This is a genomic window from Kribbella sp. NPDC003505 (assembly GCF_040610875.1).
Classification (GTDB): domain Bacteria; phylum Actinomycetota; class Actinomycetes; order Propionibacteriales; family Kribbellaceae; genus Kribbella.
On the sequence record NZ_JBEXNA010000008.1, the window covers coordinates 162,841 to 219,354 of the forward strand.

Consider the following 56,514-nt stretch of genomic DNA (forward strand, 5'->3'; position numbering starts at 1 on the left):
CCTCGTCGTACTCGTCGGCCGGCTCTTCGTCCTCGTCGTACTCCTCGGCGTCGTCCTGGTCCTCGCCGGGTTCCTGGGCACGGCCGTCGTGGATTTCGCCGCGCCAGCCCTCGACCTCGTCGGGGTGCAGGATCACGTCGGTCATCACGTGCCGCTGGAAGTGCTTCAGCTCGACCCGTGCCCGGCGGCCCTGCGCGCGCCAGATGTTGCCGACCCGCTCGAACAGGCCCTGCGGGTAGTACTCCAGGACGACGATCACCCGGGTCAGGTTCGGCGCGAGCTCGTGGAACGTGACGCTGCCGTCGACGTGCCCCTTCTCGCCCTTCGAACGCCAGACGATCTTGTCCTCCGGAACCTGCTCGAGGATCGACGCCTCCCAGGTCCGGTGCGACCACAGGATCTTGGCCTTGAAGTCGAGCTTCTCGTCGGTCTTCTGCTCGACCCGCTCGACCTTCTTCATGAAGCCGGAGAAGTCCTGGAACTGGGTCCACTGGTTGTACGCGACCTCGATCGGTACGCCGACATCGATCGACTCGATGATCGTCGTCGCCTTCAACGGGTTCTTCTTGCCGCCGGAACCGCCCGATCCCCCACCGCCGAGCGCCTCGACCGCCTTGTCCTTGGCTCCCATGACTCCGCCCTTCAACGCACCCAGCAAGGGCGACCCGCCGCCGGCCGCCGCCTTCCCGCCCTCGGCCAGAGCCTTCCCCGCGACCCCGCCCCCGGCGGCCATGTCGGTCAACCGCTCGGTGAGACTGGAGATCTTGTCCCCCGCAGCTTCGGCCGTGCGCTCCGTGGCGACCGAGAGTGCCTCCTGGAGTTCACTCTTCAGCCGGTCGACCGGGAGCTCGTCGAGGATCGACCTGAAGCCGTTCTGTTCCTCGTCGCGCGATCGTTCGGCCATCACCGGTCACCCACGCTTCCGGGCCGACGAACCGCTCGTCGACCTGCTCGTGCTCTTCTTCGCCGCGGTCTTCTTGGCGGCCGTCTTCTTCGCCGCGGTCTTCTTGGCGGCGGCCTTCTTCGCCGGCGGTGCGCTCTTCTTCGCGGTCGCCCGCTTCGCAGTCGCCTTCTTGGCGGGCGCCTTCTTCGCGACGGTCTTCTTGGCGGGAGCCTTCCGCGCCGCGGTCTTCTTCGCAGTGCCCGAACCGCCCGAACCGCCCGAACCGCCCGAACCGCCCGAACCGCCCGAACCGCCCGAGCCGTTGCTGCTCGCCGCGCGCGGAGCCGTCCGCTTGGCGGTCCGCCGGGAGCCCTCGCCGGACGAGCCGCGATCCCGCGACCCGCGCCGCGCTGAGCTTCGTTCGGAGCTGCGCCCGGAGCTGCGTCCGGACTCGTCGTCGTCCGCACCGCGGCCGGATCCGTTCTCATCCGCACTGCGGCCGGATCCGCTGTCGTCGTCGCTCGATTCGGCGGAGTCCTCGCCACTGCCGCGCAGCCGAGCACGTACGCCCTCACGACGGCGACCCGGCCGGCGGCGACGCCGCGGCCGCTCCCTGTCCTCGCGCCCGCCCCGGTCCTGGCTCTCGTCCTGGCTCTCGTCCTGGCTCTCGTCCTGGCTCTCGTCCTGGTCGCTCTGGTCCTGGGCCTGCCCGTTGCCGACCGACAGCATGCGGTCCGTGCGGTCCCGGATCGAGTCGCTGACCCGGTTCAGGCGGTTGCTGGCCGCCGCGACAGCGGCGTCGCGGCCGGCGGTGACGAGCTTGCCGCGCACCTGGTCGGACAGCTTCGACAACTCGGGATTCTGTTCCACGACCTCCGCGAGCTGCTTCACGATGGCGCGTGGATCGGTGGCGATCCGCTTACCGGCCAGCAGCCCGCCGACCGTGATCGCCAGCTTGAGCTTCTTGGTGCGTCCGAGCAGGTAGCCGCTCGCGACGGCGGCCGCCACCTTGGCGGTGGTGTTCATGGATTCTCCCTACAGTGGTACCGCCCGCGGCGGCCTCCTTGAAGTGGCCGGGGGCAACGAACAGCTGGGCTTCGCGGAGTGGCGTCACTCCGTCAGTGCGGCGATCCGGCGCAGGATGGGCAGACTCGGATACTTCTCGTCGCGCATCCTGCGCACCAGCAACCGGACGTAGAGGTCCACCTCGTCCGGCCGGAGCTGCGACTCGATCATGTCCAGCATCGACAGCGACGGAAAGCGGTCCTCCGCGATCTTGTCGAACAACAGGTCCAGCAGCACCTCCCGGGCGTCGGGCGGCTTGCGTCCTTCAGGCATCGTCACTCCCGTTCCGTCAGACGTCGTGGATGTCGCGACGTTCGTGGACGGAGGTGTGCGTCGTCCGGCTCCGCTGATTGGCGAACATCAGCACCACCGCGAGGCCGATCGCACCGGCGCCCATCAGCACGTACCCGACGACCGTCAGGTCGACGCCGCTGAGCCGGTCCGAGACCCCGAACGCCAGAATTCCGCCCACCGCGAGCAAGAACACGGACATTCCGATTCCCATGAATCTCTCCTTACGACCGCCCCGTTCCGAAATTCGATAAACAAGCGGTACCCAGGCGAAATGCTGCAAAACGATCACCACCACGCATACTTTTCGTGGCGGTGCGACTGCATTACGCGTCGGTTCAAGTAAACGACCAATTCAAATATGCACTTCATTTTCCGGAATCCGCATGCCGGCACCGTGGCTGGGTACCGGGCGGCATCTCGTTCGAGCGGTGGGGTGACACGATGCGTTTTCCCTGGTCCCGGCACGGCGAGTGTGTTGCCGACGTGGTGGCGTACTGCGTTCGACCGGGGTGTACGCGGCACGCCACACACGCCGACCCGTTCGCGGTGTCGGACGCCGGAGATCTCATCGAGGAGCTCACCTGCTGCCGGCACCACGAACACGCCGGAATGCGGGCACGGTGAATTCCGTGCCCGTTTCCGCGCGGAATCGGCGCAGCAAAAAAAGAAGCCCCCGGCCGGACCGGGGGCTTCGTCGGGCCGCACGTCCGCGGCGGACCTGGCTCAGGTTGCGAGATCGACGGCCAGGCAGTTCGCGACGCCGGACGGGGCGACGTCGGGGAGGCGGACGACGAGTACGCCGTACGCCTGCTCGAAGGGGACCGGCCCGTGGCCGAGGAGGCGGACGCCGGTGACGGTCTCGTGGTCGGCCAGGCTCCGGACGACCGCGCGCCCGTCGGCCGGCCACGCCATCTGGAAGGCGTAGAGCGTGTTGTCGCGGCGGGTGAAGCGGAAGTCGGAGCTCGTCCAGGGCACGCGGTCCTCGGTGAAGCCCTTGATGACCACCGTCGAAGGCCCTTCGCCGAACACCCGGTACGGCCGGGTGCCGTAGACGCCTTCGCCGCAGAGCCGGGTCCAGGCGCCGAGGTCGTCGAGCAACTGCGAGCACTCGGCGTCGATCGTGCCGTCGGGCAACTGCGGGACGTTGAGCAGCAGGTTGCCGTTCTTCGACACGATGTCGACCAGCATCTCGATCACGTGTCCGGCGGTCTTGTAGACGTCGCGGACGTTGTAGAACCAGTCACCGACCGAGGTGTCGGTCTGCCAGGGCGCGGGATGGATCTCCGGTGTCTGGCTGCGCTCGATGTCCATGATCCCGACGGCGCTGACCTCCGGGCTCCGGTCCTTCTGCTGGTACACGGCCCGCGGGTTGGTGTTGTAGAGGTGAGCGACCGCGCGGAGACCAGGTGTGTAGTCCTTCTCGCCGAACGGCAGCGGCCCGTCGCTGTACAGCAGGTCCGGCCGGTACTTGTCGATCATCTCGCTGACCGCGTCGAGCCAGTGCTGGTGCCACGCCGGTTCTCCTGCGTACCACGGCTCCTGCACCACGACCTCCGGGCCGCTCAGGTAGGCGCCGTTGTCGAGGTACAAGTCCCGGTACGCCGGATCGCCGCCGTCGTACTGCACCCCGGCGTACGGCCCGTGCCTGTCGTGACCCTTCGCCGCGGCGAACCAGCTGAACGCCGCGCCGAGGTGCTCGGTGAGCCCGAACGGCAGTCCGCGCCGGTCCGCAGCGTCCTTCCACAGGCCCACGATGTCCTTGCCCGGCCCGACCTTGACCGAGTTCCACGGGTTGACGGCCGACTCGTAGTTGAAGAAGTTGTCGTGGTGCACGGCCTGCGCCACGAAGTACCGGGCGCCGGCGGCCGCGAAGCGCTCCATCAGCTCGTCCGGATCGAAACGCTCCGCCTTCCACAGCTTGACGACGTCCTTGTACCCGAACTGCGACGGGTGGCCGTAGGTCCGCAGGTGATAGCGATACTGGTCACTGCCCTCGCGATACATGTTCCGCGCGTACCAGTCGCCGTACCGAGGCACCGACTGCGGTCCCCAGTGCGACCAGATCCCGAGCTTGGCGTCGCGGAACCAGTCGGGGCATTCGAACGTGGTCAGGGAATCGAAGGTTGCGTCGAACGACACAGCTTGCTCCTCGTCGGGGTGTTGGACCGGCCGGAGGGTGCCCCGGCCGGTCCGTGGAGGTGCTACTTGTTGGGGATCTTGTCGTAGGCGTTCTGCTGGATCTCCAGGTACCGCTTGAGGCCCAGGCCGTCGAGCCCCTTGACGTAGCCGTCCCAGTCGGTGTCGATGTTCTTCGAGCCGGTCACGAACTGGAGCGTGTTCTGCTGGATGTAGTTCTCGATGTTGGTCTGCAACGTCGCGACCTCGGTGCTCAGCGTCGGGTCGATCCACACCCGCCAGAACGGGTAGATCTGCGCCTTGTCCTCGTGGCCGGCGTACAGCTTGGTGGCCTCGAACAGCTTGCGCTCGTACCCCGCCTGCGTGTGGATGTCGGTGTCGATGACCTCCGAGTTCCGGAACTGCGCCGTGTTGTTGTACTGCGCGAGCGGGCCCCACCCGGAGTTCCGCGGCTTGGAACCTGGCTTGAGGGGGATCTGCTTGAAACTCGGCTTCAGCGACTTGTCGAGCGCCACGTCACCGGGACCGGGCTTGGTCCAGGCCTTGCCCTCCGAGCCGAACTGGCCGTTGATCTGGCCCTCGTCGGTGAAGATGTAGTCGAGCATCTTGATCGCCTGGATCTGCTTTTCCGGTGTGGCCTTCGAGGTCAGGACGAACGTGGCGCCGGGAATGCTCGGGAAGACGTAGCCGGCGTAGTTCTTGCCTTCCGGACCGGTCAGCGGCGGAACGGCGTCGTACTCCTTGTCCCTTCCGTCCGCCGAACCGGTGTTGACGAAGATGCCCGGGTGCATGACGGTGCCCGCGCCGAGGACGACCGTGCCGGCGTGGTTGCCCTGCTGCGCCATCGCGTCCGGGTTCTGGGTGAAGGCGCCCTTGTCGATCAGGCCTTCCTTGTAGAGCGAGTTGATGTACCGCAGGCCCTCGCGCCAGCCGTCCTTGTTCGCCTGGACGTCGACCTTGCCGTTGTTGAGAACCAGCGTGGTGTTGTTTCCGCCGCTGTTGTTCTGCCCTTGCGGGTCGTAGATGAAGGCGTTCATCAGGTACGGGATGAGGTTGTCGCGGACGTTCGCGCTGAGCGGGATCTCGTCGGCCTTGCCGTTGCCGTTGGGGTCGCCGGTCTTGAACGCCTGGAGCACCTTGCGCAGGTCCTCGGTGGTCTTCGGCTGCTCGAGGCCGAGCTTCTTCAGCCAGGCCGAGTTCATCCACAGCTTGTCCGGGTACGAACAGTGGAAGCAGTCGACCCACTGCGGCATCCCGTAGATCTTGCCGTCCGGCGCGGTGGCCATCGCCTTCCACTCCGGCGTGGCGTCCAGCGCCTTCTTGATGTTCGGCGCGTACTGGTCGATCAGCTGGTTCAGCGGTACGACGACACCCTGCTTGGACAGCTTCTGCAGCTCCGCCGTGGTGAACTGGTCGACCCACGGGATCAGCAGGTACAGATCGGCGTAGTCGCCGCTGGCCAGCGAGATCTGCCGCTTCTCCTTGGCCGGTCCGCCGTCCCACGTCGTGGTCTGCCACTTGATGGTGAGGTTGAACTTCTGCTTGATCAGCTTGGTGAAGTCGTTCGTGGCGAGGTTCGAGTCGGCCGACTGCTGCGAGAAGACGTTCAGCGTGACGTCGGGATTACCGGTGATCGTCGGCAGCGGTTTGTCGCTGCCGGCATCGTTCGAGCTTCCTCCGGAACAGGCCGCGAGGGCGAGGGCGAGGAGGCTGATGCCGGCGATCGCGGCTCGCCTCCGGCGATTGAGCTTGACAGACATGATTTCCTCACAGGGGTCAGGACAAGGCAGAACGACACTGGGGATCAGCCCTTCACGGCGCCGATCATGATTCCCTTGGTGAAGTAGCGGGCGACGAACGGATAGATGAGCAGCACCGGCACGCTCGCCACCACGATCAGCGAGTACTTGAGCAGGTCCGCCAACTGCTGGCGCTGGATGACGACCGACGCATCGACAGCGCCGCCGCCGGTCGTGTTCAGGATCAGGATGTTGCGCAGTACCAGCTGCAACGGGAACAGATCCGGGTTCTTCAGGTAGATCAGGGCGTCGAAGTAGGAGTTCCACTGCATGATCGCGTACATCAGCGCCACCACCGCGATCATCGGCTTGGCCAGCGGGATCACCACCGACCACAGGAACCGCAGGTCGCCGCAGCCGTCCAATTGCGCGGCCTCGACCAGCTCGTCGGGGATGACCGTCCGGAAGTAGGTCCGGGCGATGATCACCTGCCAGACCCCGATCGCCTGCGGGATGATCAGCGCCCAGCGAGTGTCCAGCAGACCGGTCGACTGCACCACCAGGTACGTCGGGATCAGCCCGCCGGTGAACAGCATCGTGAACAGGATCAGCGTCATCACGACGTTGCGGCCGACCAGCGTCCGGCGGGACATCGGATAGGCGATCGCGATCGTCATCGTGACGCTGACGATCGTGCCGACCACGGTGTAGAACAGCGAGTTCAGGTAGCCCTGGACGATCTGCGGATTCTGGAACACAGCGTGGTACCCGCGCAGCGAGAACTCCACCGGCCAGAACAGCACCCGGCCGGACGACACCGCCTCCGGACTGCTGAACGAACTCGCCACGATGTAGAGCAGCGGCAGCAGCACCACCGCGAGGAAGACGAGCAGCAGCAGATAGACACAGAACAGGAACATCCGGTCGGTGCGCGACTCCCGGATCCGCCGGGCTCGGGCCGCCCGGCGTTCGTTCCGCTTGGTCGACCTGGTGGGCCGGCCGGGCATGGTGCGCGCTTCGGCTTGGACGGTCATGACCACAATCCGTTCCCGGTGATCCGCTTGGCCACCGCGTTGACCCCGAGCAGCAGGACCAGGTTGATCACCGAGTTGAACAAGCCGATCGCGGTCGCGGAGCTGAAGTCCGCGTTCAGCAGACCGGTCTTGTAGACGTAGGTGGCGATGATCTCGGACTCGCTCAGGTTGAGCGGGTTCTGCAGCAGGAAGGCCTTCTCGAATCCGATCGCCATGATGTTGCCGACGGCGAGGACGAGGATGATGACCGCGGTCGGCATGATGCCGGGCAGGTCGACGTGCCGGATCCGCTGCAGCCGGCTGGCGCCGTCGATCTTGGCCGACTCGTGCAGCGCCGGGTCGATGCCGGCGAGTGCGGCCAGGTAGATCACCGCGGAGTACCCGGTGGTCTGCCAGACGTCGGACCAAACATAGATGTGCCGGAAGTAGTCGGGGTTCCCGAGGAAGTCGACAGACGGGACGCCGAAGAACCCGAGGCCTTCGTTGACGAGGCCGAGCCGCGGCGACAGCACCAGGATCGTCATCGAGACCACGACCACGGTGGAGATGAAGTACGGCGCGTACGTCACCAGTTGCACGGTCCGCTTGAACAGGCCGGTGCGGATCTCGTTCAGCGCCAGCGCGAGGATGATCGCGATCGGGAAGCTGGCCGCCACGGTGTAGACCGAGAGCAGGAAGGTGTTCTTCACCAGGGTCCAGAACACCGGGTTGTGGAAGAACAGCTCGAAGTTCTGCCACCCCACCCACGGGCTCCCCCAGATGCCCTTGACGACGTTGAAGCTCTTGAACGCCAGCACCGCGTTCGACATCGGGATGTACTTGAAGACGGCGAACCAGATCAGCGGCACGACCATCAGCAGGTACAGCGTCCAGTGCCGCCGGAGGCTGCGCCGAAGACCTTGGATGCCGGGGCGCTCCCGGTGCCGTCGTTTCCTCGGCCGGGAGGGCGTTTCCCCGGCCGGCGGGCGGATGCTTGTCAGCGTTGCCATACGTCCTCCTCGTCCACGCCGGCAGTCGGGACGGCCTCGGATTCGGCAGGATGATCGATAAACCTGAGTCGCCGGGGGCCGGGCCGGTTCGGGTTCACCAGGTCGCCCATGCACTGTCCTCCGTCGCGAAATGAACATTGATCCTATGAATTGCCCGGATCGTAGCGCTGCGCATGGCAATGGTCCATACTGAACGCCATCTGAGATCGCAAAAGATCCCATCTATCTCTGACAGTGAGGGCCGCCATGCCGCGCATCACCTCGGTAGAGGTTGTCGATGTCCGCTTCCCGACGTCGCTGACCCAGGACGGATCGGACGCGATGAACAAGGACGGCGACTACTCGGCGGCGTACGTCGTGGTGCACACCGACGACCCGGCGCTGTCCGGGTACGGGTTCACGTTCACGATCGGCCGCGGCAACGACCTGTGCGTCGCCGCGGCCGAACAACGCGCGGCGGCGCTGATCGGGAGGAGCGTCGACGAGCTCTGCGCCGACCTCGGCGGGATCTATCGCGAGTTGCAGTCCGACAGCCAGTTGCGCTGGCTCGGCCCGGACAAGGGCGTCATCCATCTCGCGCTCGCCGCGGTGATGAACGCGGTCTGGGATCTCGCCGCGCGCCGGGCCGGCGTACCGCTGTGGCGGCTGCTGTCCGAGATGTCCCCCGAGGAACTCGTGGCGGCGGCCGACCTTCGCTACCTGTCCGACGTCCTGACACCGGCTCAGGCGATCGATCTGCTGGCCGACAAAGAAGAAGGGCGCAAGCAACGGATCGCCGAGCTCGAGGCCACCGGCTACCCGTGCTACACGACGTCGGCCGGCTGGCTCGGGTACTCCGACGCCAAGCTGCGCAGGCTCTGCGAGGAAGCCGTTGCCTCCGGCTACAAACATGTGAAGCTCAAGGTCGGCGCGAACCTGGCCGACGACATCCGGCGCTGCAGGATCGCCCGTGAGGTGCTCGGGCCGGACGGACACCTGATGATCGACGCGAACCAGGTGTGGGACGTCCCGGAGGCGATCGAGTGGGTGCAGGCGCTCGCCGGGTTCGACCCGCTGTGGATCGAGGAACCCACCAGCCCCGACGACATCCTCGGTCACGCCGCGATCCGCAAGGCCGTCGCGCCGATCGGCGTCGCGACCGGCGAACACGGCATGAACCGGGTGCTGTTCAAGCAGATGTTCCAGGCCGGCGCGATCGACTACTGCCAGCTCGACGCGGCCCGCCTCGGCAGCGTGAACGAGGTCCTCGCGGTCTACCTCCTCGCGGCCTGCTTCGACGTGCCGGTGTGCCCGCACGCCGGCGGCGTCGGCCTGTGCGAACTCGTCCAGCACCTCGCGATCTTCGACTACGTCGCCGTGTCGGGGAGCCTCGAGGGTCGCGTCACCGAGTACGTGGACCATCTGCACGAGCACTTCGTCGAGCCGTGCGTGGTGCGCAACGGCTCGTACGTGCTCCCGGTGGCGCCCGGTTACAGTGCCGAGATGCACAAGGAGTCAGTCGAGACGTACCGGTTCCCGGACGGCGCCTACTGGACGTCGCGCGCGGATACGGATCCACTGCCATGACACCGGGCAAGCTGGCCGAGCAACCTCGTACCCCGGGCGTCTCGCAGACCGACGTCGTCGTCCAGGGCATCCGGCAGATGATCATCGACCGCCGGCTCCGGCCCGGCGACCGGCTCCCGATCGAGAAGGACCTGGCGGCCGCCCTCGGGGTGTCCAGGAACCCTCTCCGCGAAGGGGTCCGGGCGCTGTCCATGATGGGCGTTCTGGAGACCCGGCAGGGCGACGGAACCTACGTCACCAAGCTCGATCCGTCCATGCTGCTGGCGCCGATGGGCTTCGTGGTCGACCTGCAGGACGGCAGTGGAACGACCCACCTGCACTCGGTCCGCCGCGTCCTCGAGACCGAAGCCGCCGCGCTGGCGGCGCAGCGGGTCACCGGTGCGGAGCTCGAGGCCGCGACCGAACTGCTCAACCACAACGAGGCGGAGCTGGCGCTCGACGAGCCCAACCACGAGACGGTCATCGAGAACGACATCGCGTTCCACCGCATCATCGCCGGCGCGTCCGGCAACCCGGTGCTGGCCGCGCTGATCGACGCGCTGGGCGGACGCACGATGCGGGACCGGCTGCGCCGGTCGATCTCCCAGCCCGGCGCCGACGAGACCGCCCACCGCGAACACCTCTCGATCCTCGCCGCACTCACTGCGCACGATCCCGACCGGGCCCGCACCCGGATGTCCGCCCATCTGTTCACGGTCGAGGACTACCTCCTCGAGAGAGACGTCGTGAGCCCGACCACGGAATGAGACCGCGTGAACCTGTTGCGCTGGAGTACTCCTGAGCTGACCCTGACCTTCGCCCTCGACGACGGGCCGGTGCGGCTGGTCGCCGTACGCGACGCGACCGGTCCCGACGAGCCGGTGGCGGAGACGAGTCAGCCGTTGGTCGAAGTCGCGGCCGTCGGGTCCGGACGATCGCCGAGCAGTAACCGGCACGTCGAGACGGTACTCGGTCAGCGACTTCGGTACGTGTTCCACGAAGACGGTGGCGACACGTTGCGCATCGTCCAGGAAGACGGCGCGCTGCGCGTCACGAGCGTGTTCGAAGCGGGCGCCGGTGTGCGTGCCTGGTCGGAGGCGTCACTCAGCGGACCCGGCTCGCTCGAGCTGACGTTCCTGTCCTCGCTGGCCGTCGGTCTGACGTCGGTCGACGCCGAGTTGTATTCCGCGGCCAACAGTTGGATGACCGAGAGCAGGTGGTCGGCCGAGCCGCTGCGGCTCGGCGCGCTGGCCGACATCGTCAGCGACGGCCATCGTCACGTCGCCAGGACACGGCACGCGGTGACGAACCTCGGGTCGTGGTCCACCGGCGAGCGGCTGCCGATCGGCGTGCTCGTCGACCGTGGTACGCCGTACGCGCTCGGCTGGCAGATCGAGCACAACGGGCCGTGGCACTACGAGATCGGCGAGAGCCGGAACGGCGGCTACCTGCTGCTGAGCGGCCCGACGGATCAGGAACACCAGTGGAGCGTGCGGCTCACCGAGGACACGCCGTTCACGTCGGTGCCGGTCTCACTCGTGACCGGGACGGATCGCGACACCACGTTCGCCGCGCTCACCCGGCAGCGGCGCGCCGTCCGCCGGCGGCGTCCGGCCGACGAGCGGATGCCGGTGATCTTCAACGACTACATGAACACCCTGCTCGGTGATCCGACCACCCAGAAGCTGCTGCCGCTGATCGACGCGGCCGCCGAGGCCGGCGCGGACTACTTCTGCATCGACGCCGGCTGGTACGCCGAGGGCGACTGGTGGAACACCGTCGGCGCCTGGCAACCCTCGACGTCGCGCTTCCCGAACGGGCTCGCCGAGGTGATCGACCGGATCCACACGCGCGGCATGGTGCCGGGTCTGTGGCTCGAACCCGAGGTCATCGGTGTCAGATCCCCGATCGCCGACGAGCTGCCCGATGACGCGTTCCTCAGCCGCCGCGGCGTCCGGATCGCCGAGTCCGGGCGCTACCTGCTCGACCTGCGCAGCCCGGCCGCGCGCAAGCACCTCGACGACACCGTCGACCGGCTGGTCGCGGAGTTCGGCGTCGGCTTCTTCAAGTTCGACAACAACACCATGACCGGGCCCGGGACCGACAAGGGCGGTACGTCGCTCGGCCACGGACTGCTCGAACACCAGCGCGCCCTGCTGGACTGGCTCGACGGACTCCACACGCGGCATCCGGACCTGCTGATCGAGAACTGCGCCTCGGGCGCGATGCGGATGGACTACGCGATGCTGTCCCGTCTGCACCTGCAGTCGACGTCGGACCAGGAAGATCCGCTGCTCTACGCACCGATCACCGCGGCCGCGCCGGCCGCCGTACTCCCCGAACAGGCCGGTCACTGGGCCTACCCGATCACCGGAACCACCCGCGAACAGTTCACCTTCGCACTCGTCAACGGTATCCCGGGGCGTCTGTACCTGTCCGGCCACCTCAACCGGATGACGCCGGCCGAGCTCGACCTGGTCCGGTCCGCTCTCGCGGCTCACCGGGACATCCTCGAGGATCTCGACACCCTGGAGCCGTCCTGGCCGCTCGGCCTTCCCCACTGGACCGACGAATGGATCGCCCTGTCCCTCAACGGCCCGACCACCACCTACCTGACGCTGTGGCACCGCGCCCCGGGCCCAGCCACCATCGACATCCCCCTCCGCCGCGCCACGATCACACCCCATTTCCCCACCGACGACACGGATTGGGCCTACGCCTGGGCTGACGACGTCCTCACCGTCACCACCCAAGCCACGGAACCTTCCGCCCGGGTTCTACGCCTGACCTGACGCCGGGGCGTCGAGCCACGCGACGACGTCGAGTTCGATGCGGAAGGGCGGGAAGAGCTGCGCACCGATCGTCGTGCGGGCGGGGCGCAGCTCGGGGAACTGTTCGGTCCAGACCTCGTTGTAGGCGGAGAAGTCCGCAAGGTCGGCCAGGTAGGCGGTGACTTTGAGGATGTGGCGCGGCTCGGCGCCGGCCTCGGTCAGCACTCGGCGGACCGTGCGGAAGGCCGCGCCGGCCTCGTCGTGAAAGGTCTCGGTGATCGGCCGCCAGCTCTCGTCGACGCCGACCTGGCCGGACAACAGCAGCAGGTCGCCTTGCCGGCGGTACGACGGTGCGGGCGGCGGGGTGACTGCGTTCTGGCTCATCGGAGTCTCCGGAGTGGATGGAAGGGCGTCAGCTCGGGTGCGGATGTGCCGGTCATGATCTGTGCGGCCAGCAGCTTGCCCGTGACGGGGCCCAGCGTGACGCCCCACATACCGTGGCCGCCCGCCACGTGCACGCCCGGAACGTTCGTCGTACCGATCACCGGCAGGCCGTCGGGCGTCAGCGGCCGGGACCCCACCCACGTCTCGCGCACGTCGTCCCAGTCGGCCCCGTCGGCCCCGTCGGCACCGTCGATCAGCGGGCGGATCGAGCTCAGGATCAGGTCGAGACGACGACGGTCGAACGGTGCGTCCCGGTCGGCGATCTCCATCGTGCCCGCGACGCGGACCCGCTCGCCGTACGGAGTGAGCGTGACCCGGACGCCCGGCAGATAGACAGGGCCTGCGAGCGGTTCGGCCAGCTGAACGCTGCACGAATAGCCTCGCCCGGCCTGGACCGGCACCCGGACGCCAAGGCGGCGCCCCAGCTCGGGTAGCCACGCCCCCGTGGCGAGTACGACGGCGTCGGCCCGGCGCGGCGGCCCGGTCCAGGTGTCCACCTGCAGCCCGCCGGGCCCGAACCCGAGGGACCGCACCCGTGCACCCTCGACGATCTCACCGCCGCGCTCGCGCACCGCGCCGGCCAGCGCTTCGAGGAACGGGCCCGGCGCCACGAACCGTTGGCCCTCCAGGTGCAGGACATGTGTGATCCGGTCGGAGAACGGCGGCTCATGCCCGGCCGACGTCCGATGGGACACGTCCTGCCCGGCGGCGCGGGCAGCATTGAGCTCATGTTCGAGACCCGCGGTGTCCTGACCCGCGGTGAACCCGACCCGGATGGTCCGCTCGTGGAGCTCCGCCGGTACGCCGCCCTTGGCGAGTTCGTCGAAAGCGCCGAGACTGTCCACGGCCAACCGGCTCAGAGCAGCCATCCCCCGCCGCCACCGCCGCGCGGTCGAATTCCGGGCGAAGCCGGCCAGGAACGTCAACGTCGTACCCGAAAGCCGCCTGCTCACTGTGATCGGCGATCCGCGGGTCAGCAGGCTCTGGACGCCTTCGCGCAGCAGCGCAGGCTCCGGGAGCGGCGCCACCAGCGCGGGAACCACATAGCCGGCGTTGCCCCACGACGCACCGGCCCCCACCCCCGAGCGGTCGAGGACGACGACCTCCGCGCCGTACTCCTGCAGGAACCACGCACACGAGAGCCCGACGACTCCGGCTCCCACCACCATGACGCGCTGGGGGGTCATCCGCTCACCGCCATACGTTCTCCGCGACGCGCAGGAAGTTGCCGCCCAGGATCCCCTCGACGGCTTCCGGCGGATACCCGCGGTCCACCAGGGCAGTCCTGATGCCGGGCAGACGCTCCGGCTCGATGAACTCCAGGCGATCCCACTGCGCGTAGCTCGGCGGGAACAGCTCCGGATTCTCGGCAAGCTCCGCATCGGCGCTGCCGAAGCAGAAATCCAGCCCCAGCCCCACGTGCTCCCACCCGACCAGCTCGACGGCATGGTCGACATGCCGGACGAACGCCGCGGTGCTCGCGTCGTTGTCGCCCAGAAAGATGCCCACGCCGTTGATCCCGACCACGCCGCCGGTCGCCGCGCACGCCAGCATCTGGTCGTCCCACACGTTGCGCTCATGGTCGTGCACCGCACGCGCCGCCGTGTGTGAGAGCACGACCGGCGCTGTGGACGCGGCGAAGACATCCATCGACGTGCGGTACGAACAGTGCGCGGCGTCGACCACCATCCCCACGCGGTTCATCTCGGCGACCATTTCTCCGCCGTACTCCGTCATGCCGCCGTCGGACTCGTCGTGGCAGCCCGAACCGGCGGCATTACGCTGGTTGTAGGTCAGCAACATGGTGCGCACACCGAGGTCGTAGTAGGTCTGCACCAGATCGACGCGTCCACCCAGCGGGCGAGTGTCCTCCAGGTCGAACGCGACCGCCAGCCGCCCGGTGGCCTTCGCCGTCCGTACGTCGTCGGCCGTGCGCGCCAAGATGTAGCGATGCGGATCGGCCAGCAGTTGACGGCGGAACCCGGACAGCACCCGGATGGTGTCCGCGACGTCGTGCGGCGCGTACCCGACGTTCACCGACACGAACGAAGCCCCTGCCTCGGCGTACCGCCACAGCTCGCCGACGTCGGTGTCCGGGTCGAGTGGGAGACAGCAGTGCTGCTCCCACACCACCGCACGAGCATGTTCCTGCATCAGTGCGCTCCGTTCACGCAGCCCGGGAGGCGCGCGCCATGGTGGAGGAACCTCTTGTAGTTGGCCTCTTCCTGGAGCGAGGGCGGAAGGTCCGCGGTCAACAGCGGCTGCTGCGGCAGAGCGTCGAGGTCCACCACGGTGCCGTCCTTGATGACGGCGTGGATGCTCTGGTAGTTCTTGGCGCCCTGCAACGGGTCCTCGTCGAGAACCACCATGTCGGCGATCTTGCCCACCTCGAGTGTTCCGAGATCGGCATCGACCTGGTAGGCCTTCGCGATGTTGAGGGTCGCCGCGTGCAACAACGCCATCGGCGACATGCCTTTCTCCTCCATGGCTCGAAGCCACACGAAATGGCCTGTCGCCAGTCGCCCCAGCCCTTCATCTTCGGGCAGCCCGTTCCAGGTGCCCTTGATCATCGGCTCGTTCAGGACTTCCGGCGCGAAGATGCCGCCGTCGTTGGCGAGCAGAAGGGTGGCTCCGGAGCTGATGAGATTGCGGACATTCGCCTCGGAGGATTTCCACAGCGTCCACTCGAAGTCCGAGATCGACTCCTTCAGGATCTTCAGGCCGTTGTCGGTCAACGGAAAGACGACGGCACCGCAGTTGCCCTGGGCAAGGAGCTCGACGGTTTCGCGGGGGACCTCGGTCGGTCCCGTCATGTTGCAGTGCTGTACGAGATCGCAGCCCGCCTCGATCGCCAGCCGCAGGCCCTCGACCGAGGACGTGTGGGCCTGCGCCGTCAGCCCCGCGCGATGTGCCTCGTCGACGATCACGCGTTGCGTGCGCTCCGAGAACTGGAGGAAGGCGCCGGCCGAGGCCCCGCCGTGCTCGTTCGAGGCGTACTTCACGAAGTCGATGCCGCGCTCGATGTACGCGCGAACCTCCTCGCCGACCTCCTCCGGTGTCAGCCACATCAGGTGCCGGCCGGTGTTCTCGACCCAGGTCGCGTTCACCCGGTCGACGAAATGTGCGCTGCCCACTCCGGGGATCCGCTTGTCGAAGTCGTCGGAGAACGGGCCGTCGAATCCGACGATGTTGCCGGCGCAGCGGATCCGGCTGCCGGGGACAAGCCCGCGATCGATGCGATCGCGGACCGCCGTCAGCGCACGTCGCGGCCCCCAGGTGTCGAAGACCGTGGTCATGCCGCTCTTCAGCGCGACCTGCGCGGCCTCGGTGATCAGCTCCTCGTAGCGCCCTTCGTACCGAACGAGCGTCTCGAACAGCGCGTTGACCAGGAGGTGCACGTTGGCGTTCATCAGTCCGGGGATGACGAACTTCCCGCTGTAGTCGACGGTTTCGGCGTCCGCCGGGACCGGCAGCTCACCCGGCCGGCCGATGGCCACGATGCGGCCGTTCTCGGTGAGGATCGCTCGATCGTCGGCGCCCTTGTCGGACACGCCGTCGATGACGGTCGCGCCGGTCAGCAGCAGTGACATGGTCTTCCTTCCTTGACGTCGATCAGCTGATCTTGGGGACGAAGCGGAGCCCGGAATGGATACCGCGTGGTCGCCCGGGCACCGACGGGAGATCGGCGAGCAGGCTGAGCCGGCCGTAGAAGCCGGCGGTGGTTCGCGCGTCGGCGCCTTCGGGCGCGAACAGGCCGGGCGCAACCGGCACGTACGTGACACTGGACGATCTGGGCATTCCGTAGGCGTCCAGGATCCGCTCCAGCTCCTCGTCGTAGAACGGGACGGACGTCCGTACGAGCAGGTTGCCGTCGCGGACGCTGACGCTCTTGTCGACGTGGAAGGCGGCGTACTCGCCGGTCATCGTCGAATCGGCGTGCGCAGGGGCCTCGGCGAACGACGCGGAGGCCTGCTGCCCGGTGAGGTGTTCGATGACGGTGGTGTGGAGCGTGTCGTTCAGCAACGCGTTGGGGCCGCTCACGAAGGTGACGATGACGGCATCGTGTTCGGGGAGGATGCAGAAGCTCGATGCGCCGCCGGGTGAACCGCCACCGTGCCAGGCCGCCGTCGTACCTGCGATGGGATCCAGCCACCAGCCGAGACCAATGGGCGGCGCTGAAGGGAGCCCGAGGTCGAAGGTCGGAGTGAGCATCGCAGCCGCGAGCTCCTGCGACAGCACGCGCCGACCTGTCGGGGCCAGACCGCCGGCCAGGTGCATGCGGCCGAAGGCCATCATGTCGGCGACCGTCACGATCGGCGTGGCGCCGGCTCCGGCGGCGGACTCGGGCAGGCTGAACAGCGACGTGGCCCGCAGCGTTCCCGGCTCGTCGGAGGCTCGTGCGCCGATGGCGGTGCGCCGCAGGAAAGCCTCGGTTTGGACCGCGGTCGCATCGCCCATGCCGCACGGGTCGAACAGCTCGGTCCGGATCGCCTCCTCGTACGGAAGGCCGGTCTGTTCCTCGATGATCCGTGCCGCGAGAACGAATCCGGGGTTGGAGTAGTGCAGGCCGGTGCCAGGCTCGAACAGGCAGCCGAAGTCGCGCAACCGGGCGACGTACGAACGCGTGGCGTCGCGTCCTCGCACGGCGCAAGGCATCAGGTCGTCGGCGTCGATGCCGTTGGTGTGGTTGATCAGCATCCGCACCGTGATGGTCTCGGCCGCGTCGGTGTCCGCGAGAGCGAAGTCGGGAAGGTACCGGCGCGCCGGTGCGTCGAGGTCGACGGCGCCGGCGTCGACCAGCCGCAACAGGGCGGTTGCCGTCAGCACCTTGGTGACCGAGCCGAGCAACCATCCGGTGTCCGTCGTGAACTCCTGACCGGTGTTGAGGTTCGCGAGGCCGTGGGCGAGGGCGAACTGCTCAGCTCCGACCGCGACGCCGATCACCGCCCCGGCGACACCGGTCGCGGTGGACTGGGCCTCGAGGATGCCGGCGATGCGAGCCCGCAACGAGACCAGATCGCCCGGCTGAGCCTGGAGTTCCGCTGACGTCCTCATTCATCGAACACTGCCAGCTCGTTGCGGTCTGCGCATGCGCGAGATGTCGAGGTCGCTGCTGTCGCCACTCGACAGATGTCGATCAAGCCCTGCCCAGCAGCCGCGCTACCTTGATGCCGAGGTGCAGGACCAGCCGCTGTTCGCCGTCGGAGAGGTCGAAGCCGGTCAACTGTTCGATCCGGCGGATCCTGTTGTAGACGCTGGCCCGGTGCAGACCGAGCTCCTCTGCGACCGCGCGTGAGTCGCCCGCGCGGTCGAGGAACAGCTCGGCCGTGGCGAGCAGGGCCGGATCGGGAGACCGCAGGGCGTCGATGGCGGGCAGGATCTTCAGCGCATCCAGCTGCTCCATGGGCTGTGACGCGAGCAGTCCGTAGATACCGAGTGCGTCGTACTCCGCAACGGGCCGGAAGGTGGGGACGACATCGGCCACCTTGATCGCCACCAGAGCCTGCTGGCAGGAGATCCCGGCGTCCGCGAAGCGTTGCGTCGCCCCTCCGACGCCCGCCACCACGGCACGCCAGCGGTCGCCCGCGCCGAGCCGATCGACCACCGCGGCGCGCAGGTCGTGCGCGACCCGCGGGAACCGCTCGAAGGTGGGCTGCGGGAGGATCAGCACGGCGTGGCGTGGTCGCACAAGAGACAAGCACTCTCTCGGAGGAAGCGTGCTCACGGTCGAGTGAAGCGCGGCGCTGAGCGCCAGCCGATCCCCTTCGTGGACTTCCTGGCCGTCCCTGGGCAGCGGCCGTACGACGATGGCCACCACACCACCGCGAGACGCGAAGAACCCGCCTTCGATCAGCCCGTCGGCCGCCAACTGCTGCGCCTCCGCGTCAGGCGAGAGCAGATCCCTGACCAGCTCACCGACCCGAGCATCCCGGAGCTCGTCGATCACCCGCTCCCGGAACAGCACCTCCCCCGCCTCGCCGGCCGCCGCGGTCGCGATCGCGAGATCCTCGCCGGACAGGGTCTGCTCGGCGTCGATCAGCCAGAGATAGCCGAAGCGCAAGCCCTGATGCCGCACCGGGATCGCAACCCGCGAGAGCAGCCCCAACTCCGCGTCCGACGGCAGCCGAACCGGCCCGGAAGCCTGCCCGAGCCGAAACCGGCGCAACCACGCCAGCCCTTCGGGCGGCGCCTCCCGGGTCAGAATCACCCGCGCACGCATGTCGTCGATCTCACCGACCTGAGCGCTGTAGGCGAGCAAGCGAAAGCTCGTGTCATCCACGGCAACGGCCCGCCCCAACCGCCGCGCCAATGAGTCCACGACCCGCTGCAGCTCACCACTCACGCCTCCATCACCCTCTCACGCTACAAACGTCGCACCGCGATGGTGACACACACGACAGGAGACGAATGCGTTGCGTTCGAACTCCTACTCCTGGAGGTCTGCCGCGGCGCGGTCGGAGCCGAAGAGGGGTGAGCGGGGGCCGAACCAGGCGTCCAGCGCGGCGTCGTCGCCCAGCGCGCCGAACGGCGCGGCGGTGCGTTCGATCATTCGGAGCAGGGCGCGCAGGCGCCTGCAGCATTCACACATCCGGTCTCCTCCCCGCTTGTTGTATCGGGCAACGAGACCCGAGCGTTTCAGAATCGGCTGGAGTAGCGGTACACCGACGGAGAGTGTCCGGTGTGGTTGCTGAAGACGCGGCTGAGGTAGAAGGCGCTGCGGTAGCCGCAGCGCTCGGCGATCGTCTGGAGGGTGTCGTCGGTCTCGACGAGGAGTTCGCGCGCCTTCTGTAGCCGGCGGTCCCGCAGGAACGCGACCGGTGTGACGCCGAGCACAGCCTTGAACCGGCGGGACAGCTGCGCCGGGCTGATCTCCAGGATCGCCGCCAGGTCGGCGAGCGACAGGTCCGGCGAGGTGAAGTGGTCGAGGAGGTACGTCGTGGCGCGGCCGACGAGCTCGTCGTCGAGACCGTCGCGCCGGGCGCGTCGCGTCATCAGGACGAGGTCGGTGACGACGTGCGCGGCAACGACGTCCGCGGGGTCGTCGGCCTGCTCCAGCATCGCGAGGTCCGCGCGCAGCCGGTCGAGATCCGGCACGCGGGTGCGGCCGACAGGCGGCTCCAGGTCGGTGTCGAAGCGGGCATGGAAGAACGACGTGGGCCGCAGCATCCGGCGTCGCAGCGTCGCTCCGGGCGGGCAGACGACGATGTCGCCGAATCTCGCCTCCCCCGCGGGACGGCCGGTGATCTCGAAGGCGAAGGCCCCGGTTCGTGGCAGCAGCAGGCACCAGGTGCGGTACGTGTCGAGGCTCAGGCTGAACTCGTCGCGCTGCGCCGCGAGCAGGTGACCATCCAGGAGCAGCACGGCAAAAAAGTACATGGAGATGCTCGATCCCGGCATTTTCAGGCATCTGACCGACGCGCGACAGTACATGCCATGACGATGACAGCCGACATCTGTGTGTACGGAGGAACGCCCGCGGGCTGCGTCGCCGCGATGACGGCGTACGACGAGGGCGCCTCGGTGATCCTGATCGAGCCCGGCCGCTGGCTCGGCGGCATGCTCAGCGCCGGGATCAAGCCGCGCCAGGACTGCCCGATCCCGGCGGCTGTCGGCGGGCTGACGCGCGACGCGGTCTTCGGCTTCGGCGACAACCCGCGCGACGTACTGCGCGCCTTCCACGATTGGATCGACTCCGCGGACATCACGGTCGTCTTCGAGCACCGAGTCCGCTCGGCGGAGCGTGCCGGCAACCGGATCACCGCCATCCAACTGGAGACGTCCCAGCCGGACCCGTGGGGCGTCCCGCTGCCGGCCGACGCGTCGGTCCCCGACCTCGAGATCCGCGCCTCGGTCTTCCTCGACGCGTCGTACGAAGGCGACCTGATGGCGCGTGCCGGCGTCCCGTACCGGACCGGCCGCGAGTCCCAGGACGACTTCCACGAGGACTTCGCGGGCGTCCGCCCGGTCACGAACTGGACCGCGATCGACCCGTACGCCGCCGGTGAGCTGTTGCCGCTCCTCGACCAGGATCACGGCCTGCCGGTCGGCGCCCGCGACGACTACACCCAGGCGTACAACTTCCGCTTCTACGTCACCACCGATCCGGCCCGCCGCGCCGAGATCACCCCGCCCGCCGGCTACTCCGCCGCCGACTACGAGCTCGTACGGCGTTATGTCGAGCACCTCGGGGACGATCTGGAGGCCCTGCGCGGGATCTTCCCAGGCTGGCTCAACTCAGGCGAGTACAACTACCAGCGCGCGTCGCTCGTCACGAACGCCCCGCTCGGTGTCAGCCGCGAGTACCAGGACGGCGACTGGAACACGCGGTCCCGGATCTGGCGCCGGCACATCGACTACCTGCGCGGGCTGCACCACTTCCTCTCGACCGATCCCTCCGTACCGGAGGCCTTCCGAAAGGAGACAGCCGCGTACGGGCTCGACAAGAGCATCTTCCCCGACACCGACGGCTGGCCGCCGCAGCTGTACGTGCGAGTGGCCCGACGACTCGACGGCATCTACACCCTCACCCACGCCGACGTGGTCAACCGGACCGACCCCGAGGACAGCATCGGGCTCGCCCTGTTCGGCGTGGACGTCTACCCGGTACGGCGTATCGCGCAGCGCGACCCGGAGACCGGGCAGTGGGGTGTCGCCACCGAGGGCGACATGTTCATCGGCGGCCACCTCGGCACCGGCCGCCCGTACCCGGTCCCGTACCGCGCGATCACCCCGCGACAGGCCGACTGCGGGAACCTGCTGGTCCCGGTCTGCCTGTCCGCGACGCACATCGCCTACGCCGCGACGCGCATGGAGCCCGTCTTCTGCGTCCTCGCCGAGTCTGCCGCGGTGGCCGCCGTCCAGGCGCTGCGCGACCGTACCGACGTACAGCGGATCGACGTACCCAAGCTGCTGACCCGAATCGCCGAGCGCGGCCAGGTGACCGGTTGGGGGACGCATGCAGACGTCTGACGGGCCCGCGTTCGGGGTCAACTACGTGCCGCGCGACCAATGGTGGAACGCCTGGGTCGACTTCGACGAGGCGTCCCTTGCCGACGACCTGAACGCGATCGCAGGGCTCGGTTGCGACCACGTGCGGATCCAGTGTCTGTGGCCGGTCTTCCAGCCGTTCCCCACCTCGGTCTCGGCGACGGCGCTCCGGCGGCTGTCGACGGTGCTGGATCGCGCGGACGACGCCGGGCTGGACGTCTGGGTCACCGTCCTCAACGGATTCCTCAGCGGCTGGGTCTTCCGCCCGGCCTGGATGCACGACCGCAACGTCTTCACCGACCCGCTGGCGATCGCCGGCGCTTCGACCTTGCTCGAAGCCGTCGCCGACGTCGCAGCCCGGCACCCGGCCGGCGCGGGGATCGACATCGGCAACGAACCCAACATGCTGGTCGGCAGCGAACGCGAGCCGGTGACCGGCGCGGATCTCGACGAGTGGGCCCGCGCCATGATCGCCGCCGTCCGGTCGGCCGCGCCCGGCCTGCCCGTCGTCCTCGGCGCCGACCACCAGCCGTGGACGACCGGCAAGGTCGGTTTCAGCCGGACACTGCTCGCCGACGAACTCGACGTGACGACCGTGCACGCCTGGCCCTATTTCAGCGGCTTCCTCGACCACTTCGGCGAACACGCTGACAGGTCCTGGACGATCGGCGCCTACCTCGCGCAGGTGGCCGCCGCGCACCAGACGGCAGCGCGCCCGATCTGGGTCCAGGAGATCGGAGTCGCCCCTGAATGGGTGACCGAGGTCGCGGTCGAGGACGCCGCCGAGCGGCTGATCAGGCACGCGATGGCGGTGCCCGGAGTCGCCGGTCTGTCCTGGTGGGCGTCGCACGACATCCGGCCCGAGTACGTCGGCTTCAACTCGGTCGAGTACGAGCTCGGCCTGCTCGACGTCGGCAACCGGGTGAAGCCGGTCGGCCGCCGCTTCGCCGAGGTCGTCGCGGAGCTTCGGCGTGCTCCCGCACCAGAGCCCGCGCCCCAGACGGTCGGTCTGCCCGCCGGCGCGCCGGCCGACCTCGAGTTCGCGGACCGGTGGGCGAAGACCTGGGTCGAAGGTCCGCCCCGGGTGATCCTGAACCGTTGACACCCGCCCGGTGCCGCAGCAAGGTGTGCGAAAGCGGTTTCGCACCCTCAAGGAGCCGGCATGAAACGCACTCTCGCCATCGTCCTCGGAGTCCTCCTTCTCTGTTTCGGCAGCATCACCCCCGCACACGCCGCCGCCCTCACCCTCACTCCCATCACCCTCGGCAACGTCTTCACCGACGGTCAGCCGGTGAAGATCGGTCTCGCCACCGACGCCTCGTCGGTCACCTGGTCGGCCGCCGACGTGAACGGCACCGTCGTCGCGAGCGGAAGCCAGGCCGCAGCGGCCACGCTGCAGGTGTCCGTCACCACCCGCGGCTGGTACCAGCTGACCGTCCAGGCCGGTACGACGACCGCGAAGACCACGTTCGCGATCCTCAGTCCCCTCAGTACGTCGGCGGTCGCCGGCCTCACGACCAATCGGATCGGCGACTTCGAGAACGCCGCCGAGGGCTGGACCTTCTACCCCGGCAGCGAATTCCCCGGCGCCACCGGCAGCTTCGCTCTCAGCACCGCCGACAACCACTCGGGCACGACCTCGGGAAAGCTGTCCGCGGACTTCAGCGCCGGCGGCGCGTACGTCAGCGTCAGCCGTCCGCTCCCCTCGGTGAATGCCACCAGCGTCAGTTTCTGGGCCAAGTCCCCGAACCTGAGCTTCCTCACCTTCCGCCTGACCGACTCGACCGGTCAGGTCCACCAGCAGCGCCTGACGTTGTCGGGCGCAACTGCGTGGCAGCCGGTCGCCGTCACCCGGTTCGACGGCGGCAAGCAGTACGTGCACTTCGGCGGCGCCGACGACGGGGTCTGGCACGGCCCGGCCAAGGCGGTCGAGGTCGTGCTCGACAAGGGCGCGATCCCGGGTGCGACGAGCGGCAGCGTCAGCCTCGACGACGTCACTCTCAACGCGCCGGCGGCGAAGCCGACCACCCCGCTCGGCAACTACGAGAGCGCGGCCGAAGGCTGGTCGTTCTACCCCGGCAGTGAGTTCCCGGGCGCCACTGGCAGCCTCACGTACGACACCGCCGGTCCGCAGTCGGGCGCCCAGTCCGCCAAGCTGTCAGCCGACTTCTCCGGCGGCGGCAACTACGTCGCTCTCCAGCGCACGTTCGTACCGATCGACCTGCAGTCGCTCAGCCTGTGGGTCAAGACCAGCCAGGTCTCGGCGATCGGGCTCCGCCTCACCGACGCAACCGGCCAGGTCCATCAGCAGCGCCTCACCCTGTCCGCGTCGACCGGGTGGCAGCAGCTCACCGTGACCCGTTTCGACGGCGGCACGGCGTACCTGCACTTCGGCGGCGCCGACGACGGCGTCTGGCACCGCCCGGCCAAGGCGATCACGCTGACCCTCGACAAGGCCCTGATCAGCGGCGGCGGTACGACGGCCGCACTCAACGTCGACGCCGTCACGACGACCACCTCACCCACGCTCCAAGGTGCGGGCGCGCACTTCAACTTCAGCTGGAGCCCCGACCTCGTACCGCTGATGACCCAGGCCGGTGCACGCGGCGGCCGTGACGAGGCCAGCTGGACCGACGCCGAGACGACGCCTGGCAGCTACTCCTTCCCGGCGAAGGTCACCACGTACCTGCAGTCGTGGCAGTCCAACGGCATCGATCCGCTGGTCATCGCCGACTACGGCAACCCCTTGTACGACGACGTGGCCGGCAACGCGTTCGATGCGCCGTACACCGACGCCGGACGGGCCGCGTTCGCCGACTACGCCGACGCGCTGGCCACCCAGTACCCGCAGGTGAAGAACATCGCGGTCTGGAACGAGTGGGACATGAACGCGGCCGGGCCGTCGAACTACACGCCGGACAGCTACCTCGCGTTGCTCGAGGCCACGTACACGAAGCTGAAGGCGAACCACCCAGGTCTCACCGTGCTCGGCGGCGGCGACAACGACGTGAACCAGCAGGCCTGGTTCCAGGCGTTCTGCCAGCTCGGCGGGCTCAAGTACCTCGACGTGGTCTCCATCCACCCGTACAACTTCCTGGGCGCCCCGGAGAGCCTCGGCGCGAAACTCGACCAGATCCGGGCCACGATCCGGCAGTACAACGGCGGCGTGGACAAGCCGATCTGGATCACCGAGGCCGGCTGGTACACCTCTGGCGGCCTGGCACCGGTCAGCGAACCCACCCAGGCCATGTACCTGGCCCGCGAGATGCTCGACGTCCCCGGCCACGACATCGACCGGTACTACGCGTACGACTTCAAGAACGACGGCATCGACCCGGCGAACGAGCAGAACAACTACGGGCTGGTGCACCACGAGAGCGACGCGCTCGGCAAGTACACTCCCAAGCCGTCGTACGTCGCCTACGCCACCGCGGCACGCCAGCTCCGCGGCGCAACGTTCCTCGGCAAGGAGAACCCGGGCAGCGGGTTGATCGACCAGGTGTACGCGGCCAACGACGGTACGCCGTTCCGCGCGATCTGGGCCGCGAGCGGCTCGAACACGACGGTGACCGTCAACGCGACGGGGCCGATCCAGGTCACCAGCCTGTACGGCTCGAGCACCACATTGACGCCGAACGGCAACGGTCAGGTCACGGTGACGGTCGGTGTGTGGCCGACCTACGTCTCCGGATCGACAGTGACGTCGATAACTGCGCCGTAGCTGTAACACCGACCCCTTCGGCAACGATGTGGTGGTTGCTGCCCAGCTCGCCGGCCCCCGGCCAGGCGAGCTGGGCCATTTCAGCGCGAGCTCGAGTTGTTCGAGACATTCCCGAAGGGCAAACTCCATGAAACTGCAGCGCCTTGCGCTCGCACTGGCCGGCGCCGGGCTGATCGCCTCGGCCGCCGCCTCCGCTCCGGCCGCCGCCACCGGTCAGGCTGACCCGAAGCCGCGCTTCTTCAGCAAGTCCGGTCTGGCCACAACGATGTCGTCCTCAGCTATCAGCGAGGCGTGCGGCACCTCGGTCGGCGTGCCCACCGCCGCGGGCACCATGCAGGAGATCGACGTGACGGCCGGCAAGCCGCCGACGTCCTTCTCCTGGGACCCGTTCAAGTACGTGAGCACCCGCGCCGACGCGACGTGGTACGCGGCGTTCAACTCCACGGGCACGCAGTTCTACTTCTACGGCCTGCTGTTGCAGGGCGGGAACCTGTACCGGCACACGACGTACCTGCCGGCGGACGAGACCAAGCCGTGGGTGCCCACCTTCAAGAAGGTCGGTCCGGGCTGGACGACGTTCAAGTCCATCGCCACGTCGAACTACAGCGTCGCCGCGCCGCGGCACGCGTACCTGTACGGCCTGAACACCAACGGCAGCCTGTACCGGTACCAGATGGTCGGCACCAGCTTCCGGGGCCTCGGCCCGATCCCGGGCTTCCGCGGCTTCAAGGCGATGACCGTGCTCAGCGAGACCGCGACGTACGACACGCTGCTGATGACGACCACGGCCGGCGCGCTGTGGACCGCGCACATCCCGGTCGCGGCCGGCGCCAAGCCCGTCATGAAGCTGATCCGCTCGAGCGGCTTCGCGGCGTACGAGTCGATCGTCGTCGAGGGCTGCGGCACCCGCGGCGGCTCGCTCGTCACCGGCGTGGACCACGACACCCAGTCCGGCTACCTGTACGCGATGAGCAAGGCCAACGGCTCCGCGACCGCGCTCACGTCGTACGGCAAGATCCCGGGCGTCTTCAACGGCGTCAGCCACGTCCTGCTCACCACGCACTACGACCAGCTGGTCGGCGAGTAATCACCCGAAACACCCACGAAGGGGCGCCGCGCAACCGCACGGCGCCCCTTTGCCTGGTCAGGCGGACTTGTGCCGCGCGCCGCCTTCGAGGTGGATCGTCTCGCCGGAGACGAAGCCGGCGCGGAGCAGCCACATCACCGCCTCGACCACGTCGTCGATCTCGCCGTGCCGGCCGACGAGGGTCCCGGCCGCGCTCTTGCCGAGGAGCCCGGCTTTCGCGTCGGCGAGCCGGTCCCAGGCGCCGGAGTCGATCACGCCGGGCGAGATCGCGTTGACCCGGACCGGGGCGAGGTCCGCGGCGAGGTGGCGGGCGAGGTACTCGACCGCGCCGTTCGTCACGCCCTTGACCAGCGAGCCCGGCCCCGGCCGCCACGCGACGACGCCGGAGAACAGCACGATCGACCCGGCGGGCCGCAGCACCGGCGCGAAGTGCTTGGCGACCAGCATCGGGCCGATCACCTTCGCGGTGACTGCCTCGACCAGCTTGGCGTGATCCAGCTCGGCCGCACGGACGTCGTGCGGCGCCGACCCGGTGCTCACGATGTGGTCGACCCCGTCCGCGAGCCGGTCGGCCGCGGCCGCGATCGACGTCTCGTCCTGCAGGTCGATCCGTACGGCGGTCCCGCCGATCTCGTCCGCGACCAGCCGCGCCGCCGCCGCGTCGCGCGCCCCGACCACAACCTCGTACCCGTCCTTCGCCGCCCGCCGCGCAACCGCCGCCCCGAGCGCACGGGCGCCGCCGATGACCAGGATCCGCTCCATGTTCGTCACTCCCTCTCGTAGGATCGGGTGCAACGGTATGGATTTGATACCGGTATCTTCAACGGAACTGGAGTCCCGCATGGGTAAGGCGTACAACGTCATGGCGGCGACCTGCCCGAGCCGCACCGTGCTGCACCGGATCGGCGCCCGGTGGACCGTGTTCGTCGTGAACGCCCTCGCCGACGGACCGCGCCGCTTCACCGAACTGAAGGCCCATATCCAGGGCATCACCCCGAAGGTCCTGACCGAGACGCTGCGCTCGCTCGAGGCCGACGGGCTGATCAGCCGGCACGAGTACGCCGAGAACCCGCCGCACGTCCAGTACGAGCTGACGCCGTTGGGGCAGTCCCTCCTCGTCCCGCTCCGCGCCGTACGGCTCTGGGCCGAGCAACACGTCCCCGACATCGAGGCCGCCCGCGCCCGGCACGGCTCATGACGGCACGACCGGGGCCGCCGTGGTGAGTTCGATGATCGTGTACGAGCTCGGCGGCAGCTCCAGAACCTGACCTTCGTCCAGCTTGGACTCCTCCGAGCGGGGCGCCACCCGATCAGGGTCGGACAGGGTGTTCATGGCCAGCGGATCGGCCGTATGCAGCTGTTCGACGCGTACGACGTCGGTCGCCAGCGTCCGGCCGAGGTCGACGGACAACCGGACGGGGTTGTCGCGGTCCCGGTTGACCACCGACAGCCAGACGGTCGAACCGCCCCGATCGGCCGAGGCGCTCACGTCGAGGGCCGGGAGATCGATCGGCGCACGTTCCAGCGTCTCGCCTGGCACAGTGCCGCACGCGACGTCGCCCGCCAGAGCGATGCTCCCGCTGTGGTGACGCTGCATCCACAGCGGCCAGTACACGGTCTCGCGAACGACGTCCTCGTCGGTGACGACCAGCGCGCCGACGACGTTCACGGTCTGCGCGAAGTTCGCCAGCGTCACGGACTCCGCCTGCCGCTGCATCACATTGAGGAACGATGCGACAGCCAGGGCGTCGACGGTGCGGTACCGGGTCTCCCCCGGTCGCCACTTCGGGCTCATCTCGAACCGGGTCGCGTCGGCGCAGTTCCACTCGGTGAAGGCCAACTCGGGTTTCGCCGTACCCGGCTTCTCCCGGGCCACGAGGTCCACGAGCCCTTGGATCGCGACGATCGCACTCTCCGTGCGATACGGCCCGCTGAGCACCCGCGCGTAGTCACCGTCGTTGGTCGTCGGGTCGAACTGCCAATAGGTGTGCAACGTCAGGTAGTCGATGTGCTCCCACGCCTCGCGGAGCAGCGCGAGGTTCCAGTCGACCGCCTTGGCCGGCTCGAAGCAGCCGATCGCCAGCACCTTCAGCTCAGGGTCGAGGCGCTTGATGGCCTTGGCCCACTCGCGGCAGCGGACCGCGTTCTCGTGCGGCCCGACCTGGCCCAGCTCCCACGAGCCCCACTCCTCGTTGCCGATCTGCCAGTACCGGACGCCGAACGGCTCGTCGTACCCGTGCGAGCGCCGCAGGTTCGCCCACACCGAGTCCCCGGTCCCGTTGCAGTACTCGATCCAGGCGAGCGACTCGCGCAGCGACCCGGTCCCGGTGGTCAGGTTGATCTGCGGCTCGGCGCCGATCCGCCGGCAGTACGCCACGAACTCCGCGGTCCCGAACCCGTTGCCGACGTCGTACCCGAAGTGCCAGTCGACGGTCCGCTCCCGCCGGGGGCCGATCCCGCGCTCCCAGTCGTACGACGTCCCGGTGCAGCCGCCGGGCCAGCGGACGACGGGGGCGCCGAGCTCCGCGATCGCGTCGACGACCGGGCGGCGCAGGCCGGAGGCATCCGACTCCGGGTGGCCGGGGTTGTGCAGCGCCTCGTCGGCCACCCACCGGCGCCGGGACAGGAACTGCCCGTAGATCTCGGGGCGGATCGCCCCGTTCGCCGTGCCGCGCAGCCTGAACGTCGCATCCTTCATCGGGCCGGATCCCTCCGCCGGTCTATTTATCTTCCAGTCGAAGATAAATAGGACCAGGTGCCGCTGTCAACGGGGCGGTCAGTTGGACCGGGCCGGTGTGCGGTGTTACAACCGAGGGCATGACGGAGCCCACGGGCAAGGCGCGTTCGACCCAACTGGGTGACCTGCGGCAACAGAACTACTCGACGATCATGCGCGAGCTGATGCGGTCCGGTCCGACCGCGCGCACGGACCTCGCGACGACCATCGCGATGTCCACCGGTTCGGTGACCAGGCTGACCGGCGCGCTGGTCCGGGCCGGTCTGCTCGCGGAGGTCGCCGAGCCGGCGCAGCGCGGCAAGGGCCGCCCGAAGGTCCCGGTCGGCATCGACGGATCGACGTACGGCGTGATCGGCGTGCACTTCGGCCTGTACCGGGTCAACGCCTGTGTGATCGACCTGCGCGGGCAACTCGTCGCCGAGTTGCACACCACCGAGCGCACCACCCGGCTGGACTCCCTGGTCCGCAGCGCCGCTCGTTCGGTGCGCAAGCTGGTCGACGGGAGCAGGCTGACGGTCCTCGGCGCCGGAGCGAGCACCGGCGGCTGGGTGGACAGCTCGACCGGCCGCGTGCGGAACCAGCCGATCCTGGGCTGGCAGAACGCACCGCTCGCCAAGGCCCTCCAGGACGCGACCGGTCTGCCGGTGCTGGTCGACTCACAGGTCCGGGCGCTCGCGCTGGCCGAGCACTGGTTCGGCGCCGCGGCCGGGGTGGACGACTTCATCCATCTGTTCGTCGGCAACGTCGTCGGCGCCGGGTTCGTCTTCAACGGCTCGCCGTACCGCGGAGCGCACTCGGCGGCCGGCGGGCTCGACCATCTGCCGGTCCCCGGCCGGGCCGGCGAGGCCTGCGTCTGCGGCAGCCGGAGCTGCTTCGCCGTCGTCGGCGGAGACCTCGAAGTCGCCCGCCGGGCCCGCGCGGCCGGCCTGATCGGCGACGACGACGAGGTGTACGACGTGTTCGGGCTCGCGGTGTCCGGCGACGCCCGGGCCCGGCGGCTGCTCCAGGAGCGGGCCGCGCTCGTCGGCAAGGCGACCGCGACCCTGATCGAGCTACTCGATCCCGAGCTGGTCGTGATCGGCGGCGGGATCAGCGCACCCGCCGACCACGTGCCGGTGCTCCGCGACTCCGCCCTCAAGGAGTTGGAGGCCCACGGCGGCGGCGACGCCGCGGCGCGGATCGTGCCGAGTGCCTTCGGCCCGCACGCGCTGGGTATCGCCGCCGGAGCGATCATGCTGGACGCGGTCTACCGCTCCCCCGAAGCCTTCGTCCCCGCACTCACCGCACCCGCGCTTCAGTAGGTCGTACCTCCTGAGTCAGGCGGGCTGGTTCGGCATCGTGGCGCGCGCCGCGAGCACGTCGGCGTACGGGAGCACGCCGGCTGCGTCGGCCCAGCGCTGCCAGCGGCCGGCCAGCTCTCGCACGCGGTCCGGCTGATCCGCCGCGAGGTCGTTGCTCTCACTGCGATCGGTCGCGAGGTCGTAGAGCTCCCACGGGCCCTCGTACTCGCGGACGAGTTTCCAGCGGCCCGAGCGGATCGCCGCGTTCCCGATGTGCTCCCAGAACAGGTCGTGCTCCACCGGCGAGCCGCCGCGCAGCAGGTCCAGCATGCTGACCCCCGGCAGCTCCGGCAGCGGCGCGCCGTCACGCCGCGCCGGCGGCCGCACGTCGGTTGCCTCGAGCAACGTCGGCGCGATGTCGGTCAGCTGGTGCGGCGCGTCGAGCACGCCGCCGGTCAGACCGCCCGCGGGCCAGGACACGATCAGCGGGGTCGCGATACCGCCTTCGTGCACCCAGCGCTTGTACAGGCGGAACGGCGTGTTGGACAGGTTCGCCCACGCCTGCCCGTAGCTGGTGTACGTGTCGGCGGTGCCCGGCCGGATGTCCGGCGAGTTGCCGACCTTCATCGGCGTACCGTCGGGAGCGCTCGGCGGGATGATCAGGTGGTGCTGCCGGAACTGCGCCGCACCGTCGGGATCGCTGCGCAGCTCCTCCGCGCAGCCGCCGTTGTCGGACAGGAAGACCACGATCGTGTCGTCCCGCCGGCCGGTCTCGTCGAGCGCGTCGAGGATCGCCCCGACCGCGCGGTCCATCGCCCGGACCTGGGCGGCGTACGCCTCCATCCGCTCGAGCTGCCACTTCTGCTCGGGCTCGTCGACCCAGGCGGGAACGGCGGGATCGCGGCGGTCGAGGGTCGCGTCCGCGGCGCAGATGCCGGCGTCGACCTGCCGTTGCCGGCGGCGGGTCCGCAGGACGTCCCAGCCCTCGTCGAACAGCCCGCGGGTCCCGGCCAGGTCCGATTCCTTCGCGTGCAGCGGCCAGTGCGGCGCGGTGAAGGCGACGTAGCCGAAGAACGGCTGCGCACTGTCCGCCTCCCGGATCGCCGCCGCGGCATGCGCACCGATCTCGTCGGTGTAGTAGAAGTCCGGCCCGAGATCGGACAGCGGTACGGGCGTCTCGCCGTCGTGCAGCGTGGTCGTCTGGAAGTAGCTCCCCGCCCCGCTGATCGTTCCCCAGAAACGCTCGAAGCCCCGTCGCGTCGGCCAGCTGCCGGCGGGCTGCTCGCGCTCGTTGGACAGGTGCCACTTGCCCGTCATGTGCGTGTGATAGCCCGCCGCCCGGAACGTCTCGGCGAGCGTCGCGCAGCGTTCGGTCAGGCTGCCGGGGTATCCACCGGGGCCGTCGTTGTTCACGAGTTCGGCGACGCCGGTCTGGTGCGGGTGCAGTCCGGTCAGCAACGACGCACGGGAGGGACTGCAGCGGGCGGTGTTGTAGAAGTTCGTCAGCCGCACCCCGTGCTCGCCGAGGCCGTCGATGGTCGGGGTCCCGATCTCGCCGCCGTAGCAGCCGATGTCGGAGTACCCCATGTCGTCGACCAGGATGATCAGGACGTTCGGTCGCGCAGTTCCCATGAAACCCCTCGTTATTCGGTCAGTTGTGCGTTCGGGCCCAGCCCAGCAGCATTCCGCCGTCGACTGTCAGGTCGACGGCGGTGACGACCGCGACCCGGCTCATCCCTTCAGGCCCGACGTGGCGACACCGTCGACGATCTTGCGCTGGAAGGTGACGAACAGGACCAGCGGCGGCACCAGCGCAAGGGTGCTCATGGCAAGCATCGGTCCCCACGACGAGTCACCCGTCGAGTCGAGGAACTGGCGCAGGCCGAGCGGGACGGTGAACAACTGGACGTCGTTCAGGTAGATGAGCTGCTTGAAGAAGTCGTTGTACGTCCAGATGAAGGTGAAGATGATCGTGGTCACCAGCGCCGGCCGCAGCAGTGGGAACACGATGTAGCGGTAGGTCTTCCACGGCGAGCAGCCGTCCAGCCGCGCGGCCTCGTCCAGCTCCCGCGGCAGCGACCGGATGAACTGGACCATCAGCAGCACGAAGAACGCGTCGACGGCGAAGAAGTGCGGCACGAACAGCGGGTAGAACGTGTTCACCCAGCCCAGCTTGTTGAACAAGATGTACTGCGGCACGAGCGTGACGTGGGTCGGCAGCATCAGCGTCACCAGCATCGTCGCGTAGGCGATCCGGCGGCCGATGAAGTTCAGCCGCGCGAACGCGTACGCGGCCAGGCTGCAGGAGATGACGTTGCCGATGATCGCGGCCACCGAGATGAACAGCGAGTTCTCGATGAAGATGCTGAAGGCGGTCGACACGCCCTTCCAGCCCTCGGTGTAGTTCGCCGGCTCGAAGTGCCGCGGGACCAGACCGGGCTGGGAGAAGATCTCGTCGGTCGGCTTGAACGAGCTCGCCACCATCCACACCAGCGGATAGAGCATGACGAGCGTGACCACGATCAATGCGAAGTGCGCCAGCAGACGCTTCCGCTCAGTTCTCATAGTGCACCCAGAACTTGCTGAAGAAGAAGTTGACCGCGACGACGGCGCCGGCCAGCAGCACGAGCATCCAGGCCATCGCCGCGGCGTAGCCCATGTCGAAGTTCACGAATCCCTCCTGGTAGAGATACAGGGAGTAGAAGAGCGTGGAATCGGCCGGGCCGCCCGAGCCGTCGCTGATAATGAAGGCCGGCGCGAACGCCTGGAACGACCGGATCAGCTGCAGCGTGAGGTTGAAGAACAGGATCGGGCTCAGCAACGGCATCGTGATGCTCCAGAACTGCCGGCCCCGGCTCGCGCCGTCGACCTGCGCGGCTTCGTAGAACTCGCGCGGGATCTGCCGGAGCCCGGCCAGGAAGATCACCATCGGGGCGCCGAACTGCCACACCTCGAGGGCGATCAGCGTGCCCAGCGCGGTGTGGGGTTCGGAGATCCAGGACGGGCCGTGGATCCCGACGAGCGCGAGGATCTGGTTGACCAGGCCGTCACCGTTGAACACCTTGCGCCACAGCACCGCGATCGCGACGCTGCCGCCGAACAGCGACGGCAGGTAGATCGCCGACCGGTAGAAGTCCAGGCCGCGCAGTCCGCGATTGAGGACGACCGCGACCGCGAGCGCGAAGCACAGGCTCAGCGGCGTCCCGACGGCGACGTAGATCGCGGTGACCTTCAGCGACTGCACGAGCAGCGGGTCCTCACCGAGCATCCGGCCGAAGTTGCCCGCGCCGATCCACTTCGGCGCGGACAGCAGGTCGTACTTGGTGAACGCGAGGTACAGCGACATCAGCATCGGCCCGGCGGTGAAGGCCAGGAAGCCGATCAGCCACGGCGCCAGGAAGGCCAGCGCCCAGCCGTTCTGGTACCGGATCCGGCGTCTGCGAGTCACTTGAGTGCGGTCTGTGCATCGGAGAAGAACTTCGTCACGGCCTGCGCGACCGTGCTCTTCCCGAACCCCACGACCTGGTTGACGTTCGGCAGCGAGGTCTGCAGGAGCTTGCTGGCACCGGGCGGGTACATCTGCAGCGCCGCAGGTCCCCGCGACGCGATCAGGGCGTAGTTGTCCAGCACCAGCTTGTTCAGCCCGGTGGCGGACGTGCTGACCGTCTTGCGGATGTCCTCCGGGATCGGGACGCCACGGGCCAGTCCCATCGCGGTCGCGGCCTCGGCGTTGCTGGTGAGGAACTTCAGCATCGAGACGGCTCCCTCGATGTTCTTCGACTTCGGCGAGATCGCGAACCAGCCGGCCGGAATGACGTTGGTGCCGGGCTGGGTGCCCGGGCCGCCGGACGGGAAGGTGCCGAGGCTCAGCGCGTCCTTGGTCAGACTCTGCATCGACGGCAGGCCGCGGGACGTCGCCGTACCGGTGTACGCCGCCTTGCCGACGGTGACCGGGTCGTTCTGGAAGCCGGTCGCGGCCGCGGTGACCGCCATCGGCACGGCTGATCCGTTGCCGCGCAGATCCTGCCACAGCTGGAGCCACGCGGCCAGGTCGTCCTCGCCGAAACCCAGCGAGCTGCCGTCCCCGAACAACGCCTTGCCCCGGCCGCGCAGGAAGGACTCGAGCGCGATCGGGCTGCCGCCGAGGTCCGCCGTACCGGCGAGCTTGTGACCGCTCTTGCCCCAGACCTCGCCCATCGTCGCCTTGTACTGGTCGATGGTCCAGTCCGTGCCCGGCGCCGCCAGGCCGAGGCCCTTCAGCTTGGTCGTGTTCACGATGATCGCCGGCTGGGTCGCAGCCCCGAGCAGGGCGAAGTAGTACTTGCCGTCCGCCTTGGTGGTGGTGGCCACGTAGTCCGGCATCGAGTCGAGCCCGAGGTCGTCCTTGTACTCGTCCAGCGGCTGCACCGCCTGCCGCTTGATGTACTCCATCAGGTACGGCAGGTGGATCTGGAACACGTCCGGCGGGTTGCCGCCGGCCACGCGGGTCGCCAGCTTGTCGTAGTAGCCGGAGAAGCCGGAGTACTGCGGGTTGACCTTCGAGGCGCCCTCCGACTTCTGGTAGAGATCGAGTGCCGCGATCAGCTTCTTGTTCTGATCGCCCTCGCCCCAGAACATGAACTCCAGCGTCGAGCCGGAGCCGCCGCCGGACGACGAGCCGCCGAGTCCGCGCGAACAGGAGGTCAGCGCCGCGGCGCCGGCCGCCGCCGCTCCGAACTGCAGGAGTGCCCGGCGGGAGACCTGAGGACCTGGGAACGACGTCATGATGTGCCTTTCGCTGTCGATGCGAGTGGGGCGCGGACCAGGGCCGCGGCGGCCGGCAGCGCGTCGGCCACCTCGTCGGCGGCCAGTCCGGCCAGCCGGGCGACGACCGGCGCCGCCTCGGGTACCGCCGCGATGTTGCGTTGTTCGTGGGGATCGTCGACCAGGTCGTACAGCTCGGCCTCGTCGTGGGAGCGGAAGACGTAGCGGTGGCCGGCCGTTCGTACGGAGAGGTTGAGACTGTCTCGCGGCCACTGCCAGTCCCGCGCATGGAACGGTGAACCGTCACCGCCCGGGCGGCCGTCGTGCAGCATCGTCTCGGCCGTTACGTAGTCACGGATCGGCGCGGCCGACGTGTCGCCGAGCATCGCGGCGAAGGACCGCCCGTCGTGCTGCTCGTGCCACGGCACGCCGGCCACCTCGCACAAGGTCGGCCCGATGTCGCACAGCGACACGAAGTTCGCGTTCCTGGAGGCCCGGCCGTCGGGATGACGAACGATCAGCGGGACACGCAGGTCCTCCTCGTAGTGCAGCCAATGGCCCTTCTCCATCAGCCGGTGCGCGCCCATCAGGTCGCCGTGGTCGGAGGTGAACACGACCACCGTCCGGTCCCACTCCCCCGCATCCTCCAGGTACCGGCGGATCCGCCCGAGCTGGGCGTCGACCAGCGCGCACAGACCGAGGTAGTGGCTCGTGACCTCGATCCACTCCTCCTCGGAGAGGTGCTCGAAGTCCCGGGCGAAGTGCGATTCCCGCACCTCACGCGGCTTACCCGCCGTGCCGCCCGCCCAGCTCGCGGGCAGCCGCACCTTGTCCCGATCGATGATCCGGTCGTACGGACTGGGGACCGACATCGGGAAGTGCGGGGCGTTGAACGAGCACACGGCCAGCCAGGGCCTGTCCGCCGGGCGCTGGTCGAGGCTCTCGAGGAACCTGTCGCACTGCCAGGTCTCCAGGTAGGCGTCGAGCGGAAGGCTCGACGTCGCGTACGGCCGCCGGGCCAGGGCGGCGAGGTCCTTCGCGGTCAGGTTCTCGATGTGTTTCGCGTCGAAGGCATAGCCCTGTCCGGCGGCCCACTCCCGGTACTCCTCGATGTAGCGACCGCGGTCCTGACCGTTCAGTACGGCGGGAATCGCGCTGCTGCTCGCCCAGCCCATTCGGTCGGGCGTCGTGCCGGGGACGTGCCATTTGCCGTTGTAGTGCGTGTAATACCCGGCGTCGGCGAACGACCGCGCGAACCCGGCGGAGCGCAGCTGCGGTTCGATCGGGCGCCAGTTCCCGAGCACTCCGTGGTGTCGTGGCATCAGCCCGGTCCACAAGCTCGTCCGAGCCGGGCAGCAGAGCGGGAACGGCGTGTAGCAGGCGTCGAACACGGTCGACTCACCCGCCAGCTCGTCGAGCTGGGGAGTCCGCGCGGCCGGGTTGCCGGTGCAGCCCATGGTGTTCCAGCTCTGCTCGTCGGCCATCACGACCAGCACGTTCACGCGGCGCGTCACGCTGTCCGTCACCTGCTTCCGCTCCACCAGGCCTCATTTACTTCAAGCTGAAGTTAATTGGGCCGATGAGGGCTGTCAACAGGTCGCCACCTCTTAACTTCAGCCGGAAGCAAATCCCTGACCAGACCGGGGGCCGCCGCTTCTGTTGCCCGAAGCCCCTGGACGATCTGTGCGCCGCAGGTCGTCGACTCCTGCTCGCCGGAACGCTGCGGATCGAGAACACCGACACAAGTGCAGCACTAGTGGGTACCGGGTGGGCGAGGTGATTGCGATGTACGACGTGTTGGTGCTGGTCGAAGAAGAGATCAGCGTGGCCGATGCCAAGGAACTGGTGCAGCTGTACGCGGTACCGCGGACGCGGTGAAGTTCCACGTGCTGGTTCCGTGTGAGAACGCGAGAGCGCAGGTCGAGGCGTCACTGACCGGGCTCGCCGGGTCGGACCTGTTCGGGATGCCCAGTCAGCGGTACGCGTTCCGGCCGGACGAGGGCGTACTGCAGGCGGCGGACGACGCCCAGCGAGCGGTCGACGCCGAGGCGGCCGCGGCACTCGAGCGCAGCGTCGGGCGGCTGCGGTCCTTCGACCGGGACGCGGACGGCCTGATCACGCATCGGCATCCGGTCGACGAGCTCGTCGACTACATTCCGCGCGTGCGCGGGCAGGAGGTCGTCGGCCTCACCCGCCCGCACGTCATCGCCGAGCTCCTGCACGTCGACTGGTCCGCCCAGGCCCGCCGCCACCTCGGCGTACCGGTCCTGCACCTGCTCGAACAGCAGCCTACGGAGTGACCATGATCTGCGCCGCGTTCGCCTTCAGGGAGGCGTTCGCCCAGCGCAGCTGACGCAGGGTCTGCGGATGGCAGGACTTGGTCAGCTCCAGGAGCTCGTCGTCCTTGAGCGCCTGCGCGGTCTGGGCGAGGATCTCCCAATCGAGCGAGACGCCGGCGGCCTTGCGGTGGATCTCGCGTAGATCCCTCAGCAGCAGGAGCGCCGCGTCATGCTGTCCGCCGAGGAGCTCCGCGCCCATGTGCCGTGCGGCCGCCAGCAGACCGGCCTCCTCGTGCGGCTCCGCGTCCAGCCCGACGCCGTAGTTCTCCCCGTGTTTCGCCAGCGCGCGGACGTGGTCCTGGGACCAGCGGGCGAGATCCCGGCCGAGGTAGAAGATGTCGTGGTCCGCCTTGTGCCGGCTGGAGGCGCGCAGCAGCTCCGCCGCCAGATCGTTCTCGGCACGATGCAGCTCGCGAAGCGCCAGGCCTACCTTGTTCGTCATCGGCTGCCTTCCTCCGCGGCCAGGTACTCCACGACCGCAGCGTCGTCACCGCCGCGGGTCGCCGGCACCCGGCCGCCGGCCGGCTTGGACGCCGTCGTGGTCGGCGCCTGGGCCGGTGTGTCACCGACGGCGATCCGCTCGGCCCGGGCCGCCGCGCATTTGAACAACGGTTGCTTCGAGCACGGATCCCAGTCGGTGACCGTCAGCTCGTTCGCCGCCCGCCCGGACTGTCTCTCCGCCGCGTCCCAGTACCCGTAGTGGAACGGCAGGAACAACGTCCCCTGCCGGATACCGCTGATCCGCAGCTTCGCCTCCACCCGCCCCCGCGGCGTGGAGATCCGCAGCAGATCGCCCTCGCCCCAGCCGTGCAGATCGGCGTCGTACGCCGACAGCTCGACCCAGACGTCCGGCGCCGCGTCGCGCAACTGCCGAACCCGTCCCGTCTTGGTCCGGGTGTGGAAGTGGTACAGCGTCCGTCCGGTGGTCAGCAGGTACGGGTACTCCGGCGTCGTCGGCTCGTGCGCAGGCAGGTACTCCGCGGCCTTCAGCACGGCCTTCCCGGACGGATTCATCGCCTTGTACTCGACCGGATCCAGCGGCGCGCCCGTCAGCAGGTCCTTGCCGTAGCTCTCGCAGTACGACGGGGAGCTCCAGAACTCGCCGTCCACGTAGATGCGCTCGGTCCCGTCCGGATGCTCGTCGTTGCACGGCCACTGGATCCCGCTCCCGCCCCGCAGCTTCGGGTAGCTCAGCCCGCTGTAGTCGCACGGACGTCCCGCGCTGCACGCCTTCCAGGCCTCGAACGCGCCCTCGGCGTCCGACCACTTCACCAGCGGCTGCCCGTCCTTGTCCTTCAGCTCGAGCCGCCGCGCGTAGTCGATGAAGATGTCCAGGTCGGCACGCGCCGTCCCCGGCGGCTCCACCGCCTTCTCCGACAGGTGCACCGTCCGGTCGGCGTTCGTGAACGTCCCCGTCTTCTCGCCCCAGGTCGCGGCCGGCAACACCACGTCGGCCAGCTGCGCGGTCTCGGACAGGAAGATGTCCTGGACGACCAGGAACAGGCGTTCCTGGGTGAGGATGTCGCGGATCCGGCGCAGCTCGGGCAGCGACACCGCCGGGTTCGTCCCGCTGACGTAGAGGAACCGGATCGAGCCGTCCTCGACGTAGCGCAGCATCTGCATCAGATGGGTCGGCTCGGAGTAGTGCGGGATCTGCTGCGGCTCGACGTTCCAGACTTTCGCGAGGTCGGCCACCTGTTGGTCGTTCGCCCAGTTCCGGAAACCCGGTAGGTCCCCGTCCGCACCGCACTCGCGGGTGTTCTCGGCCGTCGGCTGCCCGTTCATCTGCAGGATCCCGCAGCCCGGGCGACCGAGCATCCCGCGGATCAGGTTCACGTTGTTGACCTGGACGGCGGCCGCGGTCGCCTGGTGGGACTGGTAGAACCCTTGCAGCACGGTCGACAGCAGCCGCTCCGCCGTTCCGAGCAGGCGTGCCGCGTCCCGGATGTCGCCGGGCGCGACGTCGCAGATCGCGGCGGCCCACTCCGGGTCGCAGCCCGCGACCTGCTTCTCGAGCTCGTCGTACCCGACGGTGTGCCGGTCGACGTACTCACGGTCGATCCAGTCGTTGGCGACGATCTCGTGCAGGAGCGCGTTCATCAGCGCCACGTTGGTCCCGGGGCGCGGCGCCAGGTGGATCGTCGCGGCGGCGGCCACCGGCGTACGGCGCGGATCCACACAGAGCACCCGCGGCGGGTTCGGGCCGGCGAGCCGGTCGAGGATCCGGGTCCACAACACCGTCTGGGTCTCGGCCATGTTGTGCCCGTAGAGCGCGATGACGTCGGCGTGATCGACGTCGGTGTACGAGCCGGGCTGGCCGTCGCAGGCGAACGACTCCTTCAGCGCAGCCGCCGCGGTCGCCGTACACAGCCTGGTGTTGCCGTCCAGGTGGTTCGTGCCGATGCCGCCGTGGCCGATCAGCGCGAGGGTGTAGTACTCCTCCAGGAACAGCTGGCCCGTGGTGTAGAAGCCGATCGAACTCGGACCGCGCTCGGCGAGCAACTCCTTCGTGCGCCCGGCGACCGCCGTCATCGCGGTGTCCCAGTCGGTCTCCACGAGCTGTCCGTCGCGCCGGATCAGCGGCGTCGTGAGTCGATCGGCCGCATTGTTGGCCTGGTAGCCGAACAGATCCGTCGGACCCAGCCGGCCGTGGTTGACGCGGTCGACGGCCCGGCCGCGGACGCCGACGATCCGGCCGTCCTTCACCGCGATGTCCAGCCCGTCGCCGTTCGAGTGCAGGATCGTTGCCGACTGCACCCACTCGTCGACGTCCGCCGGGCTCAGCCCCGCGTCCAGGCGCAGATCGACCCGCTGCGGCCAGTCCTGTCCCGGCCCGTACGGCGTCCGGGTCCCCCAGGGTTCCGCGATCCGGTCGATCCTTCCCATCTGGAGCCGGTGCCCGGCCCGGCGGGAGGCAAACCATGGAGCAGCTCCGGGATTCGGCCGGCGCTCGTCGGGTACCCGGAGGGAGTCCCGGGCCGCGGTACAACCATGCGCCGCACTTCGCCGGGACGGACACGGACAGGGCACCCGCAATGGCAACGAGTAGTCCAGTCACCGTTTCGTCGCGTCGCTCCGAATCCCGCCGGCTCGAGCAACTGCTGCGCGCTGCGCACGCCGCCCGCGGACGACGACGCGCAGAGCTCCTCGACGAGGCCATTGTCGCCGGCCTCCCGCTGGCCCGGACGCTGGCCCGCCGCTTCCGCGGCCGCGGGGTGGACAACGACGATCTCGAGCAGGTCGCGGTCGAGCACCTGATCAGGGCCGTCCGCAACTATCGGCCGACCGACGACTCGGACTTCCGGTCGTACGCCCTGCCGACGATCCGGGGCGGGATCCGGCACCACTTCCGGGACAACGCGTGGGCGATCAGACTCCCGCGCCGCCTGCAGGAGATCCAGGCCCGGGTGAACAGCGTCCAGACCGCACTGGCGGTCGACCTCGGGCACTGGCCGACGTACGCCGAGCTCGCGGAGGCGACCGGCATCGACGTCGCCGAGGTCCGGGCGGCCGAGCAGGCGCGGGGCTGTTTTCAGCCGACCTCCCTGGACGCCGAGCGGGCTACGGAGGGCGGCTGGAACCTCGGCGGGCAGCTCGCCGACCCGCGCAACACCTACGAACTGGTCGATCAGGTCCATTCCCTGTGGCCGGTGGTCAACGAGCTGCCCGAGCGTGATCGGCTGATCCTGCGCAGGCGCTTCGTCGACCACCTGACCCAGGCGGAGATCGGCGCCGAGATCGGTATCAGCCAGATGCAGGTCTCCCGGCGCCTGCGGACCATCATGGGCCGCCTCCAGCTGGCGCTGTCGGCCTAACGGCCGACAGCCTTGGCGAGCTCGGCCTTGCTCATCGAGGAACGGCCCTTGATGTTCTTCTGCTTGGCCTCGTTGTAGAGCTGTTCCTTCGTGCGGCCCTTCGACCCGCTGTGCGATCGCAGACCGCCGCGGCGCCCGGACGAGATGTCGTCGGTCGACGACCGGCTCTTCTCCTTCGCCTCGCCGGCGCGGGCCCGCTCCTTGTTCACGGTGCGCGCCGCGATTTCCTCGGCGACGTCCTCGCTCCGGCCGCGCTCCTTCAGACCCGCTTTGATGTGCTCGTACTGCCGTTCCCGCTTGCGATTCGATCCTGCCGGCATGTTCGTCACGCTCCCTTCCGCCCGTCCGGTACCCGGAGCTCCGCCGGGCAAGCGGGCGCATGGAGTGCGGACGGGCGGGCACCGGTGCGTCATCACGTCGGCTCGCAAGGAGGCAGACATGAGTACCGTTCCCACCCCGCAGGGCCCGGTTCCGCCGGTGGTGCCGCTCCCCGATCCGGATCCCGACCTCGACCCACAGCCCGAGCCCGAGCCCGATCCGGACGAGAACCCGGACGAGCAACTCCCCCGCGATTCCTGACCTGCTACCGCCGGCCGTGCTCCCTCTCCGAGGGAGCACTCCTTTGTTTCCTGCCGATCCGGCGTGTCCGCAGTAGGAACTGCCGAGGTTAGGTGGTCAGCCGGTGCGCTTGAAGCGGTGGGAGCGGGTCCGCTGGCGTTGCCAGGGCAGGACGCAGCTCGCCGCCGAGCGCGACCGCGACCGGCATGGCGAGCGGTACGGCGTGAAGCGCGCGACCGTCGGGTCCACGGAGACCCGCCGGGGCCGCTCCTGATCAAGCTGTTCGTTCATCTCGTCACCTTCTCCACCCGCCCGGTACCCAGCCCCGAATCCGAGGCTCAGCCGATCGGTACGTCGGTGACGACCGCGTAATGGTCGGACGGCGGGCGGCCGTGGTCCTCGTCGAAGCCGACCAGGCGGGTTTCGCGGGAGGTCAGCCCGTCGTTGGCGAGGATGTAGTCGATGCGGTGGTCCTCGAGCCATTCGCCGTGCCCGAGGTACGGGTTGCGGGAGCTGTACGTCGCACCGTCGTACCCGTTCGGTTTCCAGCAGTCGTCGAGCACGGCCAGCAACGGTTTGAGCTCGGGCCGGTCGGGCGGCGCGTTCAGGTCTCCGGCCACGATCACCTCGTCACCGCCCGCGCCGAGCTCGGACACCAACGCGGCCAGCGCCTCGGCCTGTGCCAGGCGCTCCCGTTCGTGGTTCTCCTCCCAGTCCAGGCAGCTCGTGACGAAGTGCAGGCTCTGCGCGCCCAGCCGGATCTCCGCCCGCAGCGCGACAGTGCCCTCCGACAGGTTGTGCTGCTCGACCTCCCGCAACGGGAAGCGACTCAGGATGCCCAGCCCGAGATGGACGTCAGGGTCCGGGTCCCGCGGCATCCGGGACGGCGCGAAGGCCGGCGACATGCCCAGCTCGAAGCCCAGCTGGTGGGTCTGGGAGCGACCGTCGACACGCCAGGTTTCCTGCAGTGCAACGAAATCCGGTCGTTGCGTCCGTACCGTCTCCGCGATCGCGCGCTGCCGGCGCAACCATCGGTCGCCGAACCGTCCCCAGACGTTCCACGTCATGAACCTCACGACTGTCTCACCCTTTCGTCCTCCCTCGCCGGTACCCGCCGATCCGGCCGCCACGCAGCGGTTTGCGCAGCCGTGCCGCCCGGGAACCGGGGAGGGGTAGAACCTTGGGAGGGGCTATGACTGTCGGTGGCGTTGACACCTATTACGACTACGACGAGCACCAGTGGAAGTTCCGTCGGCTCGGAGGCGGGCCGGTGCGCCGGCAGCCGGTCTGCCCGGTGCCGCACCGGGAAGCGGAGACCGAGAAGCAGCAGGCGGCCGGCCCGCGGGTCTCGCCCGAGTCCGGCGACGGCTGACACCCCCAGGCGGCCGGCCTCGCGCAAATGCTGGGAGCGTGCGGGGGGTGTGTGCTCAACCGGCGTGCGAAGTCGACCGCCCTCGCAGTCAGTGTCCCACCCTGTGGACACCTCGAACACAACGACCCGAAACCGTCCGCATATCGGTGCCTGGCTAGGGTTTTACCCGCTTTTCTGCCAGCAGCTTGAGGCGCTTCAGCGTTTCTGTGTTCCGTGCGTGCAGCGCCAGGTCCGCGACAGCCGCCGGCAGCAGCGAGATCGGTCCGCTGGTCGCCTGCTCGGTCATCACGACACGACAGCCCGTCGGGGTCTCGGTGGCGCGGAACTCGACCTCGCCGCGACCTGCCGGCCACACCCGGACCTGCAGTTTCAGCCGCCGCGACGGCTCGTACTCCAAGGCCGTCGTCGTATCGTCGATCACCAGCGGCCAGGCGCCCACCGAGTGGTGGATCCGCCCACCGGGTTCGGGCCATGGCGGATCGACGTCCCGGATCCGGGACGCGCCGACCACCCACGCGGCGTATGACCATCCGTCGGTCAGGATCGCGAACACGTCGTCGACGCTCGCGTCGATCAAGCACTCGTTCTCACTCACGCTGCACCCGGTACCCCACCCGACACTTCGCCACGCTGTGCAACCAGGAGTGCGAGGCACTGCCGGAGGGAACCTGAGCGCCATGAAGATCGGCGTACTGGACATCGGATCGACCACCGCGCAACTCCAGGTGACGGAGGCGGTACCGGGCGCGCCCCCGCTCCCCACCCATGCCTTCAAGCAGCGCATCCTGCTCGGCGAGGCGCTGCAGCCGGACGGCACCATCGCGGAGGACGGGATCGACCGGGTGATCGACGGCGTCCGGACGGCGGCGACCGTCGCCCGTGACCTTCAGGTCGACCGGCTCTACGCGTTCGCCACCTCCGCCATCCGCGACGCCACCAACGCGGGCGACATCGCGGCCCGGCTCAGCGCGGAGACCGGCGTCCATCCGCGGTTCCTGAGCGGCGAGGACGAGGCACGGTTGACCTACCTGGCGGTGCGTCGGTGGTACGGCTGGTCGGCGGGACGGTTGCTGGTCCTGGACATCGGCGGCGGCTCGATGGAGATCGCGCTCGGCCGCGACGCCCAGCCCGACGTCGCCGTGTCGCTGCCGCTGGGCGCCGGTCGCCTCACCCGGACCTTCCTGCCCGACGACCCGCCGAGCGCCGATCAGCTGCACGAGCTGCGCCATCACGTGCGCACCACCCTGCGCCAGGTCTCCGACCGCTTGCTGTGGGAGGGCGATCCGAAGCAGGTCATCGGCAGTTCGAAGACCTTCAAGCAGCTCGCCCGGCTGGCCGGTGCTCCGCCGCAGCGGCGCGGGCCGTTCGTCCGCCGTTCGCTGGCCCGCAAGGACGTACGCCGCTGGCTGCCGCGACTGGCGGCGATGTCCAGCGCGGACCGGGCCGACCTGCGCGGTATCTCGCAGTACCGCGCTCGGCAAAGCCTGGCGGGCGCCGTGGTCGCGAACGCAACGATGAGCACCCTCGACATCGAGAACCTCGTGGTGTCCCCCTGGGCGCTGCGCGAAGGCATCCTGTTGCACCACCTCGAGACCGTCACGGACCAGCAACATCCCTCGACGGTCGAGTCCCTGCAGCCGGCGACCGCCCTCGCCCCGGTGCCGGACGTGGTGACCACCATCCAGCGCTGACTCCTACTCGCGACTGTCCTGGTCGAGGACCTTGTTCACCGCGCGTTCCAGCTTGACCCGGATCTCCTCGTCGGAGAGATCGTCGCCGACGCGGTCCACGGTGCCGGCGATCGTCCGGCCGTGTTGGTACTGCTCGACGACGCGTGGGTCGACGTACGACGCTCGTGCCACGGCCGGTGTGTTGCCGAGGTGCTCGGAGACCTCCTCGAGCATGTCCTTCACCGCCGCGTTCAGCGCCTTCTTCGTCGCGGGCGGGTCCGCCTCGGCCAGATCGACCGCGGCGTGCACAGTCGCGGTCCAGGTCCGCAGGTCCTTCACGGTGAAGTCCTCACCGACCAGTTCCCGGAACCGGTCGTTGATCATTCCCGCGTCGATCTCGTGGTACTCGCCGTCCTCGCGATACACCAGCAGCCGCTGCTCACCGTGCCGGGCGCGTTTCAGAGCTCGAACCGCCGCGACCAGGTTGTCGTCGTCGAGCTCGAGCGTCCGCCGCTGCCCGCCCTTCGCGCGGAAGTCGAACACCAGCTTCCCGTGGCTGACCCGGACGTCGTCGCGCAGCAACGTCGCCGCGCCCCGGCTCCCGTACTCCTCGGCGTACTGCGTGTTGCCCGTCCGGAAGACGCCGTAGTCGAGCATCCGCAACGCGACCGCCAGCACCCGCCGCCGCTGCAGGCCCTTCGCGCATAGGTCCTCGTCCACCGCCTCGCGGAAGGCCGGCAGTTTGCGCGCCAACTGCCGGACGCGGTCGTGCTTGTCCGCGTCCTGCGCCGTCCGCCAGTCGTCGTGGTAGAGGTACTGCCGCCGCCCGGCCTCGTCGGTCCCGACAGCTTGGATGTGCCCGTTCGGAAAAGGGCAGATCCACACGTCCTCCCAAGCCGGCGGGATCGCCAGCGTGCGGATCCGTTCCACCACGTCGGTGTCGTCGATGACGTTGCCGTCGTCGTCGAGATAGCTGAACCCGCGCCCTCGCCGCCGACGCGTGAACCCCGCCTCGTCGGGATGACTACGCCGCAAGCGCACTGTCAGTCCTCGGCCGACTGCTGGAGGTTGGCGTAGATCAGCTGCAGGTAGTCGGCCCCGGCGACCGCTGTCAGTGCGGAAGCCGCGATCCGCGTGAAGCGCGGCGCGAACAGGAAGCCGATACTGAACCCGGTCGCCACCCACACCGCCAGGCAGAACGGGCAGCTCACCAGCTCGCCGATCGCGTGCCGGAGCTCTCCGTCCTCGCGCACCTCCTCCGTCACCTCGGCGGGCCCGGCACTGTCCCGGTAGCGCGTGAACGGCATCCGCAGCGGGCTGGTGATCGCGTCCTTGCTGATCAGCCGCGCCAGCTTGTGCGTCCCCGCGGTCATCAGGATCAGGTCGTACGGCGAGATTCTCCGGCCGCTCGTACCGCGCAACGCAGCCACCGCGCCCGCGGCACCGGCCAATCCCGCGAACGCGGTCATCGCGACCACGTAGCCGCCGAGCGGCCGGTTGGCGCCTTGGCGGTATTCGTCGGCCGTCTCACGGACCGATTCGGCCAGCTTCGTCATGATGGGATCACCTCGTGTCGTCGTGGACGCGTAGCCAGCGGTAGCCGTGGCCCGTGAGTCGGACTGTCGTGCCGGAGGCGGGCTCGTACTCGCCGTCGGCCAGCAGGTCGGAGCGTGCGTCGTACGGGATGTCGACCTGGAGATCGTCGGGCGACAGGTTCGCGAGCATCAGGACGGCGTCGCCGGGGCGGTGGTGCACGACCCCGAAGACCGAGCGTTGCCGCAGCGACAGTGCGTCGCAGCGGGCCGACGGACAGTCGCCGAGGTCTCGCCGGGTCCGGGCCAGCTGGGCCACCTTGCTCAGCTGCGAGTCGGGCCGGAGCTCCTGGTCGGCGACGTTGACCCGCGAGTACCCGTACGGCCCGCGCTGGACAGCCGCCGGACGGACCGTGTCGGGCGGCGCCTTGCTGAAGCCGCCGTTCGGGTCCGCCGACCACTGCATCGGCGTCCGCACCGCCGCCCGGTCCGGCAACGACAGGTCCTCGCCCATCCCGATCTCCTCGCCGTACCGGATGACCGGTGCCCCCGGCAACGACTGGACGATCGCGTGCGCCAGCACGGTCCGGCGGACGTCGCCGAGCATCGGAGCGAGCCGGCGGCGGATCCCGCGGCCGAACACCCGCATCTCCGCGGCCGGCGCGAACGCGGCCAGCACCTCGTCGCGCTCGGACGGCGACAGCCGGTCCAGGTCCAGCTCGTCGTGGTTGCGCAGCCAGTTGACGTAGGTGCACCCGTCCGGCGGCTTCGGTTGCGCACGTAACGCGCGGACCAGCGGCTCGGCGTCGCTGCGGGCGAGCGCGAGGAACAGCAGGTTGTTCGTCCAGAAGTCGAGTACGGCGTGCAGGCGGCTCGCGTCGCCGAAGTAGTCGTCGTACTCCTGCGGCGGGGCGTCCACCTCGCCCATCAGCGGCGCATCGCCGGCCGCGTCGGCGAGTTCGGTCAGGAACCAGAAGCCGTCGTCACGCTCGTCGGTCAACGCCGCCTGGCGGACCATGTAGGGCACCGCATCGACCCGGAACCCGTCGACGCCGCGGTCCAGCCAGAACCGGATGATCCGGGCGATCTCTTCACGCACAGCCGGGCGGCCGACGTCCAGGTCGGCCTGGTGCCGGTAGAACGCGTGCCGGTAGTACATCCCGGCGTGCTCGTCGTACGCCCAGATCGAGTCCTCGACACCGGCAAAGACGGGCTCCCGGACGACGGGATCGTCGCGCGGCTCCGCGGCCCACACGTAGTAGTCGCGGTACGGCGAATTGGGGTCGTCCCGCGCTGCCCGGAACCAGGGGTGCCGCACCGAGGTGTGCTGCACGACCAGTTCGACCAGCACCCGCAGATCGAGCTCGTGACACCGCTCGACGAGTTCCTCGAAGTCCGCCATGGTGCCGAACCGCGACGAGACGCCGCAGTGATCCACGATGTCGTACCCGGCATCGAGGTACGGCGACACGTAGAAAGGCTGCACCCAGATCGTGTCCGCCCCGACGGCCCGCACATGGTCGAGTCTCCGGACGATCCCCTCGAGATCACCCACGCCGTCCCCGTCGGCGTCGAAGAACGTCGCCGGGTCCAGCTGATAGATCACCCGCCCGTCGAGTCGCATACCCCGCCGGTACCCGTCCGGCACGCCCTGAACGCCCCGGTCACGGGTTGAGCAGGACCTTCACCATGTCGTCGGTCTTCTGCTGGAAGGACTCGTACGCCGCCGGGCCGTCCGAGAGCGGCAGGTGGTGGGAGGCGAACGTGTCGACGTGCAGCGGATCGTCGTCGGTGAGCAGCGGGAGGATCTGGCTGCTCCAGCGCCGCACGTTGGCCTGCCCCATCCGGAGCTGGATCTGCTTGTCGAAGATCGTCAGCATCGGCATCGGGTCGGCCATACCGCCGTACACGCCGACCAGCGAGATCGTGCCGCCGCGCCGGACGACGTCGATCGCCAGGAGCAGCGCGGCCATCTGGTCGATGCCGGCCTTCTGCATGACCTTGCGCTGGATCGCGTCCGGCAGCAGACCCGCCGCCTGCTGAACGGCTCGCGCGACCGGTGAGCCGTGCGCCTCCATCCCGACGGCGTCGATCACCGAGTCCGGGCCGCGGCCGTCGGTCAGGTCGCGGATCGTGTCCGCCACCTCGCCGGAGTAGGCAAGCGCCTCCACGCCGTACGCCGTGGCGCGTTCCAGTCGCTCGGGCACCAGGTCGACGCCGATCACCCGATGACCGCGGTGCATCGCGACCCGGCAGGCCATGTCGCCGATCGGTCCCAGCCCCAGCACGACGACCGTGCCGTCCGGCGGTATCCCGGCGTACTCGACCGCCTGCCAAGCCGTCGGAAGCACGTCGGACAAGTAGACGAACCTGTCGTCCGGCGGCCCTTCGGGCACCTTGATCGGACCGTACTGCGCCTGCGGCACCCGCAGGTACTCCGCCTGCCCGCCCGGCACCTGCCCGTACAGCTTGGTGTAGCCGAACAGCGCCGCGCCCATCCCCTGATTACGGACCTGCGTCGTCTCACATTGCGTCTGCAGACCCTGCGCGCACATGTAGCACGAGCCGCAGGCGATCTGGAACGGGACCACGACCCGGTCGCCGCGCTGCAGATTGCCCACCTCGGCACCGGTCTCCTCCACGATCCCGATCACCTCGTGGCCGAGCACGTCACCGACGTCCAGGAACGGGCCCATCACCTCGTACAGGTGCAGGTCCGAGCCGCAGATACCGCTCGAGGTCACCTTCACGATCGCGTCGGTCGGTTCCTCGATCCGGGGATCCGGAACCTCGCCGTACCCGATCGACCGTTTTCCCTGCCAGGTCAGTGCTTTCATACCTGTCCGGTGCCACACCTGTCCCGGCTGAAAACGGACGCGTAGTGATCGCGGAGGCGGGCACTGGTTGTCCATGGCGCATATTTCGCAGGAACGAAGGGCGCCCCGTTCGGCTCGGGCGCCGCAGCTCAGATATGTCCGCATGATCGAGTGTGACGCCGACCGCCTCTGGAGCCTCATCACCCGGCCGGAGCTGCTCAGCGGCTGGCTCGGGCAGACCGTGCTGAGCGACACCCAGCACGGCGGCTTCACGATCGCGACGGGCGCGCATGTGCAGCACACCGGAATCGTGACGACGTGCTCGCCGCCGCACTACCTCCAGGCGGCCTTCAACAATCCGCCGCACCATCCGAGCACGGTGCTCGTGGACGTCGTACCGGCCGGCGGGTACAGCCATCTGATCCTGACCCACGGCGGTATCCACCGGGGCATGCTGCACAGCTACGACGTCCTCTGGACCGAGGCCCTCGACCGCCTGAAACAGGCGGCCGAGGGCTGAGGGCTCACGACTTGCCGGGCAGGAACTCCTGCACCTTGGACTTGAACCCCTCCTTGATGACGGCGGCCCGGTCGCTGTCACCCCGGACGATCGATTCGAGGGCCTTCTCCATCTGGTCCCAGGTGGCGTGCGGTGGGATCGGCGGCACCGCGGGGTCCGTCCGGAACTCGACCACGCACGGCCGGTCCGACCGCAACGCCTCGTCCCAGGCGGGGCCGACCTCCTCGGGCTTCTCGGCCGTGATGCCGTGCAGGCCGAGCAGCTTCGCGTACCCGGCGTAGGGGAATTCCGGCAACTCCTGGGACGGCAGGAACTGCGGCGATCCGCCCATCGCCCGCAGCTCCCAGGTCACCTGATTGAGGTCGTTGTTGTGCAGGACGGCGACCACGAGCCGCGGATCGGCCCATTCCTGCCAGTACTTCGCGATCGTGATCAGCTCGTTCAGCCCGTTCATCTGCATCGCGCCGTCGCCGACCAGCGCGTAGCACGGCCGGTCCGGCAGCCCGAACTTCGCGCCGATCACGTACGGCACGCCGGGTCCCATGGTCGCGAGCGTCCCGGACAGCGATCCGCGCATCGTCCCGCGGATCTTGACGTGCCGCGCGTACCAGTTCGCCGCCGACCCCGAGTCGGCCGCCAGGATCGCGTCGGAGGGCAGCCGTGCCGACAGCTCGTGGAACACCAGCTCCGGGTTGATCGGATCCGCCGACGTGTGCGCGCGCCGCTCCATCACCTCCCACCAGCGCGTGACGTTGCTCTCGATCCCCGACCGCCAGGACCGGTCCTCCTTGCGCCGTACCAGCGGGATCAGCGCGCGCAGCGTCCGGGCCGCGTCCCCGACCAGGTTCACCTCGAACGGGTACCGCATCCCGATCATCGTCGGATCGAGATCGATCTGGATCGCCCGCGCCTTCCCGAACTCCGGCAGGAACTGGCTGTATGGGAAGTTCGACCCGACCACCAGCAGCGTGTCACAGTCCGTCATCAGCTCGTACGACGGCCGGGTGCCGAGCAGCCCGATCGAACCGGTCACCCAGGGCAGCTCGTCGGACAGAACGTCCTTGCCCAGCAGGGCTTTGGCCACACCGGCCCCGGTCAGCTCCGCGAGCTCCGTCACCTCCGCGGCCGCGCCGCGTGCGCCCTGGCCGACCAGGATCGCCACCCGGTCCCCGGCGTTCAGGATCTCCGCCGCCCGGTCGACCTGCTCCGGGTCCGGGACGGATGCGGACCAGCTCAGGTCCATGCTCGACGGGACCATCTTGAATGCGTGCGACGGCGCCGCGTACTCGAGCTCCTGCAGGTCCGACGGGATGATCAGCGCGGTCACCGTACGGCGCGCCGTGGCGATCCGGATCGCCCGGTCGAGGACGTTCGGCAACTGCTCGGCGACCATCACGGTCTCGCAGTACTCGGCCGCGACGTCCTTGAACAGCGTGTGCAGGTCGACCTCCTGCTGGTAGCTGCCGCCCATCGCACTTCGGGCCGTCTGGCCGACGATCGCCACCACCGGGACATGGTCGAGCTTCGCGTCGTACAGCCCGTTCAGCAGGTGGATCGCGCCCGGGCCGCTGGTCGCCGTACACACGCCCACGCGGCCGGTGAACTTCGCGTACCCGACGGCCTCGAACGCGGCCATCTCCTCGTGCCTGGCCTGGATGAACCGCGGCTGATTGTCCGCCTTCTGCCACGCCGAGAGCAGCCCGTTGATGCCGTCCCCGGCGTAGCCGAAGACCTGCTCGACACCCCAGTCCCGCAGTCGCTGGAGTACGTAGTCGCCCACTGTCGTGCTCATGTCACTCCTCCTGACGGCACGTCCGCATCCGCCCGCCGGTACCCGGGCCACTTGCGGGCAAACGGCTTTCAGGTCAGGAGGAGTGACCGTGCGTCGTGCTCGGTGATCGTGAGTTCGTCGCGGCTGAGGACGGCCAGGGACGCCAGGTGGTCGGTGCGGGTGGCGAGGTCGTGCAGCTGGATGGTGGCGGTGAGCTGGTCGCGGCCGGTCCAGGCGAGGACACGGGGCGGTTCGGTCGGGGCGGTCACGGTGATGAGGTTGAGGGGTTGCCGCAGGCCGTCCTCGGTCGCCTTGACGACGGCTTCCTTGCGCGTCCAGTACCTGATGAAGTCCGCAGCCGACCGCACCTGACGCTCCTCGGACGGCGTGAGCACCAGCGGGGCCACGGCGGCCTCGACGGCGCGGATCTGCTCGACGTCCAGTCCGAGGGGCGCGACGGTGCCCACGGCAACCCCGATGAGATCGCCCGAGTGCGAGACCGACACCTGCCGGCCGGGCCGCGGCCCCGCCACCCGAACCTTGCCGTGCGGCCGTCCGCACTCAGGACACGTCCGGTCGAGCTGGATCTCGTCGGGGCGGCAATCCAGGTCGGTCGCCAGGACCGACCGCGTGACGGCCACGCCGATCTGGAAGCGGAGCCGATCGTCCGACCGCAGATAGGCGGCGGCGCGGGCCCGCTCCGCACCTACGAGCAGGCGGGCCGTTGCCGCATCGAGCGCGTCGTCCACCTGCGACAGCCGCACCCACCACACGCGGACTGTCGCCGTACTCATGCGCCTCACTGTAGCGAGGCTCGCGTCATCCGCCGCTCTTGCCGAAGACCTCGAGCTCCCACAGCGAGTAGCCGTACGACGTGCCGCGGGCGGTCCCGTACACGCGCAGGTACCGGCCCTGGCCGGTCAGGTTCGCCCACTCGTCCGTGCCGCCGCTCCCCGCGGTCTCGGTGGCCAGACTCGTCCAGGTGGAACCGTCGGCGGAGATCTCGACCCGGTAGGCCTTCGCGTACGCCGCCTCCCAGCTGAGCCGGACCTTCGACACCGTCGCACCCGCTCCGAGGTCCACCCGGATCCACTGCGGATCGGATCCTTCGGCGCTCGCCCACCGGGTGGACGTGTTGCCGTCCACGGCGCGGCCGGCGGTCAGGGTCGAGTCCTCGACGGACGACGCGGTCGCCGGCCGGCCCTTCGAGATCAGCGTGTCGGTCGGCTCCGGATCGGTGCCGGGGTCGGGATCGGAGTCGATCCGGAACGGCTCGCCGTACACCGCCCAGCTCAGCGGCGTGTTCAGGTCGAGGTTGCCGTTGTCGAGGAAGACCCGCTGCGCCGTGTCGACCCGGCTGGTGTCCTCGTGCGCGGCCTCCTTCTTCATCTCCACGACGCGCGCGTCGAGGAACGCGTTCAGGTACTCGACCTCGTCGCCGCCGTCGGCCGGGGTGTCGGCGTGCGCCCTGGCGTCGGCGCGGATGCTCTGCAGGCCTTCCTCGCCGTGCATGACGATCGCGTCGTAGTAGGCGAACTGGCCGAGGGTCCGCAGCCCGTCGCCCTTCGCCTGCGCGACCGCCGGGTCGAAGTAGACCCGGTCACGCTCGTGTTCCTGGGCGGCCTGGAACTCCGGCGTCGCGGCCGCCTCCTTCCAGGCGCCGGTGAAGCCGGGATCGAGGCCCTCGTGCGAGTCGCTGCCGTCGACGTTCCGGAGCGCCGGCAGGTACTCGGCGAGCGGGTTGTCCGGGACCTGGCCGGTGTAGTACTCGACGAGCTCGAGCATGTCGTGCGTTCCCGAGCAGAAGCCGATGATGCCGGCCGTGTAGCCGCGGCCGTCGCCGATGTCCTCGATGTAGCCGAACTGGTCCCGCCAGTTCAGCGACGAGTTCTCCGCCGAGGACACGATCTGCTGGGCGATCTCCTTCTTCACCGGGTCGTCCAGATCCGCCGCCTCGGCCGCGTGACCGGCACCGAGGAACACGGTGGCCGGCACGGCGGCCAGTATCAGTGCCGCAGACCATCTCGAGAACCACTTCACCGCGCGTCGACGCATGCTCTTCTCCTTCTTCCGGGTGGGCTGAGCCCAGTCAGGGAGGTGCGCTCAAACTGTTAGGAAAGTTTCCTAATCGTGCATTGATAGCGCGCCGACCCACCCTCCCGCAAGAGGAAGAACAGCACTTTACGACAAAATAGTCGCCAAAAACTACAAATCCTCCGCATACGTCTCGAATTCGTACAGCGAGTAGCCGTACTGCGTGGCCCGGTCGACGCCCTGCAGCCGGACGTAGCGGGCGCTCGCGTCGAGCCAGACCGTGTCGGTTCCGCCGTCCCCGTCGGTGACCTCGGCCGCGGTCGTCCACGTGTTCGCGTCGTCGGAGACCTGGATCCGGTACGCCGCGCCGTACGCCGCCTCCCAGCGCAGCACGAGCTTGCCGAGCCGCGTCGTCGCGCCGAGGTCGACCTGGAACCACGAGGCGTCGTCGTAGCCGGACGCCCAGCGCGTGCTGGCGTCGCCGTCGACGGCGAGGTCCGCGGTGAACGACGTGCCGGGCTCGATGCTCGAGGCAACGACCGGGCGATGCAGCGCCACGTTGACACTGCCGGTGCGCGGCCGCACCGCGACGCGCAGCACGGCCTCGAAGGTGGTCGTACCGACGGTGAACCGCACCGGGATGTCCACGTCCGCAAGGGCTGCGTCCGCGGGCGGCGTCAGCTTCACTGTCACGGACCGCGTGAAGCCGCGCTTGACGGCGACCGCCGTACTGGCCGGATCGACGGTCCAGCCGGCCGGCGCGGCGATCGTGAGGGTGCCGCTCACATCGACGCCGCGACCGGCTGAGACGTCCACGACCAGGCTCGACACCTCACCGCGGATCACGTCGGTCCGGTGCTCGTCGACACGCACCGCGGCGAGCGGAGTGTCCGCCCACAGCGGCACGATTTCGGCCACGGCCGGCGTACCGCTCTTCCAGACCAGGCGCACGGCCTCGGCTGTCAGGTCGTTCACGGGCACCTCGGCGTACGCCGACGCGACGGAGCCGACCTGCTGCCAGGCGCCGCCGACCTGGACCTCGACGTCCGCGGATCCGACGGCCGACGACCGCTGGAGAACAGTGAGACCGGCCAGTTCCCGGGGAGCCGACAGGCCGACGGTCAGCGCATCACCGGCCGCGGGCGCCGCGACCGGCAGGTACGCAGTCTCCGGATTCCCGTCCACCGCGGACCGGTACGACGAGCCCGGCGCGGGGGCCGGCGTACCAGTAGCCGTCAGCGTCGTCTGCCGTCCACCGATCGTCTCGACCGAGAATTCGCGCACCACCAGCCAGAAGTCGCTCGCCGACAACGAGCGGTAGCGGACGTAGCGTGCTGTTGTCCCGGCCGGGGCGGTGGTTCGTACCTCGGCCGTCGTCGCTCGGGTCAACTCCGTCCACCGCGTGCCGTCGAGCGAGTACTCCAATGCTCCCGAGTGGATGTAGTCGTTGGGGCTCGACGACTTGCCCATCAGGAGCGCGATCGCGCCGATCGTCGCGGGCGCGCCCAGGTCGACGCGAATCTCGGAGCCCGGGGCCGGGGCGCCGCTGCTCCAGAAGAACGTGTTCGGGTCTCCGTCGACCATCCGGGCCGGCACGTTGTCCTGGTACGTGCCCAGGTTCGTGGTTGCCGTCCGGCCGGGCTGTACGCCGAGCCAGCGGTCGTGGACCCGGCCGGTCTCGGCGATCAGCTCGTCGACCACCCGCTCACCGATCCGCGGATAGGTACCGCTGTGCGGGAGGCGGCTGTCGCGGATCGCCTTGGCCTCGGTGACGAGACCGCTCAACTGCTGCCGCGCCGTCCACGCCGCCGCCCCGTCGCCGGCGTCCAGCGCCGCGAGCAGGCCGAGCGCGCGCTGCATCGCTTGTCCCCACAGCTCCGTTGCCTTCAGCCACGATTCGGCCTCGACTGCGAACGCCGGGTCGGCGACACCGTACCGGATCCTGGCCGGAGCCGCGACGACGGCGTCGACCTTCGGACGGAGTGCGGCGATCGCCTGGGACCGCTGCCCGGACCGCCACAGCTGCCAGAACTGCTCGACCGCGGCACCGAACACCGGCGCACTCTCCGGGTGCAGCGTGCCGTCGTAGGTGTTGAGGTCGGCGAACACCTGCAGCGCGGCGATCGTCGCCGGGTCGTTGCCCGCGCGCTCGGCCAGGGCGCGGCGGTGCGACGCCTGCTCGTCGTACGTCGCCGGGTTCCAGCCGAGCTCGGCGAACGAGTACAGCGCGATCTTGCTCACCGCGGCCTGGTTCATCGGATTCGAGATGACGCCCGCGACGTGATCGGCGATGGCCGGCTCCCGGCCGCTGTACGGCGCCAGCAGCAGCCGTCCGGCGGCGTAGTCGTTGACCGGGTAGTTGTCCCAGATCAGGATGTCGTGGCCGAACACCGCCTTCGCCTGGGCCGCCTGCGCCGCCGTGATCGTCCGCGGCACCACGCCGATGCCGGTCCAGTGCACGACGACGTCGGTGTCGAGCTGTTCGCGCAACGCCTTCTTGTACGGCGTTTCGCTGACGTTGTAGTACTCGGTCGGGACCATCTGCAGCGGCGCGACGTCGGGCTTGGTCTCCACCCATTCGCGCTGCACCCGGTTCAGCAGCTCGCTCTGCGCCCGGCCCGCGGCGCCGCC

Annotated in this window: 52 protein-coding genes (1 of these 52 only partly in view); 16 read left to right on the forward strand and 36 right to left on the reverse strand. The window is 69.1% G+C overall.

Annotated features, from left to right (window positions below):
* The 8 genes from ABZX12_RS26965 to ABZX12_RS27000 form a co-directional block, all read right to left on the reverse strand.
* Nucleotides 1–904: SRPBCC family protein (locus ABZX12_RS26965; RefSeq protein ID WP_355697503.1), on the reverse strand; the 904-nt coding region annotated here is incomplete at its 3' end.
* A 6-nt stretch (nt 905–910) separates the two neighbouring features.
* Entirely contained in the window at nt 911–1,909 is a 999-nt protein-coding gene (locus ABZX12_RS26970; protein ID WP_355697505.1) for a hypothetical protein, read from the reverse strand.
* A gap of 84 nt (nt 1,910–1,993) precedes the next feature.
* Nucleotides 1,994–2,221 carry a hypothetical protein gene (locus ABZX12_RS26975; RefSeq protein ID WP_355697507.1) on the reverse strand — a complete coding sequence of 76 codons (228 nt, stop codon included), beginning with the start codon at nt 2,219–2,221 and terminating at the stop codon, nt 1,994–1,996.
* A 16-nt stretch (nt 2,222–2,237) separates the two neighbouring features.
* Entirely contained in the window at nt 2,238–2,453 is a 216-nt protein-coding gene (locus ABZX12_RS26980) for a DUF6458 family protein (RefSeq protein ID WP_355697509.1), read from the reverse strand.
* Between the two features lie 512 nt (nt 2,454–2,965).
* The gene (locus ABZX12_RS26985; protein WP_355697511.1) at nt 2,966–4,381 is read right to left on the reverse strand and encodes an alpha-L-fucosidase; all 1,416 of its coding nucleotides are present in this window, start codon (nt 4,379–4,381) and stop codon (nt 2,966–2,968) included.
* A gap of 62 nt (nt 4,382–4,443) precedes the next feature.
* Nucleotides 4,444–6,138, reverse strand: coding sequence for an ABC transporter substrate-binding protein (locus ABZX12_RS26990; RefSeq protein ID WP_355697512.1), 1,695 nt, complete (start codon nt 6,136–6,138; stop codon nt 4,444–4,446).
* 44 nt (nt 6,139–6,182) lie between these two features.
* Nucleotides 6,183–7,151 (reverse strand): carbohydrate ABC transporter permease, encoded by a 969-nt coding sequence (locus tag ABZX12_RS26995; RefSeq protein WP_355697514.1) that lies wholly within the window; start codon nt 7,149–7,151, stop codon nt 6,183–6,185.
* Entirely contained in the window at nt 7,148–8,140 is a 993-nt protein-coding gene (locus ABZX12_RS27000; RefSeq protein WP_355697516.1) for an ABC transporter permease subunit, read from the reverse strand. Before ABZX12_RS27000 ends, ABZX12_RS26995 begins: the two co-directional genes overlap by 4 nt.
* A 246-nt stretch (nt 8,141–8,386) precedes the next feature.
* Here ABZX12_RS27000 and ABZX12_RS27005 point away from each other — a divergent pair, with 246 nt between their 5' ends.
* Genes ABZX12_RS27005 through ABZX12_RS27015 form a run of 3 tightly spaced genes read left to right on the forward strand, consistent with a single transcriptional unit; the run spans nt 8,387 to nt 12,477 of the window.
* Entirely contained in the window at nt 8,387–9,706 is a 1,320-nt protein-coding gene (locus tag ABZX12_RS27005; RefSeq protein WP_355697518.1) for an L-fuconate dehydratase, read from the forward strand.
* Nucleotides 9,703–10,452, forward strand: coding sequence for a FadR/GntR family transcriptional regulator (locus tag ABZX12_RS27010; RefSeq protein WP_355697520.1), 750 nt, complete (start codon nt 9,703–9,705; stop codon nt 10,450–10,452). Before ABZX12_RS27005 ends, ABZX12_RS27010 begins: the two co-directional genes overlap by 4 nt.
* A gap of 6 nt (nt 10,453–10,458) precedes the next feature.
* On the forward strand, nt 10,459–12,477 hold the full coding sequence (locus tag ABZX12_RS27015) for a glycoside hydrolase family 36 protein (RefSeq protein WP_355697522.1): 2,019 nt from the start codon (nt 10,459–10,461) through the stop codon (nt 12,475–12,477).
* Here the strand turns inward: ABZX12_RS27015 and ABZX12_RS27020 are convergent.
* From ABZX12_RS27020 to ABZX12_RS27055, 8 genes are all read right to left on the reverse strand, one after another.
* Nucleotides 12,463–12,840 carry a RidA family protein gene (locus ABZX12_RS27020; protein ID WP_355697523.1) on the reverse strand — a complete coding sequence of 126 codons (378 nt, stop codon included), beginning with the start codon at nt 12,838–12,840 and terminating at the stop codon, nt 12,463–12,465. The genes ABZX12_RS27015 and ABZX12_RS27020 overlap by 15 nt on opposite strands.
* Nucleotides 12,837–14,087 carry an FAD-dependent oxidoreductase gene (locus ABZX12_RS27025; protein ID WP_355697525.1) on the reverse strand — a complete coding sequence of 417 codons (1,251 nt, stop codon included), beginning with the start codon at nt 14,085–14,087 and terminating at the stop codon, nt 12,837–12,839. The genes ABZX12_RS27020 and ABZX12_RS27025 overlap by 4 nt, the downstream gene beginning before the upstream one ends.
* Nucleotides 14,088–14,091: 4 nt before the next feature.
* Nucleotides 14,092–15,054 (reverse strand): membrane dipeptidase, encoded by a 963-nt coding sequence (locus tag ABZX12_RS27030; RefSeq protein ID WP_355697527.1) that lies wholly within the window; start codon nt 15,052–15,054, stop codon nt 14,092–14,094.
* The gene (locus ABZX12_RS27035; RefSeq protein WP_355697529.1) at nt 15,054–16,490 is read right to left on the reverse strand and encodes an amidohydrolase family protein; all 1,437 of its coding nucleotides are present in this window, start codon (nt 16,488–16,490) and stop codon (nt 15,054–15,056) included. Before ABZX12_RS27035 ends, ABZX12_RS27030 begins: the two co-directional genes overlap by 1 nt.
* A 22-nt stretch (nt 16,491–16,512) precedes the next feature.
* Nucleotides 16,513–17,955 (reverse strand): serine hydrolase domain-containing protein, encoded by a 1,443-nt coding sequence (locus ABZX12_RS27040; RefSeq protein WP_355697531.1) that lies wholly within the window; start codon nt 17,953–17,955, stop codon nt 16,513–16,515.
* 82 nt (nt 17,956–18,037) lie between these two features.
* Nucleotides 18,038–19,243: a helix-turn-helix domain-containing protein gene (locus tag ABZX12_RS27045; protein WP_355697533.1), complete on the reverse strand. Its 1,206-nt coding sequence runs from the start codon at nt 19,241–19,243 to the stop codon at nt 18,038–18,040.
* An 84-nt stretch (nt 19,244–19,327) separates the two neighbouring features.
* The gene (locus tag ABZX12_RS27050; protein ID WP_355697534.1) at nt 19,328–19,450 is read right to left on the reverse strand and encodes a hypothetical protein; all 123 of its coding nucleotides are present in this window, start codon (nt 19,448–19,450) and stop codon (nt 19,328–19,330) included.
* 86 nt (nt 19,451–19,536) lie between these two features.
* Nucleotides 19,537–20,262 (reverse strand): helix-turn-helix transcriptional regulator, encoded by a 726-nt coding sequence (locus ABZX12_RS27055; protein ID WP_355697536.1) that lies wholly within the window; start codon nt 20,260–20,262, stop codon nt 19,537–19,539.
* A gap of 72 nt (nt 20,263–20,334) precedes the next feature.
* Here ABZX12_RS27055 and ABZX12_RS27060 point away from each other — a divergent pair, with 72 nt between their 5' ends.
* The 4 genes from ABZX12_RS27060 to ABZX12_RS27075 all read left to right on the forward strand — a co-directional run bounded on the left by ABZX12_RS27060 (nt 20,335) and on the right by ABZX12_RS27075 (nt 26,696).
* The gene (locus ABZX12_RS27060; RefSeq protein WP_355697538.1) at nt 20,335–21,870 is read left to right on the forward strand and encodes an FAD-dependent oxidoreductase; all 1,536 of its coding nucleotides are present in this window, start codon (nt 20,335–20,337) and stop codon (nt 21,868–21,870) included.
* Nucleotides 21,857–22,990: a hypothetical protein gene (locus ABZX12_RS27065; protein ID WP_355697540.1), complete on the forward strand. Its 1,134-nt coding sequence runs from the start codon at nt 21,857–21,859 to the stop codon at nt 22,988–22,990. Before ABZX12_RS27060 ends, ABZX12_RS27065 begins: the two co-directional genes overlap by 14 nt.
* A 60-nt stretch (nt 22,991–23,050) precedes the next feature.
* Nucleotides 23,051–25,609 (forward strand): glycosyl hydrolase, encoded by a 2,559-nt coding sequence (locus ABZX12_RS27070; protein ID WP_355697542.1) that lies wholly within the window; start codon nt 23,051–23,053, stop codon nt 25,607–25,609.
* 127 nt (nt 25,610–25,736) lie between these two features.
* Nucleotides 25,737–26,696: a hypothetical protein gene (locus ABZX12_RS27075; RefSeq protein WP_355697544.1), complete on the forward strand. Its 960-nt coding sequence runs from the start codon at nt 25,737–25,739 to the stop codon at nt 26,694–26,696.
* Between the two features lie 57 nt (nt 26,697–26,753).
* Here the strand turns inward: ABZX12_RS27075 and ABZX12_RS27080 are convergent, their stop codons facing one another.
* Nucleotides 26,754–27,458, reverse strand: a complete 705-nt coding sequence (locus ABZX12_RS27080; protein WP_355697546.1) for an SDR family oxidoreductase — start codon at nt 27,456–27,458, stop codon at nt 26,754–26,756.
* A gap of 79 nt (nt 27,459–27,537) precedes the next feature.
* Here ABZX12_RS27080 and ABZX12_RS27085 point away from each other — a divergent pair, with 79 nt between their 5' ends.
* Nucleotides 27,538–27,894 (forward strand): helix-turn-helix domain-containing protein, encoded by a 357-nt coding sequence (locus ABZX12_RS27085; RefSeq protein WP_355697548.1) that lies wholly within the window; start codon nt 27,538–27,540, stop codon nt 27,892–27,894.
* Here the strand turns inward: ABZX12_RS27085 and ABZX12_RS27090 are convergent.
* Nucleotides 27,889–29,394 carry an alpha-L-arabinofuranosidase C-terminal domain-containing protein gene (locus tag ABZX12_RS27090; RefSeq protein ID WP_355697549.1) on the reverse strand — a complete coding sequence of 502 codons (1,506 nt, stop codon included), beginning with the start codon at nt 29,392–29,394 and terminating at the stop codon, nt 27,889–27,891. The genes ABZX12_RS27085 and ABZX12_RS27090 overlap by 6 nt on opposite strands.
* A 119-nt stretch (nt 29,395–29,513) precedes the next feature.
* Here ABZX12_RS27090 and ABZX12_RS27095 point away from each other — a divergent pair, with 119 nt between their 5' ends.
* Nucleotides 29,514–30,734 (forward strand): ROK family protein, encoded by a 1,221-nt coding sequence (locus ABZX12_RS27095; RefSeq protein WP_355697551.1) that lies wholly within the window; start codon nt 29,514–29,516, stop codon nt 30,732–30,734.
* Nucleotides 30,735–30,749: 15 nt separating this feature from the next.
* On the opposite strand, the gene ABZX12_RS27100 is transcribed toward ABZX12_RS27095, so the two are convergent.
* The 5 genes from ABZX12_RS27100 to ABZX12_RS27120 all read right to left on the reverse strand — a co-directional run bounded on the left by ABZX12_RS27100 (nt 30,750) and on the right by ABZX12_RS27120 (nt 36,997).
* A complete protein-coding gene (locus ABZX12_RS27100; protein WP_355697553.1) occupies nt 30,750–32,345 on the reverse strand; it encodes an arylsulfatase in 1,596 nt (531 codons plus the stop codon).
* Nucleotides 32,346–32,444: 99 nt separating this feature from the next.
* Nucleotides 32,445–33,278, reverse strand: a complete 834-nt coding sequence (locus tag ABZX12_RS27105; protein ID WP_355697555.1) for a carbohydrate ABC transporter permease — start codon at nt 33,276–33,278, stop codon at nt 32,445–32,447.
* Nucleotides 33,268–34,161: a sugar ABC transporter permease gene (locus tag ABZX12_RS27110; protein WP_355697557.1), complete on the reverse strand. Its 894-nt coding sequence runs from the start codon at nt 34,159–34,161 to the stop codon at nt 33,268–33,270. The genes ABZX12_RS27105 and ABZX12_RS27110 overlap by 11 nt, the downstream gene beginning before the upstream one ends.
* Nucleotides 34,158–35,477 (reverse strand): extracellular solute-binding protein, encoded by a 1,320-nt coding sequence (locus tag ABZX12_RS27115; RefSeq protein ID WP_355697558.1) that lies wholly within the window; start codon nt 35,475–35,477, stop codon nt 34,158–34,160. Before ABZX12_RS27115 ends, ABZX12_RS27110 begins: the two co-directional genes overlap by 4 nt.
* Entirely contained in the window at nt 35,474–36,997 is a 1,524-nt protein-coding gene (locus ABZX12_RS27120) for a sulfatase-like hydrolase/transferase (RefSeq protein ID WP_355697560.1), read from the reverse strand. Before ABZX12_RS27120 ends, ABZX12_RS27115 begins: the two co-directional genes overlap by 4 nt.
* Before the next feature lie 333 nt (nt 36,998–37,330).
* On the opposite strand from ABZX12_RS27120, the gene ABZX12_RS27125 reads away from it, so the two are divergent.
* A complete protein-coding gene (locus ABZX12_RS27125; protein ID WP_355697561.1) occupies nt 37,331–37,756 on the forward strand; it encodes a hypothetical protein in 426 nt (141 codons plus the stop codon).
* On the opposite strand, the gene ABZX12_RS27130 is transcribed toward ABZX12_RS27125, so the two are convergent.
* Nucleotides 37,746–38,237, reverse strand: coding sequence for a hypothetical protein (locus ABZX12_RS27130; RefSeq protein ID WP_355697563.1), 492 nt, complete (start codon nt 38,235–38,237; stop codon nt 37,746–37,748). The genes ABZX12_RS27125 and ABZX12_RS27130 overlap by 11 nt on opposite strands.
* Nucleotides 38,234–40,681: a molybdopterin-dependent oxidoreductase gene (locus tag ABZX12_RS27135; RefSeq protein ID WP_355697565.1), complete on the reverse strand. Its 2,448-nt coding sequence runs from the start codon at nt 40,679–40,681 to the stop codon at nt 38,234–38,236. Before ABZX12_RS27135 ends, ABZX12_RS27130 begins: the two co-directional genes overlap by 4 nt.
* A 149-nt stretch (nt 40,682–40,830) precedes the next feature.
* Between ABZX12_RS27135 and ABZX12_RS27140 the strand changes: the two genes are divergently transcribed.
* A complete protein-coding gene (locus tag ABZX12_RS27140) occupies nt 40,831–41,610 on the forward strand; it encodes a sigma-70 family RNA polymerase sigma factor (protein ID WP_355697567.1) in 780 nt (259 codons plus the stop codon).
* On the opposite strand, the gene ABZX12_RS27145 is transcribed toward ABZX12_RS27140, so the two are convergent.
* Nucleotides 41,607–41,930 (reverse strand): plasmid stabilization protein, encoded by a 324-nt coding sequence (locus tag ABZX12_RS27145; RefSeq protein ID WP_355697569.1) that lies wholly within the window; start codon nt 41,928–41,930, stop codon nt 41,607–41,609. The two genes, ABZX12_RS27140 and ABZX12_RS27145, sit on opposite strands and share 4 nt — an antisense overlap.
* A 118-nt stretch (nt 41,931–42,048) precedes the next feature.
* On the opposite strand from ABZX12_RS27145, the gene ABZX12_RS27150 reads away from it, so the two are divergent.
* Nucleotides 42,049–42,189 carry a hypothetical protein gene (locus ABZX12_RS27150; RefSeq protein ID WP_355697570.1) on the forward strand — a complete coding sequence of 47 codons (141 nt, stop codon included), beginning with the start codon at nt 42,049–42,051 and terminating at the stop codon, nt 42,187–42,189.
* Between the two features lie 103 nt (nt 42,190–42,292).
* Nucleotides 42,293–42,442, forward strand: coding sequence for a hypothetical protein (locus ABZX12_RS27155; RefSeq protein ID WP_355697572.1), 150 nt, complete (start codon nt 42,293–42,295; stop codon nt 42,440–42,442).
* 64 nt (nt 42,443–42,506) lie between these two features.
* On the opposite strand, the gene ABZX12_RS27160 is transcribed toward ABZX12_RS27155, so the two are convergent.
* Nucleotides 42,507–43,235 carry an endonuclease/exonuclease/phosphatase family protein gene (locus tag ABZX12_RS27160; protein ID WP_355697853.1) on the reverse strand — a complete coding sequence of 243 codons (729 nt, stop codon included), beginning with the start codon at nt 43,233–43,235 and terminating at the stop codon, nt 42,507–42,509.
* A gap of 125 nt (nt 43,236–43,360) precedes the next feature.
* Between ABZX12_RS27160 and ABZX12_RS27165 the strand changes: the two genes are divergently transcribed.
* Complete coding sequence (locus ABZX12_RS27165; RefSeq protein WP_355697574.1) at nt 43,361–43,540, forward strand: hypothetical protein; 180 nt, start codon at nt 43,361–43,363, stop codon at nt 43,538–43,540.
* 154 nt (nt 43,541–43,694) lie between these two features.
* Here the strand turns inward: ABZX12_RS27165 and ABZX12_RS27170 are convergent, their stop codons facing one another.
* A complete protein-coding gene (locus tag ABZX12_RS27170) occupies nt 43,695–44,135 on the reverse strand; it encodes an SRPBCC family protein (protein ID WP_355697575.1) in 441 nt (146 codons plus the stop codon).
* Nucleotides 44,136–44,217: 82 nt separating this feature from the next.
* Between ABZX12_RS27170 and ABZX12_RS27175 the strand changes: the two genes are divergently transcribed.
* The gene (locus tag ABZX12_RS27175; protein ID WP_355697577.1) at nt 44,218–45,231 is read left to right on the forward strand and encodes a Ppx/GppA phosphatase family protein; all 1,014 of its coding nucleotides are present in this window, start codon (nt 44,218–44,220) and stop codon (nt 45,229–45,231) included.
* A 3-nt stretch (nt 45,232–45,234) separates the two neighbouring features.
* Here ABZX12_RS27175 and ABZX12_RS27180 read toward each other — a convergent pair whose 3' ends face one another.
* The 4 genes from ABZX12_RS27180 to ABZX12_RS27195 are packed head-to-tail and all read right to left on the reverse strand — an operon-like array spanning nt 45,235 to nt 49,579.
* A complete protein-coding gene (locus tag ABZX12_RS27180) occupies nt 45,235–46,251 on the reverse strand; it encodes a DNA topoisomerase IB (RefSeq protein ID WP_355697579.1) in 1,017 nt (338 codons plus the stop codon).
* A 2-nt stretch (nt 46,252–46,253) separates the two neighbouring features.
* A complete protein-coding gene (locus tag ABZX12_RS27185; protein WP_355697581.1) occupies nt 46,254–46,766 on the reverse strand; it encodes a DUF1360 domain-containing protein in 513 nt (170 codons plus the stop codon).
* Nucleotides 46,767–46,773: 7 nt separating this feature from the next.
* Entirely contained in the window at nt 46,774–48,366 is a 1,593-nt protein-coding gene (locus ABZX12_RS27190; protein ID WP_355697583.1) for an alpha-amylase family protein, read from the reverse strand.
* 40 nt (nt 48,367–48,406) lie between these two features.
* The gene (locus tag ABZX12_RS27195; RefSeq protein WP_355697585.1) at nt 48,407–49,579 is read right to left on the reverse strand and encodes an alcohol dehydrogenase catalytic domain-containing protein; all 1,173 of its coding nucleotides are present in this window, start codon (nt 49,577–49,579) and stop codon (nt 48,407–48,409) included.
* A 142-nt stretch (nt 49,580–49,721) separates the two neighbouring features.
* Here ABZX12_RS27195 and ABZX12_RS27200 point away from each other — a divergent pair, with 142 nt between their 5' ends.
* Entirely contained in the window at nt 49,722–50,078 is a 357-nt protein-coding gene (locus ABZX12_RS27200) for an SRPBCC domain-containing protein (protein WP_355697587.1), read from the forward strand.
* 4 nt (nt 50,079–50,082) lie between these two features.
* On the opposite strand, the gene ABZX12_RS27205 is transcribed toward ABZX12_RS27200, so the two are convergent.
* From ABZX12_RS27205 to ABZX12_RS27220, 4 genes are all read right to left on the reverse strand, one after another.
* Entirely contained in the window at nt 50,083–51,870 is a 1,788-nt protein-coding gene (locus tag ABZX12_RS27205) for a thiamine pyrophosphate-requiring protein (RefSeq protein ID WP_355697589.1), read from the reverse strand.
* Nucleotides 51,871–51,938: 68 nt separating this feature from the next.
* Nucleotides 51,939–52,643 carry a 4'-phosphopantetheinyl transferase superfamily protein gene (locus tag ABZX12_RS27210; RefSeq protein ID WP_355697591.1) on the reverse strand — a complete coding sequence of 235 codons (705 nt, stop codon included), beginning with the start codon at nt 52,641–52,643 and terminating at the stop codon, nt 51,939–51,941.
* A gap of 25 nt (nt 52,644–52,668) precedes the next feature.
* Nucleotides 52,669–53,904 carry a chitosanase gene (locus ABZX12_RS27215; protein ID WP_355697593.1) on the reverse strand — a complete coding sequence of 412 codons (1,236 nt, stop codon included), beginning with the start codon at nt 53,902–53,904 and terminating at the stop codon, nt 52,669–52,671.
* Between the two features lie 150 nt (nt 53,905–54,054).
* Nucleotides 54,055–56,514: the 3' portion of a beta-N-acetylglucosaminidase domain-containing protein gene (locus tag ABZX12_RS27220; protein ID WP_355697595.1), read on the reverse strand. 930 nt of this gene lie beyond the right edge of the window; the window shows 2,460 of its 3,390 coding nt (coding positions 931–3,390); the start codon falls outside the window, past its right edge; it ends in the stop codon at nt 54,055–54,057.

Coding starts and splice junctions, on each gene's coding strand:
- ABZX12_RS26970 (WP_355697505.1), bottom strand. CDS start 1,909: ATGAACACCACCGCCAAGGTGGCGGCCGCCGTCGCGAGCGGCTACCTG.
- ABZX12_RS26975 (WP_355697507.1), bottom strand. CDS start 2,221: ATGCCTGAAGGACGCAAGCCGCCCGACGCCCGGGAGGTGCTGCTGGAC.
- ABZX12_RS26980 (WP_355697509.1), bottom strand. CDS start 2,453: ATGGGAATCGGAATGTCCGTGTTCTTGCTCGCGGTGGGCGGAATTCTG.
- ABZX12_RS26990 (WP_355697512.1), bottom strand. CDS start 6,138: ATGTCTGTCAAGCTCAATCGCCGGAGGCGAGCCGCGATCGCCGGCATC.
- ABZX12_RS26995 (WP_355697514.1), bottom strand. CDS start 7,151: ATGACCGTCCAAGCCGAAGCGCGCACCATGCCCGGCCGGCCCACCAGG.
- ABZX12_RS27000 (WP_355697516.1), bottom strand. CDS start 8,140: ATGGCAACGCTGACAAGCATCCGCCCGCCGGCCGGGGAAACGCCCTCC.
- ABZX12_RS27005 (WP_355697518.1), top strand. CDS start 8,387: ATGCCGCGCATCACCTCGGTAGAGGTTGTCGATGTCCGCTTCCCGACG.
- ABZX12_RS27010 (WP_355697520.1), top strand. CDS start 9,703: ATGACACCGGGCAAGCTGGCCGAGCAACCTCGTACCCCGGGCGTCTCG.
- ABZX12_RS27020 (WP_355697523.1), bottom strand. CDS start 12,840: ATGAGCCAGAACGCAGTCACCCCGCCGCCCGCACCGTCGTACCGCCGG.
- ABZX12_RS27025 (WP_355697525.1), bottom strand. CDS start 14,087: ATGACCCCCCAGCGCGTCATGGTGGTGGGAGCCGGAGTCGTCGGGCTC.
- ABZX12_RS27030 (WP_355697527.1), bottom strand. CDS start 15,054: ATGCAGGAACATGCTCGTGCGGTGGTGTGGGAGCAGCACTGCTGTCTC.
- ABZX12_RS27035 (WP_355697529.1), bottom strand. CDS start 16,490: ATGTCACTGCTGCTGACCGGCGCGACCGTCATCGACGGCGTGTCCGAC.
- ABZX12_RS27040 (WP_355697531.1), bottom strand. CDS start 17,955: ATGAGGACGTCAGCGGAACTCCAGGCTCAGCCGGGCGATCTGGTCTCG.
- ABZX12_RS27050 (WP_355697534.1), bottom strand. CDS start 19,450: ATGATCGAACGCACCGCCGCGCCGTTCGGCGCGCTGGGCGACGACGCC.
- ABZX12_RS27060 (WP_355697538.1), top strand. CDS start 20,335: ATGACGATGACAGCCGACATCTGTGTGTACGGAGGAACGCCCGCGGGC.
- ABZX12_RS27065 (WP_355697540.1), top strand. CDS start 21,857: ATGCAGACGTCTGACGGGCCCGCGTTCGGGGTCAACTACGTGCCGCGC.
- ABZX12_RS27070 (WP_355697542.1), top strand. CDS start 23,051: ATGAAACGCACTCTCGCCATCGTCCTCGGAGTCCTCCTTCTCTGTTTC.
- ABZX12_RS27075 (WP_355697544.1), top strand. CDS start 25,737: ATGAAACTGCAGCGCCTTGCGCTCGCACTGGCCGGCGCCGGGCTGATC.
- ABZX12_RS27080 (WP_355697546.1), bottom strand. CDS start 27,458: ATGGAGCGGATCCTGGTCATCGGCGGCGCCCGTGCGCTCGGGGCGGCG.
- ABZX12_RS27085 (WP_355697548.1), top strand. CDS start 27,538: ATGGGTAAGGCGTACAACGTCATGGCGGCGACCTGCCCGAGCCGCACC.
- ABZX12_RS27090 (WP_355697549.1), bottom strand. CDS start 29,394: ATGAAGGATGCGACGTTCAGGCTGCGCGGCACGGCGAACGGGGCGATC.
- ABZX12_RS27095 (WP_355697551.1), top strand. CDS start 29,514: ATGACGGAGCCCACGGGCAAGGCGCGTTCGACCCAACTGGGTGACCTG.
- ABZX12_RS27100 (WP_355697553.1), bottom strand. CDS start 32,345: ATGGGAACTGCGCGACCGAACGTCCTGATCATCCTGGTCGACGACATG.
- ABZX12_RS27105 (WP_355697555.1), bottom strand. CDS start 33,278: ATGAGAACTGAGCGGAAGCGTCTGCTGGCGCACTTCGCATTGATCGTG.
- ABZX12_RS27115 (WP_355697558.1), bottom strand. CDS start 35,477: ATGACGTCGTTCCCAGGTCCTCAGGTCTCCCGCCGGGCACTCCTGCAG.
- ABZX12_RS27130 (WP_355697563.1), bottom strand. CDS start 38,237: ATGACGAACAAGGTAGGCCTGGCGCTTCGCGAGCTGCATCGTGCCGAG.
- ABZX12_RS27135 (WP_355697565.1), bottom strand. CDS start 40,681: ATGGGAAGGATCGACCGGATCGCGGAACCCTGGGGGACCCGGACGCCG.
- ABZX12_RS27140 (WP_355697567.1), top strand. CDS start 40,831: ATGGCAACGAGTAGTCCAGTCACCGTTTCGTCGCGTCGCTCCGAATCC.
- ABZX12_RS27145 (WP_355697569.1), bottom strand. CDS start 41,930: ATGCCGGCAGGATCGAATCGCAAGCGGGAACGGCAGTACGAGCACATC.
- ABZX12_RS27150 (WP_355697570.1), top strand. CDS start 42,049: ATGAGTACCGTTCCCACCCCGCAGGGCCCGGTTCCGCCGGTGGTGCCG.
- ABZX12_RS27160 (WP_355697853.1), bottom strand. CDS start 43,235: ATGACGTGGAACGTCTGGGGACGGTTCGGCGACCGATGGTTGCGCCGG.
- ABZX12_RS27165 (WP_355697574.1), top strand. CDS start 43,361: ATGACTGTCGGTGGCGTTGACACCTATTACGACTACGACGAGCACCAG.
- ABZX12_RS27175 (WP_355697577.1), top strand. CDS start 44,218: ATGAAGATCGGCGTACTGGACATCGGATCGACCACCGCGCAACTCCAG.
- ABZX12_RS27185 (WP_355697581.1), bottom strand. CDS start 46,766: ATGACGAAGCTGGCCGAATCGGTCCGTGAGACGGCCGACGAATACCGC.
- ABZX12_RS27190 (WP_355697583.1), bottom strand. CDS start 48,366: ATGCGACTCGACGGGCGGGTGATCTATCAGCTGGACCCGGCGACGTTC.
- ABZX12_RS27195 (WP_355697585.1), bottom strand. CDS start 49,579: ATGAAAGCACTGACCTGGCAGGGAAAACGGTCGATCGGGTACGGCGAG.
- ABZX12_RS27200 (WP_355697587.1), top strand. CDS start 49,722: ATGATCGAGTGTGACGCCGACCGCCTCTGGAGCCTCATCACCCGGCCG.
- ABZX12_RS27205 (WP_355697589.1), bottom strand. CDS start 51,870: ATGAGCACGACAGTGGGCGACTACGTACTCCAGCGACTGCGGGACTGG.
- ABZX12_RS27210 (WP_355697591.1), bottom strand. CDS start 52,643: ATGAGTACGGCGACAGTCCGCGTGTGGTGGGTGCGGCTGTCGCAGGTG.
- ABZX12_RS27215 (WP_355697593.1), bottom strand. CDS start 53,904: ATGCGTCGACGCGCGGTGAAGTGGTTCTCGAGATGGTCTGCGGCACTG.